General features: G+C 64.0%; 50 protein-coding genes, 1 pseudogene and 1 riboswitch. Of the genes and pseudogenes, 39 read left to right on the top strand and 12 right to left on the bottom strand.

Annotation, left to right across the window (positions count from 1 at the left end; translation table 11 throughout):
* The 31 genes and pseudogenes from A9513_RS34650 to bfr form a co-directional block, all read left to right on the top strand.
* Positions 1–85 (top strand): annotated as a pseudogene (locus tag A9513_RS34650) (elongation factor Tu); the annotation flags it as partial.
* A 155-nt stretch (positions 86–240) separates the two neighbouring features.
* On the top strand, positions 241–552 hold the full coding sequence (gene rpsJ / locus A9513_RS00850) for a 30S ribosomal protein S10 (RefSeq protein ID WP_003243886.1): 312 nt from the start codon (positions 241–243) through the stop codon (positions 550–552).
* Between the two features lie 82 nt (positions 553–634).
* Complete coding sequence (rplC, locus tag A9513_RS00845) at positions 635–1,270, top strand: 50S ribosomal protein L3 (protein ID WP_024767389.1); 636 nt, start codon at positions 635–637, stop codon at positions 1,268–1,270.
* A gap of 14 nt (positions 1,271–1,284) precedes the next feature.
* On the top strand, positions 1,285–1,887 hold the full coding sequence (rplD, locus tag A9513_RS00840; RefSeq protein WP_017521904.1) for a 50S ribosomal protein L4: 603 nt from the start codon (positions 1,285–1,287) through the stop codon (positions 1,885–1,887).
* Complete coding sequence (rplW, locus tag A9513_RS00835; protein ID WP_015475322.1) at positions 1,884–2,183, top strand: 50S ribosomal protein L23; 300 nt, start codon at positions 1,884–1,886, stop codon at positions 2,181–2,183. The genes rplD and rplW overlap by 4 nt, the downstream gene beginning before the upstream one ends.
* A gap of 11 nt (positions 2,184–2,194) precedes the next feature.
* Positions 2,195–3,016, top strand: coding sequence for a 50S ribosomal protein L2 (gene rplB, locus A9513_RS00830; RefSeq protein WP_024767388.1), 822 nt, complete (start codon positions 2,195–2,197; stop codon positions 3,014–3,016).
* 16 nt (positions 3,017–3,032) lie between these two features.
* Entirely contained in the window at positions 3,033–3,308 is a 276-nt protein-coding gene (gene rpsS / locus A9513_RS00825; protein ID WP_015475324.1) for a 30S ribosomal protein S19, read from the top strand.
* A 12-nt stretch (positions 3,309–3,320) separates the two neighbouring features.
* A complete protein-coding gene (gene rplV / locus A9513_RS00820; protein WP_065083723.1) occupies positions 3,321–3,653 on the top strand; it encodes a 50S ribosomal protein L22 in 333 nt (110 codons plus the stop codon).
* A gap of 13 nt (positions 3,654–3,666) precedes the next feature.
* Positions 3,667–4,353, top strand: a complete 687-nt coding sequence (gene rpsC, locus A9513_RS00815) for a 30S ribosomal protein S3 (RefSeq protein ID WP_024767387.1) — start codon at positions 3,667–3,669, stop codon at positions 4,351–4,353.
* 11 nt (positions 4,354–4,364) lie between these two features.
* The gene (gene rplP, locus A9513_RS00810; protein ID WP_009617163.1) at positions 4,365–4,778 is read left to right on the top strand and encodes a 50S ribosomal protein L16; all 414 of its coding nucleotides are present in this window, start codon (positions 4,365–4,367) and stop codon (positions 4,776–4,778) included.
* Positions 4,778–4,969 (top strand): 50S ribosomal protein L29, encoded by a 192-nt coding sequence (rpmC, locus tag A9513_RS00805; protein ID WP_003093720.1) that lies wholly within the window; start codon positions 4,778–4,780, stop codon positions 4,967–4,969. Before rplP ends, rpmC begins: the two co-directional genes overlap by 1 nt.
* Before the next feature lie 2 nt (positions 4,970–4,971).
* Positions 4,972–5,238, top strand: a complete 267-nt coding sequence (rpsQ, locus tag A9513_RS00800; RefSeq protein ID WP_024767386.1) for a 30S ribosomal protein S17 — start codon at positions 4,972–4,974, stop codon at positions 5,236–5,238.
* A 16-nt stretch (positions 5,239–5,254) separates the two neighbouring features.
* Positions 5,255–5,623 (top strand): 50S ribosomal protein L14, encoded by a 369-nt coding sequence (rplN, locus tag A9513_RS00795; protein WP_017521901.1) that lies wholly within the window; start codon positions 5,255–5,257, stop codon positions 5,621–5,623.
* 12 nt (positions 5,624–5,635) lie between these two features.
* Positions 5,636–5,950, top strand: coding sequence for a 50S ribosomal protein L24 (rplX, locus tag A9513_RS00790; protein WP_024767385.1), 315 nt, complete (start codon positions 5,636–5,638; stop codon positions 5,948–5,950).
* Positions 5,951–5,969: 19 nt separating this feature from the next.
* Positions 5,970–6,509 carry a 50S ribosomal protein L5 gene (rplE, locus tag A9513_RS00785; protein ID WP_017521899.1) on the top strand — a complete coding sequence of 180 codons (540 nt, stop codon included), beginning with the start codon at positions 5,970–5,972 and terminating at the stop codon, positions 6,507–6,509.
* Positions 6,510–6,522: 13 nt separating this feature from the next.
* On the top strand, positions 6,523–6,828 hold the full coding sequence (gene rpsN, locus A9513_RS00780) for a 30S ribosomal protein S14 (protein WP_024767384.1): 306 nt from the start codon (positions 6,523–6,525) through the stop codon (positions 6,826–6,828).
* Between the two features lie 188 nt (positions 6,829–7,016).
* Entirely contained in the window at positions 7,017–7,409 is a 393-nt protein-coding gene (rpsH, locus tag A9513_RS00775; RefSeq protein ID WP_015475331.1) for a 30S ribosomal protein S8, read from the top strand.
* An 11-nt stretch (positions 7,410–7,420) separates the two neighbouring features.
* Entirely contained in the window at positions 7,421–7,954 is a 534-nt protein-coding gene (gene rplF, locus A9513_RS00770) for a 50S ribosomal protein L6 (RefSeq protein ID WP_015475332.1), read from the top strand.
* Positions 7,955–7,964: 10 nt separating this feature from the next.
* Positions 7,965–8,315, top strand: a complete 351-nt coding sequence (gene rplR / locus A9513_RS00765) for a 50S ribosomal protein L18 (protein WP_017521897.1) — start codon at positions 7,965–7,967, stop codon at positions 8,313–8,315.
* A gap of 3 nt (positions 8,316–8,318) precedes the next feature.
* Entirely contained in the window at positions 8,319–8,819 is a 501-nt protein-coding gene (gene rpsE / locus A9513_RS00760; RefSeq protein WP_009617173.1) for a 30S ribosomal protein S5, read from the top strand.
* A gap of 2 nt (positions 8,820–8,821) precedes the next feature.
* The gene (gene rpmD / locus A9513_RS00755) at positions 8,822–8,998 is read left to right on the top strand and encodes a 50S ribosomal protein L30 (protein WP_009617174.1); all 177 of its coding nucleotides are present in this window, start codon (positions 8,822–8,824) and stop codon (positions 8,996–8,998) included.
* A 3-nt stretch (positions 8,999–9,001) separates the two neighbouring features.
* Positions 9,002–9,436 (top strand): 50S ribosomal protein L15, encoded by a 435-nt coding sequence (rplO, locus tag A9513_RS00750; protein WP_017521896.1) that lies wholly within the window; start codon positions 9,002–9,004, stop codon positions 9,434–9,436.
* Positions 9,437–10,768 (top strand): preprotein translocase subunit SecY, encoded by a 1,332-nt coding sequence (gene secY / locus A9513_RS00745; protein WP_024767080.1) that lies wholly within the window; start codon positions 9,437–9,439, stop codon positions 10,766–10,768. It begins immediately after the preceding gene.
* 24 nt (positions 10,769–10,792) lie between these two features.
* A complete protein-coding gene (rpmJ, locus tag A9513_RS00740) occupies positions 10,793–10,909 on the top strand; it encodes a 50S ribosomal protein L36 (protein ID WP_014854209.1) in 117 nt (38 codons plus the stop codon).
* A gap of 130 nt (positions 10,910–11,039) precedes the next feature.
* Positions 11,040–11,396: a 30S ribosomal protein S13 gene (rpsM, locus tag A9513_RS00735; protein ID WP_024767079.1), complete on the top strand. Its 357-nt coding sequence runs from the start codon at positions 11,040–11,042 to the stop codon at positions 11,394–11,396.
* An 18-nt stretch (positions 11,397–11,414) separates the two neighbouring features.
* Positions 11,415–11,804 (top strand): 30S ribosomal protein S11, encoded by a 390-nt coding sequence (rpsK, locus tag A9513_RS00730; RefSeq protein WP_003093689.1) that lies wholly within the window; start codon positions 11,415–11,417, stop codon positions 11,802–11,804.
* A gap of 16 nt (positions 11,805–11,820) precedes the next feature.
* Positions 11,821–12,441 carry a 30S ribosomal protein S4 gene (gene rpsD / locus A9513_RS00725; protein ID WP_017521893.1) on the top strand — a complete coding sequence of 207 codons (621 nt, stop codon included), beginning with the start codon at positions 11,821–11,823 and terminating at the stop codon, positions 12,439–12,441.
* A 22-nt stretch (positions 12,442–12,463) separates the two neighbouring features.
* The gene (rpoA, locus tag A9513_RS00720; protein ID WP_024767078.1) at positions 12,464–13,465 is read left to right on the top strand and encodes a DNA-directed RNA polymerase subunit alpha; all 1,002 of its coding nucleotides are present in this window, start codon (positions 12,464–12,466) and stop codon (positions 13,463–13,465) included.
* Positions 13,466–13,508: 43 nt separating this feature from the next.
* On the top strand, positions 13,509–13,898 hold the full coding sequence (gene rplQ, locus A9513_RS00715) for a 50S ribosomal protein L17 (RefSeq protein ID WP_015475338.1): 390 nt from the start codon (positions 13,509–13,511) through the stop codon (positions 13,896–13,898).
* A gap of 272 nt (positions 13,899–14,170) precedes the next feature.
* A complete protein-coding gene (gene katA / locus A9513_RS00710; protein WP_065083722.1) occupies positions 14,171–15,619 on the top strand; it encodes a catalase KatA in 1,449 nt (482 codons plus the stop codon).
* 134 nt (positions 15,620–15,753) lie between these two features.
* Entirely contained in the window at positions 15,754–16,218 is a 465-nt protein-coding gene (gene bfr, locus A9513_RS00705; RefSeq protein ID WP_024767076.1) for a bacterioferritin, read from the top strand.
* A 93-nt stretch (positions 16,219–16,311) separates the two neighbouring features.
* On the opposite strand, the gene uvrA is transcribed toward bfr, so the two are convergent.
* Positions 16,312–19,146 (bottom strand): excinuclease ABC subunit UvrA, encoded by a 2,835-nt coding sequence (uvrA, locus tag A9513_RS00700; protein WP_054906705.1) that lies wholly within the window; start codon positions 19,144–19,146, stop codon positions 16,312–16,314.
* A 213-nt stretch (positions 19,147–19,359) separates the two neighbouring features.
* Between uvrA and A9513_RS00695 the strand changes: the two genes are divergently transcribed.
* The 3 genes from A9513_RS00695 to A9513_RS00685 all read left to right on the top strand — a co-directional run bounded on the left by A9513_RS00695 (position 19,360) and on the right by A9513_RS00685 (position 21,629).
* Complete coding sequence (locus A9513_RS00695; protein WP_024767075.1) at positions 19,360–20,748, top strand: MFS transporter; 1,389 nt, start codon at positions 19,360–19,362, stop codon at positions 20,746–20,748.
* An 18-nt stretch (positions 20,749–20,766) separates the two neighbouring features.
* Complete coding sequence (gene ssb / locus A9513_RS00690; RefSeq protein WP_017521888.1) at positions 20,767–21,264, top strand: single-stranded DNA-binding protein; 498 nt, start codon at positions 20,767–20,769, stop codon at positions 21,262–21,264.
* 176 nt (positions 21,265–21,440) lie between these two features.
* A complete protein-coding gene (locus A9513_RS00685; protein ID WP_024767074.1) occupies positions 21,441–21,629 on the top strand; it encodes a hypothetical protein in 189 nt (62 codons plus the stop codon).
* A 131-nt stretch (positions 21,630–21,760) separates the two neighbouring features.
* On the opposite strand, the gene A9513_RS00680 is transcribed toward A9513_RS00685, so the two are convergent.
* From A9513_RS00680 to cobG, 7 genes are all read right to left on the bottom strand, one after another.
* On the bottom strand, positions 21,761–24,229 hold the full coding sequence (locus A9513_RS00680) for a TonB-dependent siderophore receptor (protein ID WP_065083721.1): 2,469 nt from the start codon (positions 24,227–24,229) through the stop codon (positions 21,761–21,763).
* Positions 24,230–24,532: 303 nt separating this feature from the next.
* Positions 24,533–25,501: a FecR domain-containing protein gene (locus A9513_RS00675; RefSeq protein WP_065083720.1), complete on the bottom strand. Its 969-nt coding sequence runs from the start codon at positions 25,499–25,501 to the stop codon at positions 24,533–24,535.
* On the bottom strand, positions 25,498–25,995 hold the full coding sequence (locus A9513_RS00670; RefSeq protein ID WP_065083719.1) for a sigma-70 family RNA polymerase sigma factor: 498 nt from the start codon (positions 25,993–25,995) through the stop codon (positions 25,498–25,500). Before A9513_RS00670 ends, A9513_RS00675 begins: the two co-directional genes overlap by 4 nt.
* Positions 25,996–26,182: 187 nt before the next feature.
* Positions 26,183–27,832: a precorrin-3B C(17)-methyltransferase gene (gene cobJ, locus A9513_RS00665; RefSeq protein WP_065083718.1), complete on the bottom strand. Its 1,650-nt coding sequence runs from the start codon at positions 27,830–27,832 to the stop codon at positions 26,183–26,185.
* Positions 27,832–28,572 carry a precorrin-2 C(20)-methyltransferase gene (locus A9513_RS00660; protein WP_065083717.1) on the bottom strand — a complete coding sequence of 247 codons (741 nt, stop codon included), beginning with the start codon at positions 28,570–28,572 and terminating at the stop codon, positions 27,832–27,834. Before A9513_RS00660 ends, cobJ begins: the two co-directional genes overlap by 1 nt.
* The gene (locus A9513_RS00655) at positions 28,572–29,198 is read right to left on the bottom strand and encodes a precorrin-8X methylmutase (RefSeq protein WP_037011525.1); all 627 of its coding nucleotides are present in this window, start codon (positions 29,196–29,198) and stop codon (positions 28,572–28,574) included. Before A9513_RS00655 ends, A9513_RS00660 begins: the two co-directional genes overlap by 1 nt.
* The gene (gene cobG / locus A9513_RS00650; protein ID WP_065083716.1) at positions 29,191–30,537 is read right to left on the bottom strand and encodes a precorrin-3B synthase; all 1,347 of its coding nucleotides are present in this window, start codon (positions 30,535–30,537) and stop codon (positions 29,191–29,193) included. The genes A9513_RS00655 and cobG overlap by 8 nt, the downstream gene beginning before the upstream one ends.
* Before the next feature lie 85 nt (positions 30,538–30,622).
* Positions 30,623–30,863, bottom strand: a riboswitch (cobalamin riboswitch).
* A gap of 67 nt (positions 30,864–30,930) precedes the next feature.
* On the opposite strand from cobG, the gene A9513_RS00645 reads away from it, so the two are divergent.
* The 4 genes from A9513_RS00645 (at position 30,931) to A9513_RS00630 (ending at position 34,729) form a co-directional block, all read left to right on the top strand.
* Positions 30,931–32,142 carry a bifunctional cobalt-precorrin-7 (C(5))-methyltransferase/cobalt-precorrin-6B (C(15))-methyltransferase gene (locus A9513_RS00645; protein WP_065083715.1) on the top strand — a complete coding sequence of 404 codons (1,212 nt, stop codon included), beginning with the start codon at positions 30,931–30,933 and terminating at the stop codon, positions 32,140–32,142.
* A gap of 2 nt (positions 32,143–32,144) precedes the next feature.
* Complete coding sequence (locus tag A9513_RS00640) at positions 32,145–33,242, top strand: cobalt-precorrin-5B (C(1))-methyltransferase (RefSeq protein ID WP_065083714.1); 1,098 nt, start codon at positions 32,145–32,147, stop codon at positions 33,240–33,242.
* Complete coding sequence (locus A9513_RS00635) at positions 33,239–33,967, top strand: cobalt-precorrin-6A reductase (protein WP_024767462.1); 729 nt, start codon at positions 33,239–33,241, stop codon at positions 33,965–33,967. The genes A9513_RS00640 and A9513_RS00635 overlap by 4 nt, the downstream gene beginning before the upstream one ends.
* Positions 33,968–34,105: 138 nt before the next feature.
* Complete coding sequence (locus A9513_RS00630) at positions 34,106–34,729, top strand: glutathione S-transferase family protein (RefSeq protein ID WP_065083713.1); 624 nt, start codon at positions 34,106–34,108, stop codon at positions 34,727–34,729.
* 82 nt (positions 34,730–34,811) lie between these two features.
* Here the strand turns inward: A9513_RS00630 and A9513_RS00625 are convergent, their stop codons facing one another.
* On the bottom strand, positions 34,812–35,471 hold the full coding sequence (locus A9513_RS00625; RefSeq protein ID WP_065083712.1) for a VWA domain-containing protein: 660 nt from the start codon (positions 35,469–35,471) through the stop codon (positions 34,812–34,814).
* A 2-nt stretch (positions 35,472–35,473) separates the two neighbouring features.
* Positions 35,474–36,481 (bottom strand): ATP-binding protein, encoded by a 1,008-nt coding sequence (locus tag A9513_RS00620; RefSeq protein WP_065083711.1) that lies wholly within the window; start codon positions 36,479–36,481, stop codon positions 35,474–35,476.
* A gap of 580 nt (positions 36,482–37,061) precedes the next feature.
* Between A9513_RS00620 and A9513_RS00615 the strand changes: the two genes are divergently transcribed.
* Complete coding sequence (locus A9513_RS00615; protein WP_065083710.1) at positions 37,062–38,159, top strand: 3-deoxy-7-phosphoheptulonate synthase; 1,098 nt, start codon at positions 37,062–37,064, stop codon at positions 38,157–38,159.
* A 200-nt stretch (positions 38,160–38,359) separates the two neighbouring features.
* On the opposite strand, the gene cobN is transcribed toward A9513_RS00615, so the two are convergent.
* Both cobN and A9513_RS00605 read right to left on the bottom strand, forming a co-directional pair.
* Positions 38,360–42,091: a cobaltochelatase subunit CobN gene (gene cobN, locus A9513_RS00610; protein ID WP_065083709.1), complete on the bottom strand. Its 3,732-nt coding sequence runs from the start codon at positions 42,089–42,091 to the stop codon at positions 38,360–38,362.
* A 111-nt stretch (positions 42,092–42,202) separates the two neighbouring features.
* A partial coding sequence (locus A9513_RS00605; protein WP_176707205.1) for a GTP-binding protein occupies positions 42,203–42,887 on the bottom strand: 685 nt, incomplete at its 5' end.

Genomic DNA, 42,887 nt, shown 5'->3' with positions numbered 1-42,887 from the left:
CGCCATGGAAGATGGCCTGCGCTTCGCGATTCGCGAAGGCGGCCGTACCGTTGGCGCCGGCGTGGTTGCCAAGATCATCGAGTAATCGCTGATCCGCTGCAGAAAAAGGGACCCTTCGGGGTCCCTTTTTCGTTGAGTTGGTTAAATATTGACACCCCCCAGGCGCATCCGTACAATTGCGCCTCCTTTTAACGGGCGGAGTCCGTCCGTTGGGAATGGCAACTTGGAGTCTGAGGTCAAATGCAAAATCAACAAATCCGTATTCGGTTGAAGGCTTTTGATCACCGCCTGATCGACCAATCTACCCAGGAAATCGTGGAAACCGCGAAACGTACTGGCGCTCAGGTGCGTGGTCCGATTCCTCTGCCGACCCGCAAGGAACGTTACACCGTGCTGATTTCCCCGCACGTCAACAAGGACGCTCGTGACCAGTACGAAATTCGTACCCACAAGCGTGTTCTCGACATCGTTCAGCCGACCGACAAAACCGTCGACGCGCTGATGAAGCTCGACCTTGCTGCTGGCGTCGAAGTACAGATCAGCCTCGGCTAATGCCTTCGGCATTGGTCGTGTAACGCTCTGAAATGGGCGGCCATAGCGGGTGAAAGCCCCGTACACTAAAGAGGTTCTAAAGATGACAATTGGTGTTGTCGGTCGTAAGTGCGGCATGACCCGCATCTTCACCGAAGATGGTGTCTCCATTCCGGTCACGGTCATTGAGGTCGAGCCGAATCGCGTCACCCAGTTCAAAAACGAAGAAAGCGATGGCTATCGCGCTGTGCAGGTCACTGCTGGCGAGCGCCGTGCTTCTCGCGTGACCAAGGCGCAAGCCGGTCACTTTGCCAAGGCGAATGTCGCCGCCGGTCGCGGCGTGTGGGAATTCCGTCTGGGCGAAGAGGAGTTCAAGGCAGGCGATTCCATCTCTGTCGATCTGTTCCAGGCAGGCCAGCTGGTAGACGTTACCGGCGAGTCCAAGGGTAAAGGCTTTGCCGGTACCATCAAGCGCTGGAACTTCCGTGGTCAAGATAACACCCACGGTAACTCCGTTTCCCACCGCGTCCCGGGTTCCATCGGCCAGTGCCAGACTCCTGGTCGAGTGTTCAAGGGCAAAAAAATGTCGGGCCACATGGGTGCTGAGCGTGTAACCGTTCAATCCCTTGAGGTCGTGCGTGTCGATGCAGAGCGCAATCTGCTGCTGGTCAAAGGTGCCGTTCCCGGCGCTACCGGTGGTGATGTGCTGGTGCGTCCGGCAGCCAAGGCTCGCGGTTAAGAGAGGAAGCTGAGATGCAACTGAATGTAAATGGCGCTCAGGCGATCGAGGTTTCCGAGCGTACTTTTGGTAGCGAATTCAACGAGACCCTGGTTCACCAGGCAGTCGTCGCCTACATGGCTGGCGGTCGTCAGGGCACCAAGGCTCAGAAGACTCGTTCCGAAGTCTCCGGTGGCGGCAAGAAGCCGTGGCGTCAGAAGGGCACTGGTCGTGCTCGTGCTGGCACCATCCGTAGCCCCATCTGGCGTGGCGGCGGCGCGACTTTCGCAGCCAAGCCCCAGGATCACTCCCAGAAGCTCAACAAGAAGATGTACCGCGCTGCTCTGCGCTCCATCCTCTCTGAGCTGGTTCGTCTGGATCGTCTGGTTGTCGTTGCCGACTTCGCTGTCGACGCACCGAAGACCAAAGGTCTGGTCAGCAAGCTGGAAGGCCTGGGCCTGAAAGATGTACTGATCGTCACCGAAGGCGTCGATGAGAACCTGTACCTGGCAGCTCGCAACCTGGCCCACGTCGATGTACGTGACGTTCAGGCTTCCGATCCGGTCAGCCTCATCGCCTACGACAAGGTGCTGGTCACCGTGTCTGCCGTGAAGAAGTTCGAGGAGCTGCTGGCATGAACCAGGAACGCGTATTCAAAGTGCTGCTGGGCCCGCATATCTCCGAGAAGGCCACCGGCCTGGCGGACGGCAACAGCCAATTCGTTTTCAAGGTTGCCACTGATGCAACCAAGCTGGAAATCAAGAAGGCCGTAGAAAGCCTGTTCGGCGTGAAAGTACGTCGCGTCACCACCCTGAACGTTCAGGGCAAGACCAAGCGTACCGTTCGCGGCCTGGGCAAGCGTAACGACTGGAAAAAAGCGTACATCGCTCTCCAGCCGGGCCAGGATCTCGATTTCGCAGCTGGCGCTGAGTAAAGGGGTGCATCATGGCAATCGTTAAATGCAAACCGACTTCCGCTGGTCGTCGTTTCGTCGTCAAGGTAGTGAACCAGGACCTGCACAAAGGTGCTCCGTTCGCTCCCCTGCTCGAGAAGAAGTCCAAGTCGGGCGGCCGTAACAACAACGGTCGTATCACCACCCGTCATATCGGTGGTGGCCACAAGCAGCACTATCGTCTGGTCGACTTCCGTCGCAACAAGGATGGCATTCCTGCCATCGTTGAACGCGTCGAATACGATCCGAACCGTACTGCTCACATCGCTCTGCTGAAATACGCGGACGGCGAGCGTCGTTACATCATCGCCCCCAAAGGCGTGGTGGCTGGCGATCAACTGATCTCCGGTATCGGCGCTCCGATCAAGGCCGGCAACAACATGCCGCTGCGCAACATCCCGGTGGGTAGCACCATCCACGGTATCGAACTGAAGCCTGGCAAAGGCGCTCAGATCGCTCGCTCCGCTGGCGCCTCGGCTCAGCTGGTTGCCCGTGAAGGTGCCTACGTAACCGTGCGTCTGCGTTCCGGTGAAATGCGCAAAGTCCTGGCTGACTGCCGTGCGACCCTGGGTGAAGTCTCGAACTCCGAGCACAGCCTGCGTTCGCTGGGTAAAGCCGGTGCCAAACGCTGGCGTGGCGTTCGCCCGACCGTTCGTGGTGTTGCCATGAACCCGGTCGACCACCCGCATGGTGGTGGTGAAGGTCGTACCTCTGCTGGTCGTCATCCGGTATCGCCGTGGGGTCTTCAGACCAAGGGTAAGAAGACTCGCGCGAACAAGCGTACCGACAACATGATCGTCCGTCGCCGCAAGTAAATAGAGGGATACGACAGTGCCACGTTCTCTGAAAAAAGGTCCTTTTATCGATCTTCACCTGCTGAAGAAGATCGAAGTGGCGGTGGAAAAGAACGACCGCAAGCCGATCAAGACCTGGTCGCGCCGTTCGATGATTCTGCCGCACATGGTTGGTCTGACCATCGCTGTCCACAACGGCCGTCAACACGTGCCGGTCCTGGTCAACGAAGACATGGTCGGTCACAAACTCGGCGAGTTCGCTGCTACCCGCACTTATCGTGGGCACGCTGCGGACAAGAAAGCCAAGCGTTAAGGGGTAAGGAAGATGGAAGTAGCCGCTAAGCTCTCGGGCGCTCGTATCTCCACCCAGAAAGCCCGCTTGGTCGCCGACCAGATCCGCGGGAAGAAGGTGGGCGATGCGCTCAACCTCCTGGCTTTCAGCAACAAGAAAGCCGCCGAGATCATGAAGAAAGTGCTGGAGTCGGCCGTTGCCAACGCCGAGCACAACGAAGGCGCCGATGTGGACGATCTCAAAGTCTCCACCGTCTTCGTCAACGAAGGTCGTTCGCTCAAGCGCATCATGCCGCGTGCCAAAGGCCGTGCTGATCGCATCGTCAAGCGGTCTTGCCATATCACTGTCAAGGTTGCGGACAAGTAACGGAGTCGATCAGATGGGTCAGAAAGTACATCCCAATGGCATCCGCCTGGGTATCGTCAAGGAGCACACCTCCGTTTGGTACGCAGATAAGCGCACTTACGCCGATTATCTGTTCGCCGACCTGAAGGTACGTGAGTATCTCCAAGACAAACTAAAAAGCGCGTCCGTAAGCCGTATCGATATCCATCGTCCGGCTCAAACCGCACGCATCACCATCCACACCGCTCGTCCCGGCATCGTGATCGGCAAGAAAGGTGAAGATGTTGAGAAGCTGCGTCAGGACCTGACCAAGCAAATGGGTGTGCCGGTGCACATCAACATCGAAGAGATCCGCAAGCCGGAACTCGACGGTATGCTGGTTGCGCAAAGCGTAGCTCAGCAGCTGGAGCGTCGCGTTATGTTCCGTCGCGCCATGAAGCGCGCCGTACAGAACGCCATGCGCATTGGTGCCAAAGGCATCAAGATCCAGGTAAGCGGTCGTCTGGGCGGCGCTGAAATCGCTCGTACCGAGTGGTATCGCGAAGGTCGTGTGCCCCTGCACACCCTGCGTGCCGACATCGACTACGCAACCTACGAAGCGCACACCACCTACGGTGTGATCGGTGTGAAGGTTTGGATCTTCAAAGGCGAGGTCATTGGTGGCCGCCAGGAAGAGCTGAAGCCCCAAGCGCCCGCTCCTCGTAAAAAAGCTGCTAAGTAAGGAGTACGCAAATGCTGCAACCCAAGCGTACGAAGTTCCGCAAGCAAATGACCGGTCACAACCGTGGCCTGGCTCATCGCGGTTCTAAAGTCAGCTTCGGCGAGTTCGCCCTCAAGGCAACCAGCCGTGGCCGTCTCACCGCGCGTCAGATCGAGTCCGCACGTCGTGCGCTGACCCGTCACGTAAAACGTGGCGGCAAGATCTGGATCCGCGTATTCCCCGACAAGCCTGTTACCAAGAAGCCCCTGGAAGTACGTATGGGTAAAGGTAAGGGTGGCGTCGAGTACTGGGTAGCCCAGATTCAACCGGGCAAGGTCCTGTACGAGATCGAGGGTGTATCCGAAGAGCTGGCGCGTGAGGCATTCGCCCTGGCTGCTGCAAAGCTGCCGCTCGCCACCTCCTTTGTTAAGCGGACGGTGATGTGATGAAAGCGAATGAACTTCGTGAAAAATCCGTTGAGCAGCTGAACGAGCAACTGCTCGGCCTGCTGCGCGACCAGTTCAATCTGCGCATGCAGAAAGCAACTGGCCAGTTGGGGCAGTCTCACCTGCTCTCGCAGGTTAAGCGCGATATCGCTCGCGTGAAAACTGTGCTCAACCAGCAAGCAGGTAAGTAATCATGGCTGAAGCTCAGAAAACCGTCCGTACGCTGACTGGCCGCGTTGTCAGCGACAAGATGGACAAGACCGTTACCGTTCTGATCGAGCGTCGCGTCAAGCACCCGATCTACGGCAAATACGTGAAGCGTTCGACCAAACTGCACGCCCACGACGAAACCAATCAGTGCCGCATTGGTGACCTGGTCACCATTCGCGAAACTCGTCCGCTGGCCAAGACCAAGGCCTGGACCCTGGTTGATGTCGTCGAGCGCGCGGTTGAAGTCTAAGGGTCGGAGATAGAAGATGATTCAGACTCAATCCATGCTCGAAGTCGCTGATAACAGCGGCGCGCGTCGCGTAATGTGCATCAAGGTACTCGGCGGTTCGCACCGCCGTTACGCCGGCATTGGCGACATCATCAAGGTCACCGTCAAGGAAGCGATTCCGCGTGGCAAGGTGAAGAAGGGCCAGGTAATGACTGCCGTGGTCGTTCGCACCAAGCACGGCGTACGTCGTACCGACGGTTCCATCATTCGCTTCGACGGCAACGCCGCCGTCCTGCTGAATAACAAGCAGGAGCCGATCGGCACCCGTATCTTCGGGCCGGTGACTCGTGAACTTCGTACCGAGAAGTTCATGAAGATCGTCTCGCTTGCCCCTGAAGTGCTGTAAGGAGTAGCCGTCATGCAAAAAATTCGTCGTGACGACGAAGTCATCGTCATTGCCGGCAAGGACAAGGGCAAGCGTGGCAAGGTGCTCAAGGTTCTGGCTGACGACCGTCTGGTCGTTGGCGGTGTGAACCTGGTCAAGCGCCACACCAAGCCCAACCCCATGCTCAACCAGCAAGGCGGGATCGTCGAGAAGGAGGCGCCTCTGCACGTCTCCAACGTCGCCATCTTCAACGCTGAAACCAACAAGGCTGACCGCGTTGGTTTCAAAGTCGAAGACGGTAAGAAGATTCGTGTCTTCAAGTCGACCCAGAAACCGGTTCAGGCTTGAGGGAGCTAGGTAGATCACCATGGCACGATTGAAAGAAATTTATCGGAAGGAAATCGCTCCCAAGCTGAAGCAAGAGCTTCAGCTGGCGAACGTGATGGAAGTTCCGCGCGTTACCAAAATCACCCTGAACATGGGTCTTGGCGAAGCTGTCGGCGACAAGAAAGTCATCGAGAGCGCCGTAGCCGATCTGGAAAAGATCGCGGGTCAGAAGCCGGTCGTGACTTACGCTCGTAAGTCCATCGCTGGCTTCAAGATTCGTGAAGGCTGGCCGATCGGTGTGAAAGTCACCCTGCGTGGCGATCGCATGTACGAGTTCCTGGACCGTCTGCTGTCGATCTCCCTGCCGCGCGTGCGCGACTTCCGCGGTCTGAATGCCAAGTCCTTCGACGGCCGTGGCAACTACAGCATGGGCGTCAAAGAGCAGATCATCTTCCCGGAAATCGATTACGACAAGATCGATGCCCTCCGCGGTATGGATATCACTCTGACCACTACCGCGCGTTCGGATGATGAAGGTCGTGCCCTGCTGCGCGCCTTCAAATTCCCGTTCCGCAACTGATTGGAGTAGGACCATGGCTAAAGAGAGCATGAAGAACCGTGAGCTGAAGCGTCAGCGCACGGTAGCCAAGTACGCTAAAAAGCGTGCCGAGCTGAAAGCGATCATCGTTAATCCGAGCACCACTGCGGAAGATCGTTGGAATGCCCAGGTCGCCCTGCAGAAGCAACCGCGTGACGCGAGCGCCAGCCGCCTGCGTAACCGTTGCCGTCTGACCGGTCGTCCGCACGGTTACTACCGCAAGTTCGGCTTGAGCCGTAACAAGCTGCGTGAAGCGGCAATGCGCGGTGACGTACCGGGCCTGGTGAAAGCCAGCTGGTAAGTGCTAGACGGAGTCGGCAACGGCTCCGTTGATCGCTTTGCGAAGCAAGCCCCCTCGTGGGGCTTGATTCGTTTTTGAGCGATCTCTAGAATACCCGGCTCCCCTGAGCCCGGGTTTAGATCGTCCGGTGTTTTGAGGGCGAGTTATGAAGTTGAAGGCTTATCTTTTGTATCAGGAGCATTAAGCCCATGAGTATGCAGGACCCGTTAGCAGACATGCTAACTCGCATCCGTAATGCCCAGATGGCTGAGAAGACCGTCGTGAGCATGCCGTCTTCCAAGCTGAAAGCGGCAGTCGCCAAAGTCCTCAAGGACGAAGGTTACATTGCGGATTTCCAAGTCACCGCCGAGGCCAAGCCTCTGCTGTCGATCGAGCTGAAGTACTTCGAAGGCAAGCCTGTCATCGAGGAAGTGAAGCGAATCAGCCGTCCTGGCCTGCGCCAGTACAAATCCGTAGACCAGCTGCCGAAAGTTCGCGGCGGCCTGGGCGTTTCGATCGTCTCCACCAACAAAGGTGTGATGACTGACCGTGCTGCCCGTGCCGCTGGCGTCGGTGGCGAAGTGCTCTGCACTGTGTTCTAAGGGGAATCAGCATGTCTCGCGTTGCTAAGAACCCCGTCATTCTGCCTGCCGGCGTTGAAATCAAGCTGGCTGGTCAGGAACTTTCGATCAAGGGCGCCAAAGGTGCTCTGGAGCTGAAAGTACATCCGTCCGTCGAAGTCATTCAGGACAACGGTGAGCTGCGTTTCGCTGCGCGTAACGGCGACCAGCAGACCCGTGCCATGGCCGGTACCACCCGCGCTCTGGTCAACAACATGGTGATCGGCGTCAGCCAAGGCTTCGAGCGCAAGCTCCAGCTGGTTGGTGTTGGTTACAAAGCGCAGGCCAAAGGCCAAGTGCTGTCCCTGGCTCTCGGCTTCTCCCACCCGGTTGATTACGAACTGCCTGCCGGCATCGTCGCGGAAACCCCCAGCCAGACCGACATCCTGATCAAGGGTATCGACAAGCAGCTGGTTGGCCAGGTTGCCGCGGAAATCCGCGACTTCCGTCCGCCGGAGCCGTACAAAGGCAAGGGCGTGCGTTACGCCGACGAAGTCGTCCTTCGTAAAGAAGCCAAGAAGAAGTAGGGCATAGCAAATGAGCGTCAAGAAAGAAACCCGTCTGCGCCGCGCTCGCAAGGCTCGCCTGAAGATGCGCGAACTGGAAGCCGTACGCCTCTGCGTGTACCGCTCCTCCCAGCACATCTACGCCCAGGTCATTGCAGCCGACGGCGGCAAGGTCCTGGCCAGCGCCTCGACCCTGGACAAGGAACTGCGCGAAGCTGCCACCGGCAACGTCGACGCAGCCAAGAAAGTTGGTCAACTGGTCGCGGAACGCGCCAAGGCTGCCGGCGTCACTCAGGTGGCGTTCGACCGTTCTGGCTTCAAGTACCACGGTCGTATCAAGGCCCTGGCTGATGCCGCTCGTGAAGGCGGTCTGGAGTTCTAAGTTATGGCAAACAACGATCAAAAGCGCGACGAAGGCTACATCGAGAAGCTGGTTCAAGTGAACCGCGTCGCCAAAACCGTAAAAGGTGGCCGTATCTTCGCCTTCACCGCGCTGACCGTGGTTGGCGATGGCAAGGGCCGTGTTGGCTTCGGTCGTGGCAAGGCGCGTGAAGTGCCGGCCGCTATCCAGAAGGCAATGGAAGCTGCTCGCCGCAACATGATCCAGGTTGATCTGAACGGCACCACCCTGCAGTACCCGACCAAGTCCGCCCATGGCGCCTCCAAGGTGTACATGCAGCCGGCTTCCGAAGGTACCGGCATCATCGCCGGCGGCGCCATGCGTGCTGTCCTGGAAGTGGCCGGTGTGCAGAACGTTCTGGCGAAGTGCTACGGCTCCACCAATCCGGTGAACGTGGTCTACGCAACCTTCAAGGGCCTGAAGAACATGCAGTCCCCTGAGTCGGTAGCGGCCAAGCGTGGCAAGAGCGTCGAGGAGATTCTCTAACCATGGCAACTGTCAAAGTTACCCTGATCAAGAGCCTGAACGGCCGTCTGGCCAATCACAAGGCTTGCGTCAAAGGCCTCGGCCTGCGTCGCATTAATCACACCGTCGAAGTTCAGGACACTCCTGAAAACCGCGGCATGATTAACAAGGCTTACTACCTGCTGCGTGTGGAGGGTTAATCCATGCAACTGAACGATCTGCGTTCCGCGCCGGGTGCCCGTCGCGAAAAGCACCGTCCGGGCCGTGGCATCGGTAGCGGTCTGGGCAAGACCGGTGGCCGTGGTCACAAAGGTCAAACCTCCCGCTCCGGTGGCTCCATCGCTCCGGGCTTCGAGGGTGGTCAGCAACCGCTGCACCGTCGTCTGCCGAAGTTCGGCTTCAACTCGCTGAAAGCCATGGATCGCGCAGAAGTGCGCACTTCCGAACTGGCCAAGGTCGAGGGTGATGTCGTTACCGTGCAGGCCCTGAAGGATGCCAACGTGATTAACCAGAACGTACAGCGTGTGAAAGTCATGCTGTCGGGCGACGTTACTCGCGCGGTCACTCTGAAAGGCATCGGCGCCACCAAGGGCGCTCGTGCGGCTATCGAAGCAGCTGGCGGCAAAATCGAGGACTAAATGGCTAAGCAAGGTGCTCTCTCTGCGCTGAGCAACGGTGGTGGTTTGTCCGAGCTCTGGGCACGTCTGCGTTTCCTGTTCCTGGCGATCATCGTCTATCGGATCGGCGCGCACATCCCAGTCCCGGGCATCAACCCCGATCGCTTGGCGGCACTGTTCCGGCAGAACGAGGGGACCATTCTTAGCCTCTTCAACATGTTTTCCGGCGGCGCGTTGGAGCGCATGAGTATTTTTGCACTGGGGATCATGCCGTACATCTCGGCGTCGATCATCATGCAGCTCATGACCGCTATCAGCCCGCAGCTGGAGCAGTTGAAGAAAGAGGGTGAGTCTGGGCGTCGCAAGATCAGCCAGTACACCCGCTACGCGACTCTCGTCCTGGCACTTGTCCAGGCCATTGGCATGTCCATTGGTCTGGGTAGCCAGGGCGTGGCCTTCTCCAACGACTTCGGCTTCTACTTCGTGTCGGTCACCACCTTCGTGGCGGGTGCACTCTTCATGATGTGGCTGGGTGAGCAGATCACCGAGCGGGGTGTCGGCAACGGCATCTCCATGTTGATCTTCTCCGGTATCGTCGCAGGCCTGCCCCGAGCAATCGGTCAGTCCTTCGAGTCCGCGCGTCAAGGTGACATCAACATCTTCGCCCTGATCGCCATCGGCCTGCTGGCCGTGGCCATCATCGCGTTCGTGGTGTTCATCGAGCGGGGTCAGCGTCGTATCGCCGTGCATTACGCCAAGCGCCAGCAAGGTCGCAAGGTGTTTGCCGCCCAGACCAGCCATTTGCCGCTGAAAGTGAACATGGCAGGTGTAATCCCTGCGATTTTCGCCAGCAGCATCCTGCTGTTCCCGGCATCCCTGGGTGCCTGGTTCGGTCAGTCGGAAGGCCTGGGTTGGCTTCAGGACGTCGCGCAAGCGATCGCGCCTGGTCAGCCGCTGAACATTCTGCTGTTTAGTGCAGGGATCGTCTTCTTCTGCTTCTTCTACACAGCGCTGATGTTCAACCCGAAGGACGTGGCGGAAAACCTCAAGAAGTCCGGTGCATTTATTCCGGGTATTCGTCCGGGTGAACAGTCTGCTCGCTACATCGATGGCGTGCTGACCCGTTTGACCATGTTCGGTGCCCTGTACATGACGGCTGTGTGCCTGCTGCCCCAGTTCCTGGTCGTAGCTGCCCACGTTCCGTTCTACCTTGGCGGGACCTCGTTGCTGATCGTGGTCGTGGTTGTGATGGACTTTATGGCCCAAGTACAATCGCACCTCGTTTCTCACCAGTACGAATCCCTCATGAAGAAAGCCAACCTGAAGGGCTATGGCAGCGGTCTGCTGCGCTGACCCGTAAGGTTCGAGGAGTCACTGATGAAAGTTCGTGCATCGGTTAAGAAGCTGTGCCGCAACTGCAAGATCGTCCGTCGCGAAGGCGTCGTTCGTGTGATCTGCAGCGCGGAGCCGCGTCACAAACAGCGCCAAGGCTGAGTGTGATTCACGCGTGATAGCCCGGCAGCTAGTGTGCTGCCGGGTTGATTATTTGTTTTTACAGCGCTAATATCCGCGCCCTTTCTTGGCTCCCTGGGCGCCGGGTAGCTGTCAATTGGAGTTTTTCTGAATGGCCCGTATTGCAGGCGTAAACATTCCGGATAACAAGCACACTGTTATCTCGCTGACCTACATCTATGGTGTTGGTCGCACTACCGCACAGAGCATCTGTGCAGCCACCGGCATCAGCCCGGCTGTAAAGATCAAAGAGCTGAGCGAAGAGCAGATCGATTCGCTGCGTACCGAAGTGGCCAAGCTGACCACTGAAGGTGACCTGCGTCGCGAAATCAACATGAATATCAAGCGTCTGATGGACCTCGGTTGCTACCGCGGTCTGCGTCATCGTCGTGGTCTGCCGGTTCGCGGTCAGCGTACCAAGACCAACGCGCGCACCCGTAAGGGCCCGCGTAAGCCGATCCGCAAGTAATCGCTTAGGAATATAGTCATGGCAAAACCTGCTGCTCGTCCTCGCAAGAAAGTCAAAAAGACGGTGGTTGATGGGATCGCGCACATCCACGCGTCCTTCAACAACACCATCGTTACCATCACTGATCGTCAGGGCAACGCCCTGTCCTGGGCCACTTCCGGTGGTTCGGGCTTCCGTGGCTCGCGTAAGAGCACTCCGTTCGCTGCCCAGGTAGCGGCCGAGCGTGCCGGCCAGGCTGCTCTGGAATACGGTCTGAAGAACCTTGACGTCAACGTCAAAGGCCCGGGCCCGGGTCGCGAGTCGGCTGTTCGTGCGCTGAATGCCTGCGGTTACAAGATCGCCAGCATCACCGACGTAACCCCGATCCCGCATAACGGCTGCCGTCCGCCGAAAAAGCGTCGCGTGTAATAGGAGACAGTGAGAAATGGCTCGTTACATTGGTCCCAAGTGCAAACTGTCCCGCCGCGAAGGCACTGATCTCTTCCTGAAGAGCGGCGTTCGTGCCCTCGACTCGAAGTGCAAGGCAGAACAAGTTCCCGGCCAGCATGGCCAGCGTCGTGGTCGTCTGTCCGACTACGGTCTGCAGCTGCGCGAGAAACAAAAAGTTCGCCGCATCTACGGCGTTCTGGAACGTCAATTCCGTGGCTACTATCAGGAAGCGTCCCGCCGCAAGGGCTCCACGGGTGAAAACCTGCTGCAGCTGCTTGAGTGCCGTCTGGACAACGTCGTCTACCGTATGGGCTTCGGTTCCACTCGCTCCGAATCCCGTCAGCTGGTGTCCCACAAGACCATCAGCGTCAACGGTCAGACCGTAAACGTGCCGTCCTACCAGGTCAAAGCCGGTGATGTCGTTGCTGTTCGCGAGAAATCGAAGAACCAGCTGCGTATCGCCCAAGCTCTGGACCTGTGCGCCCAGCGCGGTCGCGTTGAGTGGGTCGAAGTGGACACCGACAAGAAAGCCGGCACCTTCAAAAGTGTCCCGGCTCGTGCCGATCTGTCCGCCGACATCAACGAAAACCTGATTGTCGAGCTCTACTCCAAGTAAGGGCTAGAAAATAGGTGCATCCATGCAGAGTTCGGTAAATGAGTTCCTGACCCCCCGCCACATCGATGTGCAGGTGGTCAGCCAAACCCGCGCCAAGATCACTCTCGAGCCTCTCGAGCGTGGTTTCGGCCATACCCTGGGCAACGCGCTGCGTCGCATCCTGTTGTCCTCCATGCCTGGCTGTGCGGTAGTCGAGGCCGAGATCGACGGCGTACTCCACGAGTACTCCGCCATCGAAGGTGTGCAGGAAGATGTCATCGAGATCCTGCTCAACCTGAAAGGCCTGGCCATCAAGCTGCACGGCCGTGACGAAGTGACGCTGACCCTGGCGAAAAAGGGCTCGGGTGTGGTGACCGCTGCCGATATTCAGCTGGATCATGATGTCGAGATCGTCAACGGTGACCATGTTATCGCCCACCTGGCCGATAACGGCGCGCTGAACATGAAGCTGAAAGTCGCTCGTGGCCGTGGCTACGAGCCGGCTGATGCCCGCACCAGCGATGAAGACGAAAGCCGCAGCATTGGCCGTCTTCAGCTCGATGCCTCGTTCAGCCCCGTACGTCGTGTTGCCTACGTGGTCGAGAACGCCCGTGTCGAACAGCGTACCAACCTGGACAAGCTGGTCCTCGATCTGGAAACCAACGGCACCCTGGACCCTGAAGAGGCTATCCGTCGCGCCGCTACCATCCTGCAACAGCAGCTGGCAGCGTTCGTGGACCTCAAAGGCGACAGCGAGCCCGTCGTTGAAGAGCAGGAAGACGAGATCGATCCGATCCTGCTGCGTCCGGTCGATGACCTTGAGCTGACCGTCCGTTCGGCCAACTGCCTGAAGGCAGAGAACATCTACTACATCGGTGACCTGATTCAGCGCACCGAAGTAGAGCTGCTCAAAACGCCGAACCTGGGCAAGAAGTCCCTGACCGAAATCAAGGACGTTCTGGCCTCTCGCGGTCTGTCCCTCGGTATGCGCCTCGATAACTGGCCGCCGGCAAGTCTCAAGAAAGACGACAAGGCTACTGCCTGATCGTCGTAGCTACCGAACGTAAAGTTTGGAAAGGAATTGAACCATGCGCCATCGTAAAAGTGGTCGTCACCTGAGCCGCACCAGCGCGCACCGCAAGGCTATGTTCCAGAACATGGCTGTGTCGCTCTTCGAACACGAACTGATCAAAACCACCCTGCCCAAGGCCAAGGAACTGCGTCGCGTTGCCGAGCCGCTGATCACCCTGGCTAAAGTGGATAGCGTTGCCAACCGTCGTCTCGCTTTCGACCGTACCCGTTCGAAAGAAGCCGTAGGCAAGCTGTTCAACGAACTGGGCAAGCGCTACGCCAACCGTCCGGGCGGCTACCTGCGCATCCTGAAGTGTGGCTTCCGCGCCGGCGACAATGCCCCCATGGCATACGTCGAACTGATTGACCGCGCTGTTGGCGGCCAAGCAGTAGAAGCTGCAGAGTAAGGTTTACGCCTTATAAGAAACCGGGCCTTGTGCCCGGTTTTTTATCGCCTGGAGAAAAGTTTTTATCTATTGATAGGCTCGAATCAATAAATTGGCTTATCAAGTCCCTTGTCACCGATCCTTAACGCCGTCGACTTCTACTGCTTGCTGAGCTGGATCAACAGCCGCAATGCCGTTGGAGGCGCTTAATTGTCCGATTGGGATGTCGGGCCGGGCCTTCTGCCTCCGCAGTTTGCCGGCATACAGGCACCCCGCCGTTGAGGAGAGTAACGATGAGTGACAACACCCGTCTGACGACTGCAGCTGGAGCTCCGGTCGCCGATAACCAGAACGTCCAGACCGCCGGCCCGCGGGGCCCGATGCTGCTGCAGGATGTCTGGTTCCTGGAAAAACTGGCGCACTTCGACCGCGAAGTAATCCCTGAGCGTCGCATGCATGCCAAGGGCTCTGCGGCCTACGGTACCTTCACCGTCACCCAGGACATCACCCGCTATACCCGCGCCAAGCTGTTCTCCCAGGTCGGCAAGCAGACTCCCCTGTTCCTGCGCTTTTCCACCGTTGCGGGCGAGCGTGGCGCAGCAGACGCCGAGCGCGATATCCGTGGCTTCGCCCTGAAGTTCTACACCGAGGAAGGCAACTGGGACCTGGTCGGCAACAACACCCCGGTCTTCTACTTCCGCGACCCGCTGAAATTCCCCGACCTGAACCACGTGGTGAAGCGCGATCCGCGCACCAACCTGCGCAACGCCACGCTGAAGTGGGACTTCTTCTCGCACCTGCCCGAAGCCCTGCACCAGTTGACCATCGACTTCAGCGACCGTGGCCTGCCGCGCAGCTACCGTCACGTCCATGGCTTTGGTAGCCACACGTTCAGCTTCATCAATGCCAGTAATGAACGCTTCTGGGTCAAGTTCCACTTCAAGACCCAGCAGGGCATCGAGAACCTGAGCAATGAGGAAGCGGCGAAACTGGTCGGCGCCGACCGCGAGAGCTCCCAGCGCGACCTGTATGACGCCATCGAGCGCGGCGACTTCCCGCGCTGGAAAATGTACGTACAGGTGATGCCGGAGAAAGAAGCGGCGACCTACCGCTACAACCCGTTCGACCTGACCAAGGTCTGGCCGCACGGCGACTACCCGCTGATCGAGGTGGGTTACTTCGAGCTCAACCGCAACCCGGCGAACTACTTCGCCGAAGTCGAGCAGTCGGCATTCTCTCCGGCAAACATCGTTCCTGGCATCGGTTTCTCGCCGGACAAGATGCTCCAGGGTCGCCTGTTCTCCTACGGCGATGCACACCGCTATCGCCTGGGCGTGAACCACCACCAGATCCCGGTGAACGCTGCGCGTAACAACCCGCGCATCTATCACCGCGACGGCGCCATGCGGGTGGACGGCAATAACGGTGACATGACCGTCACCTACGAGCCGAACAGCTTCAGCCAATGGCAGGAGCAACCGGATTACTCCGAGCCGCCGCTGACCCTGGAAGGCAGCGCCGACCACTGGAACCACCGTGTGGACGACGATTACTACAGTCAGCCGGCCGCACTGTTCCGTCTGTTTGACGAAGCACAGCGGCAGCGCCTGTACGAGAACATTGCCGGGGACATGGCAGGCGTACCGGAAGCGATCCAGCGTCGTCAGCTCGCGCTGTTCTTCAAGATCGACCCGGCCTACGGCGAAGGCGTCGCCAAGGCGCTGGGCCTGAAGCTCGACTAAGCTGAAACCGTTCTACCAGCCGCCCTCTTCGGAGGGCGGTTGCGTTTGTGGGGCATCGCGGACTTGACCCCGGTCATGGCCAGTCGCGACCATAGCGCCGTTTAATTCGCTGTCACGTCCCAGGGAGAAGGCTGATGCAAGGCCACGCCGAGGTTATCGATTATCTCAACACGCTGCTGACCGGTGAGCTGGCCGCTCGCGACCAGTATTTCATCCACTCGCGCATGTACGAGGATTGGGGCTTCAGCAAGCTCTACGAGCGCCTCAACCACGAGATGGAAGAGGAAACTCAGCACGCCGATGCGTTGCTGCGTCGCATCCTCCTGCTCGAAGGCACCCCGCGCATGCGCCCGGACGACATTCACCCGGGCAAGACTGTGCCGGAAATGCTGGAAGCCGACCTGAAGCTGGAGCGCCATGTGCGCGCTGCGCTGGCTAAGGGCATTGCACTGTGCGAGAAGCACAAGGACTTCGTCACCCGCGATATCCTGCGCGTGCAGTTGACCGATACCGAGGAAGATCACGCCTACTGGCTGGAGCAGCAACTCGGCCTGATCGCCAAGATGGGCCTGGAGAACTACCTGCAGTCGCAGCTCTGATTCAGGCGCGCGGGTAACATCCGCGCCCGCAATGGCCCAAGAAAAAGCCCCTGCGCCGATTGGCGACAGGGGCTTTTTTCATGTCGGTGCGGATCAGGCCCGATCACGCTCCAGCAGCGGCTTGAGGAAGTGCCCGGTGTGCGAGACCGCCAGCTCCGCAACCTGCTCCGGCGTGCCGGTGGCGATGATCTGGCCGCCCTTGGAGCCGCCCTCGGGGCCGAGGTCGACCAGCCAGTCGGCGGTCTTGATCACGTCCAGGTTGTGCTCGATCACCACCACGGTGTTGCCGTGGTCGCGCAGGCGATGCAGCACGTCCAGCAGTTGCTGGATATCCGCGAAGTGCAGGCCGGTGGTCGGCTCGTCGAGTATGTACAGCGTCTTGCCGGTATCGCGTTTAGACAGCTCGCGGGACAGCTTGACCCGCTGTGCCTCGCCGCCGGACAAGGTGGTCGCACTCTGCCCCAGCTTGATGTACGACAGGCCGACGTCCATCAGCGTCTGCAGCTTGCGGGCGATGGCGGGGACGGCGTCGAAGAACGCGCGGGCGTCCTCGATGGTCATGTCCAGCACCTCGGTGATGCTCTTGCCCTTGTAGCGGACTTCCAGCGTCTCGCGGTTGTAGCGCTTGCCCTTGCAGACGTCGCAGGGGACGTAGATATCGGGCAGGAAGTGCATCTCCACCTTGATCACGCCGTCGCCCTGGCAGGCCTCGCAGCGGCCCCCTTTGACGTTGAACGAGAAACGCCCCGGCCCATAGCCGCGCGAGCGGGCTTCCGGCACGCCGGCGAACAGCTCGCGGATCGGCGTGAACAGCCCGGTGTAGGTCGCCGGGTTGGAGCGCGGGGTGCGGCCGATCGGGCTCTGGTCGATGTCCACCACCTTGTCCAGGTGCTGCAGACCGTCGAACGAGTCGTAGGGCGCCACTTCCAGGGTGGTGGCGCCGTTGAGCGCGGTGGCGGTGATCGGGAACAGGGTGTTGTTGATCAGCGTCGACTTGCCCGAGCCGGAAACGCCGGTGATGCAGGTGAACAGGCCGACCGGGATTTCCAGGTTGACGTTCTGCAGGTTGTTGCCGCGCGCGCCCTTGAGCTTGAGCAACTGCTTCTTGTTGCGCGGGGTGCGTTCTGCGGGCACGACGATCTTGGTGCGGCCGGACAGATAGGCGCCGGTGACGGAGTCCGGATGGTCCATGACCTGCTGCGGTGTGCCCTCGGCGACGATCTGCCCGCCGTGTACGCCGGCACCCGGGCCGATGTCCACGACATAGTCGGCGAGGCGGATGGCGTCCTCGTCGTGCTCGACCACGATCACCGTGTTGCCCAGGTTGCGCAGGTGGGTGAGGGTGCCCAGCAGGCGCTCGTTGTCGCGCTGGTGCAGGCCGATGGAAGGTTCGTCGAGGATGTACATGACGCCCACCAGGCCGGCGCCGATCTGGCTGGCCAGGCGGATGCGCTGGGCCTCGCCGCCGGAGAGGGTGTCGGCGCTGCGGTCCAGGGTCAGGTAGTCGAGGCCGACGTTGACCAGGAACTGCAGGCGCTCGCGGATCTCCTTGAGAATCTTCGAGGCAATCTCGCCACGGCGACCGGTCAGGGTCAGGCTCTCTGCGTATTCACAGGCGGTGCCCACCGGCATCGAGGTGATCGCTGGCAGCGTCTTGTCGCCGACCCACACGTGGCGTGCTTCGCGGCGCAGGCGAGTGCCGTGGCAGTCCGGGCAGGGCTGGGTGCTGAGGAACTTGGCCAGTTCCTCGCGCACGGTGGCCGACTCGGTCTCGCGGTAGCGACGTTCCAGGTTCGGCAGGATGCCTTCGAATGGGTGCGCGCGCTTGACGATGTCGCCGCGGTCGTTGAGGTAGCGGAATTCGACGTTCTCGCGGCCCGAACCATTGAGGATGAACTTCTGGTGGTCCGGGTCGAGATCCTGGAAGGGCTCTTCCAGGCTGAAACCGAAGTGCCCGGCCAGGGAACCGAGCATCTGGAAGTAGTAGACGTTGCGCCGGTCCCAGCCGCGGATCGCGCCTTCGGCCAGGGTCAGTTCACCATTGACCACACGCCGCGCGTCGAAGAACTGCTTCACGCCCAGGCCATCGCAGGTCGGGCAGGCGCCGGCCGGGTTGTTGAAGGAGAACAGCTTGGGTTCCAGCTCGCTGATGGAGTGGCCGCAGATCGGGCAGGCGAAGCGGGCGGAGAAGATCATCTCTTCGCCTTCTTCATCATCCATCGGTGCGACTAGCGCGATGCCATCGGCCAGGTTGATCGCCGTCTCGAAGGACTCGGCCAGGCGCTGCTGCAAATCACCGCGTACCTTGAAGCGGTCGACCACGATGTCGATGGAGTGCTTGAGCTTCTTGTCCAGCTTCGGCACTTCGTCCAGCTCGTAGAGCTTGCCGTCGACGCGGGCGCGGACGAAACCCTGGGCACGCATCTCGTCGAACACCGCCAGGTGCTCGCCCTTGCGTTCGCGGATCACCGGTGCCAGCAACATCAGCTTGCGGCCTTCGGGCAGCGCCAGTACCTGGTCGACCATCTGGCTGACGGTCTGCGCTTCCAGCGGAATGTCATGGTCCGGGCAGCGCGGAATACCCACGCGCGCATAGAGCAGGCGCAGGTAGTCGTAGATCTCGGTGATGGTGCCGACGGTGGAGCGCGGGTTGTGGGAGGTGGACTTCTGCTCGATGGAGATCGCCGGCGACAGGCCTTCGATGGTGTCGACGTCGGGCTTTTCCATCATCGAGAGGAACTGCCGGGCATAGGCAGACAGGGATTCCACGTAACGGCGCTGGCCCTCGGCGTAGAGCGTGTCGAAAGCCAGGGAAGACTTGCCGGAACCGGACAGGCCGGTGATCACGATCAACTTGTCGCGCGGCAGGGTCAGGTCGATGTTCTTCAGGTTGTGGGTACGTGCCCCACGGATGAGGATCTTGTCCACTACGGCCTCGCTTGGCGGGCGAAAACAAATGAGTATACGGGGCGGGGTCGGCACGCGGCAAAGTGGCGCGTGTGTTCGCTTGGACTCCGGGGCTGCTAGAATGCGCGGCTATTTTTCGGCGTTGGCGACAACCGGCCCTGCAAGGCCTGGGTGGCGCGGCGCCACGGGGGCAATTCAGCGCACTCCCGTTTTTCGTCTTTCCATGAGGGGCCTATGCACGATTCCCACACTGAGCGCATGAGTGGCACCGAAACCCGCGCGGCCGCCGGCCTGTCCCTGGTCTTCGCGTTCCGCATGCTCGGCATGTTCATGGTCCTGCCGGTGCTCGCCACCTATGGCCAGGACCTGGCCGGCGCCACCCCGGCACTGATCGGCCTGGCCATCGGCGCCTACGGCCTGACCCAGGCGATCCTGCAGATCCCGCTGGGCACCTTGTCCGACCGCATCGGCCGCCGGCCGATCATCATCGTCGGCCTGCTGGTGTTCGCCGCCGGCGCCGCGCTGGCGGCCAACGCCGATTCCATCTGGGGCATCATCGCCGGCCGCGTCCTGCAGGGTGCCGGGGCGATTTCCGCGGCGGTGATGGCGATGCTTTCCGACCTCACCCGCGAGCAGCACCGCACCAAGGCCATGGCCATGATCGGCATGAGCATCGGCGTGTCCTTCGCCGTGGCGATGGTTGCCGGCCCCGTGCTGACCCACTGGTTCGGCCTGCACGGGCTGTTCTGGTTCACCGCCGGCATGGCCCTGGTGGGCATGCTGATCATCCTGTTCTTCGTGCCAACGCCTGACCACCGCATGCAGCATCGCGAGTCGAGCGTGGCCAAGCAGTCGCTGCTGCCGACCCTGAAGAACGGCGAACTGCTGCGCCTGGACGCCGGCATCCTGGTGCTGCACGCGATCCTCATGGCCAGCTTCGTCGCGCTGCCGCTGGCACTGGTCGAGCGCGCCGGGCTGCCCAAGGAAGAACACTGGTGGGTCTACCTGACCGCGCTGCTGGTGGGCTTCTTCGGCATGGTGCCGTTCATCATCTACGCCGAGAAGAAGCGCCAGATGAAGCGCGTACTGGCCGGCGCCGTGGCAACCCTGATGCTCTGCGAACTGTTCTTCTGGGAGTTCGGCAACAGCCTCAAGGAACTGGTGTTCGGCATCATCGTCTACTTCACCGCGTTCAACCTGCTGGAGGCCTCGCTGCCCTCGCTGGTGAGCAAGGTGTCGCCGGCCGGTGGCAAGGGCACGGCGATGGGCGTGTACTCCACCAGCCAGTTCCTCGGCGCCGCCGTGGGCGGCATCCTCGGCGGCTGGATGTACCAGCACGGCGGGCTCGACGGGGTGTTCATCGGCTGCGCGGTGCTGGCTGCCCTCTGGCTGGCGATTGCTGTTACCATGCGCGAACCGCCTTATGTAACGAGTATTCGCCTGCCTTTGTCCGACGAGGCCCTGCGCGATGCTTCGTTGGCTGAGCGTTTCAAGGCATTGCCCGGTGTGAGCGATGTGATGGTGGTCGCTGAAGAAGCGGCCGCTTATGTCAAAGTGGATTCCCAACAAGTGGATCGCACGTCCCTCGAGCGCCTCGCCGGTGCCGAGCAGGCGACGTGCTGAAGCCTTTAGGAGAGCGTCATGGCCCGTGGGGTTAACAAAGTCATTCTGGTAGGTAACGTCGGTGGCGATCCGGAAACCCGTTACATGCCCAACGGCAACGCGGTGACCAACGTCACCCTGGCCACCAGCGAGAGCTGGAAGGACAAGCAGACCGGCCAGCAGCAGGAGCGTACCGAGTGGCACCGCGTGGTGTTCTTCGGTCGCCTGGCGGAGATCGTCGCCGAGTACGTGCGCAAGGGCTCGCAGATCTACGTCGAAGGCAGCCTGCGCACTCGCAAGTGGCAGGGCCAGGACGGTCAGGACAAGTACACCACCGAGATCGTGGTCGACATCAACGGCAACATGCAGCTGCTCGGCGGCCGTCCGGGCGCCGGTGGTGACGATGCTCCGCGCGCTCCCCGCGAGCCGCAGCAGCGTCCGCAGCAGGCCCAGCGTCCTGCGCCGCAGCAGCAGTCCCAGCCCGCGCCGCAACCGGCTCCGGACTACGACAGCTTCGACGACGATATTCCGTTCTGATCCGAACGATTCGTCTCCCAAGAGCGCAGCCTTCGAGCTGCGCTTTTGCGTTTCTGGGACGCTCGTTTTGGCGAATGTTCGTAAAAGTCTTTCTCGGTGGCGACTATTTAATTAGCTAGCTAACTGAATGATTCTGGAGCTGCCTTGATGTACGGCAAAACCGGAGAAGAAAAGACATGAGCATTACAGTGACCGAGCGTGACGACGACCATAAATCCCGCGAGTTCCGCGCCCATGGAGGGCGTTGCTGGGATGTGTACCAGGAAGGCCTGCTGGTCGGCATCTTCCACAGCGAGAGCGAGGCGCAAGCCTATCGCGTCGCCCTGGAGTTGGAGACGCGCTACCGCCACGCGGCAGAGTTCTAGAAAGCAAAAAGCCCCGTGGCGACGGCCGCGCCACGGGGCGTGTGAGTCCTGAATCCCTACAAAAAACATCCGCGTGCGCAGGCAATGCGGAGGTTCTGGGGAAACCGCCCGGCGAACCGGGCGGCAGGCGATCAGAACTGGTAGTTCACCGTCGCGGTGACGTTGCGCTTCTCGCCGAAGTAGCAGAAGTCCAGGCTGTAGCAGGACGCGACGTAATCCTTGTCCAGCAGGTTGTTGGCGTTGAGGCTGACATCCAGGCCCTTCAGGCCGACGCGGGAAAGGTCGTAGCCGATGCGCGCATCCAGCAGGGTGTAGTCCGGCACGCGCAGGGTGTTTTCCTTGTCCGCCCAGGTCTCGCCGACGTAGCGGGCGCCGCCGCCGAGGCTCAGGCCATCCAGCGGGCCGGCGTTGAAGCCGTAGTCGGCCCACAGCGAGGCCATGTGCTTGGGCGCCTGGTTCGGGGTGTGGCCCTGGTTGCCGTCCAGCGACTTGGTGTAGGTGATGTCGGTGTAGGTGTAGCTGCCGAGCAGCTTGAGGTTGTCGGTGACCTGGGTGTGGGCTTCCAGCTCGAAGCCCTGGGAACGCACTTCGCCCACGGAGGTGTAGAAGTTGTCCTGCGGCTCCTTCGACGCGACGTTCTCCTGGGTGATGTGGAAGACCGATGCGGTGTACAGGCTGCGGCTGCCCTCGGGCTGGAACTTCAGGCCGGCTTCCCACTGCTTGCCCTCGGTCGGTTCCAGCGGTGTACCGGACTGGTCGGAGTAGGCGTTGGGGTTGAACGACTCGGAGTAGCTGATGTACGGCGCGATACCGTTGTCGAACAGGTACAGCGCGCCGAGGCGGCCGGTGAACTTCTTCCAGTCGTCGTCGGCCTTGCTGCCGGTGCTGCGATTCTTGTCCTCGACGGTCACCCAGTCCTCCCGCATGCCCAGCGAGAAGCGCCAGTTGTCGATGTCGATCAGGTCCTGCAGGTAGACGCCGGTCTGCTCGAGGCGACGGGTATGGTTGTCGTCGGGGTAGTAGCTGATGGCGTCGTTGCCGTAGTGCGGGTGGAAGGCGTCCAGCGGTTGCGCCGAGCCCGAGCGCCAGTCCACGGTGGTGCGACGCTTCTGGTAGTCCAGGCCCATCAGCAGGGTGTGCTTGGCGGCGCCGGTGTTGAACTCGGCCTGGGCCATGTTATCGATGATGTACGCCTGCAGGTGCTCGCTGGCGCCGGAGAAGTAGCGGTTCAGGGTGTTCTCGTCAGGCGCGGTCCAGCCGTACGCATAGACCTGGGAGAGGTCGACGTCGGAGTGCAGGTAGCGGAAGTTCTGCCGCGCGGTCCAGACGTCGTCGAAGCGGTGCTCCAGCTGGTAGCCGAACATGCGCTGCGTGCGGTCGAAGTCGTCCTTGCTCGGCTCGCCGTCGAAGAATTCGCGGGAGATCTTCTGGCCATTGTGGTGGAACAGCGCGCCATCCGCCGGCACGCCGCCGTGGTAGCCGCCGTTCGGGTCGTGCTGCAGGTAGCCCTGCAGGGTCAGCGTGGTGTCGTCGGTGAAGTCGATGGCCAGGGTCGGGGCGATGGCGTAGCGCTCTTCCTTGACGTGGTCGAACTGGGTGTCCGAACCCTTGCCCAGGCCGACCAGGCGGTAGGCGATGCGCTTCTCTTCATCCAGTGGGCCGCTGAAGTCGAAGCCCATTTCCTTCTGGCCCATGTTGCCGACGGTGCCGGTGATCTGGTGGTAATCCTCGTACAGCGGCTTCTTGCTGGTCAGCGCCACCAGCCCGCCCGGAAGACTGCGGCCGTAAAGCACCGAGGACGGGCCCTTGAGCACATCGATGCGCTCAAGGAAGTACGGGTCGATCTGCATCGAGCTGAAGGTGCCGCTGTCGCCCATGGCCTTCAGGCCGTCGAGGTAGATGTTGTCAACGCTGTTGTCGGCGAAGCCGCGCATGACGATGTAGTCGTAGCGGTTCGAGGCGCCGACCTGGCCGGTGAAGATACCGGGGGTGTAGCGGATCGCCTGCTGCACGGTCTTCGACGCGGTGTCGTCGATCTGCTCGCGGGTGATCACCGAGACGCTCTGGCTGGTTTCCAGCAGGGACTTGGAGGTCTTGGTGGCGATCTGGCTGTGGGTCGCCAGGTAGCCGTCTTCCTCGCCCAGTGCGTTGCCCAGGGCGAATACGTCGCTGGACGGCATGGCCAGCACGTCGGTCGGTGCGGCCGGGCGCAGCACGTAGTTGCCGTTGCCCTGGTCCACGGCCTCCAGCGGAGTGTCCGCCAGCAGGCGCCCGAGGCCCTGGTCCACCGAGTAGGTGCCGTTCAGCCCCGCCGAATTCAGCCCGCGTGTCTGCTCCGGGGTTGCCGACAGGGTGATCCCCGCTTCGCGGGCGAAGGCGTTCAGTACCTCGCCCAGCGGGCCGGCCGGGATGGCATAGGCGCGGCTGCTGGTGATGGCGGCGCCGTCTGCGGCGAAGGCGGTCAGCGGCAGGCTGGCGCCGAGGCTGGCGCCGAGGCTGGCGCCGAGGCTGGCGCACAGCAGCGCGCCACGCACGGCATGGGCCAGGCGGCTGGCGCGGGGCAGGGCGGGGGAGGCGGTCGGGGTGTGGACGGCTCGCATGGAGGGGCTTCCGTGGACAGGGGAATGATCGGGTTATTCCTCCTTGCCGACCGAGGCGGCGAAACCCGACAAAAATAATTCTCGATTGCGAAGAAATATTATTTTGCGGCGACCTTATCGGTGGCTTGGTTTAAGGCTCGGGCAAGGGCCCCTCTCCCTGAAGAGAGAGGGGACTGATCGGAGTGGGGGGATACGTCTTTGCTCGCCGGTGGGCGCAGTTCTTTCCGTTCGCACGGATAACTCCCTCCCCCTTCAGGGAAAGAGCGGGGGAGAGGGTGTTGGGCCGAGCGCCGATCTTCCCATTCAGCTCCGCGCGCTGACCGTCACCCACCAGTCGGTGCGCTTCTCCACTCGCACCGGCAGCGTCTGCGGCAGCAGGGCCAGCAGTTGATTGGTATCGTCCAGGCGGAATACGCCGGAGAGCCGCAAGTCGGCCACGCTTTCGTCGCAGTGCAGGTGGCCATGGCGATAGCGGCCGATCTCGGCGAGGAAGTCGGCCAGGCGCATGTCGCGGGTAACGATCAGCCCATCGGCCCAGGCGGCGCTGTCCATGTTGCTGCGTTCGGCCAGGAGGGCGCTGTCGCCGTTGATCTCGAAGGTCTGTCCGGGCTCGGCGATGGCAGTGGTCTGACCGCGCACGCGCGGAGCGATGGCCACCGAGCCTGCCTCGACGCTCAGGCGTGTGCTGCGCTCGTCCTGGCGCAGGACAAACCGCGTACCCAGCGCCTCGAACAGACCATCCCGGTTGCTCACCCGCAGTGGGCGTGAGGCGTCCTTGGCCGTGCTCAGCAGGATCTCGCCACGCTCCAGAAGCAGCAGGCGCTGGTTCGTATCGAAGCGCACATTCACCGCGCTGTCGGTGTTCAGTTGCAGCACGCTGCCATCGGTCAGGGTGAAGCGCTGGCGCTCGCCGACGGTTGTGCTGAAGTCCGCCATCCAGCGTTGCCAGGGCGCGACCTCGCGGGCCAGCCACAGCGCGGAGGCGCCGACGGCGAAGGTCGACAGCAGCTTGAGCGCCTGGCGCCGCTGCAGTCGCTGAGTGGAGCTTTCCAGGGTTTCCAGCGCCACCCGAGCACCGGGCACTGCCTGGTAGCTGGCCGCCAGTTCACTGTTCAGCGCCTGCACCCGCAGCCAGGCGGTTTCGTGTTCGGGATTGGCCTGGCGCCAGTGTTCGCAGGCGTTGCGCAGTTCGGCATCGGCATTGCCGTTCAGCCGCAGGGTCCACTGAATCGCCTGCTTCACCACCCGTGGATCGGGTGTGGCGCCATTCATTCGGCGTACCGCAGTTGGTAGCAGTGGAACAGTGCCTCGGCGATGTAGCGCTCCACCGAGCGCACGGAAACGCCCAGTTCCTCGGCGATCTGCGCATGCGGCATGCCTTCGCACTGGGCCAGCAGGAAGGCGCTGCGCACCCTGGGCTTGAGCCCATCGAGCAGGCGGGCGATGTTTTCCAGCAGTTGCAGGATGCTGTGCTGTGCCTCCGCCGAGGGGACTTGTGCCTCGGGCAGGTGCGCGACGGATTCGAGGTAGGCGCGCGCCAGTTCCTCGCGGCGCCAGTGATCGATCACCAGGCCTCGGGCCACGGTCCGCAGGAAGGCGCGCGGAGTGCGCAGCTCACTGCGCTCGGGCCGCAACAGCACGCGCACGAAGGTGTCCTGCGCCAGGTCGGCGGCATCGGCGGCATTGCCCAGCCGGCCGCGCAACCAGTTGTGCAGCCAGCCGTGATGGTCGCTGTAGAGCGACTGGACGTCGTAGGTGGAAGACATGGGCGCGCAAAACTGCAAATGATAATTTATCGCATTTTCAACAAGGCGATGGCCATTTGCAAGATATGTCTGAGGCTCCGGTGTTTCCTGTAGGAGCGAGCTTGCTCGCGAACTGCTCGGCACCGGAGCTGCCGGGAAATCTGTTCGCGAGCAAGCTCGCTCCTACAAATAGGCCTCGTGCCTTTCCTCAGCGATACCAGCGCGGCGTGTACACCCAGTCACCACCGCCGGCACGGGAGAAGCGTCGGGTCAGCGACGAGCCGATGATCACCAGGGTGCGCATGTCCACCATCTCCGGCTCGAGCTCGCCGAGGGTGACGACGCGCAGGGCTTCCGCCGGGCGGCCGATATCGCGGCCGAGCACCACCAGGGTTTCCGGCGTGCGGTGGCGGCGGACGATGTCCAGCGCGCGCCCCAACTGCCACGGTCGCGCCTTGGAGATCGGATTGTAGAAGGCCATGGCCAGGTCGGCGGCGCCGGCATGGTCGAGGCGCTTCTCGATGGTTTCCCAGGGCTTGAGGTTGTCCGACAGGGAAATCAGACAGAAATCGTGCCCCAGCGGCGCCCCGGCCTTGGCGGCGGCGGCCAGTGCGGCGGATACGCCCGGCAGCACCTCCAGCTCCACGCCATGCCAGTGCGGGTCTTCGCTCTCGTGCAGGGCTTCCATCACGGCGGCGGCCATGGCGAATACGCCGGGGTCGCCGGAGGAAATGACGACAACCCGGCGTCCGCTGGCGGCCAGTTCGAAAGCATGACGGGCGCGCTGCATTTCCTCGCGGTTGTCGGTGCAGTGGCGCACCTGGTCCTCGCGCAGCGGCTCGGCCATCTTTACGTAGGTTTCGTAGCCGAGCAGGTCCTGGGCTTCGTCCAGGGCGCGGCGCACGGCGGGGATCATGAAGTCGCTGGCGCCGGGGCCGAGGCCGATCACGCTGAGCTTGCCGCGTGGCTGGCCGATGCCGTGGGCTTCGACCGGCGTCGCGGCGCGGTGCAGGTGGAAGGAGTCGCCGTGCAGCACGGCCGGCGGCAGCTCGCTGTCGTTGCCGATGAAGCGCAGCGGCACGCCCAGCTCGCTGGCGGCCTCTGCCAGGGCCGGATCGGCCATGCGGCAGCGCGGGGCGATGACCGCCGCCAGCGATGCCTTTGCCAATCCGGCTTGCGCCAGGCCCTGGTGGATGCGCTCAGGCAGATGCGAATCCACCAGCGTGACATGAGCCAGCACGACGCGCGGGTGGATGCGCAGTTCGTTGTGTGCGATGCCATCGGCGCCCGCATCGATGCGCAAGGTATGCGCGGCGTCTTCGGCCAGCGGCAGGTTCAGCTTGTCCAGCCAGGGAGCGTCGCCTTCGATGCGCAGCGTGTCGCCGCCCAGCAGGTCGGAGACGAAGCGTTTGCCCTGTTCGATGTCCGCCAGCGCGTAGCCCTGCGGCGGATCGAGCAGGCAGGCGCCGAATCGCAACTCGCCGCTGGTGGTGATGGCTGGCGCCACTTCCAGTGCGGTGGCGATTTCGCGGGCGATGCGATTCACCCCGCCGAGTCCGCCGAGCAGCGGCACCACGGCGCTGCCGTCTTCGGCGACGGCCAGCACCGGCGGTTCGGCTCCCTTCTCCACGAGCAGCGGGGCAAGGGTACGGGTGACGATGCCAGCAGCGCACAGGGCGATGATCGGGGTGTCGTCGCGGTAGAGCTGGCGCAGGGTATCGCCGAAGTTCGCGTAGGACTCGTCGGCGCCTTCAACTCGGTCCTTCAGGCCCATCACGCGCGCCTGTGGATAAACCTTCTGCAGGCACCGGGCAGTGGCCAGTGCGCCCTGGCCGAGAATGACGATAGCGGTGCGCATCAGCCGTTCCACCGCTGGCCGGGGATGACGATCATCGAGAAGTAGGGCGACGCCATCGGGTCCACGTCATCCAGTGCGACGATGCGCTGCTCGCGCATGGTCGCGCGTTCGACGTAGTGCGCGCCGCCGTCGCGGCCCAGCTCGCGCAGCACGCGGCGGACCTTGTCGAAATTGCGGCCGAGCTTCATCACCACGGCCGCGTCGGCGTCGGCCAGGCGCCGCTTGAGCTCGTCTTCCGGCAACACGCCGGAGAGCACCGAGAGGCTCTGGTTGCGGTACACCAGTGGCACGCCGAGCACGGCCGCACTGCCGAGCATCGAGCAGACGCCGGGTACGACTTCGGTGTCATACCGATCCGAAAGGCGGTCGTGCAGGTACATGTACGAGCCGTAGAAAAAGGGATCGCCCTCGCAGATCACCGCGACGTCACGGCCGGCGTCCAGATGCTCGGCCACCTGGGCGGCGGCGGTGTGGTAGAAGTCGCTGATCACGCCTTCGTAGGTCAGCGGCGGTTCGAGCTTTTCGGTGGTCACCGGGTACACCAGCGGCAGACGCTGCTGAGTTTCCAGCAGGTGCTCCTCGATGATGGCGAAGGCATTGCCGCCCTGGCCTGCGTGGTGCTTGGCCTTGGCCACGAAGTAGCCGATCACCGGGGACGCGCGCAGCAGGCGCAGCGCCTTGAGGGTCAGCAGTTCCGGGTCGCCCGGGCCGACGCCCAGGCCGATCAGGCGGCCGGCCATCACTCCACCTCCGTGGCGAGTGCGTTCACCGCCGCGGCCGCCATCGCGCTGCCGCCACGACGACCGCGGACGATCACGTAGGGTACGCCACGGCTGTCGGCGGCCAGTGCATCCTTGGACTCCATGGCGCCGACGAAGCCCACCGGGAAGCCGAGGATCAGTGCCGGTTTCGGTGCGCCGGCGTCGAGCATTTCCAGCAGGTAGAAGAGGGCGGTCGGCGCGTTGCCGATCACCACCACGGCGCCTTCGAGGTGCTCGCGCCAGTGCTCCAGGGCCACCGCCGAGCGGGTGTTGCCCAGCTCGCGGGCGAGCGTCGGGACGTTCGGATCGTTGAGGGTGCAGATCACCTCGTTGTGTGCCGACAGGCGCGCGCGGGTGATGCCCTCGGCGACCATCCGCGCATCGCAGAGGATCGGCGCGCCCGCGGCCAGCGCCGCGCGGCCGATGGCACCGGCGCCTGCGGAGAAGCGCAGGTCCTGCACCACGTCGACCATGCCGCAGGCGTGGATCACGCGCACGGCCAGTTTCTCCAGGTCGGCCGGGATGCCGGTGAGGTCGGCTTCGGCGCGGATGGTGGCGAAGGATTGGCGATAGATCGCCTGGCCGTCGCGAATGTAATCAAGCATCGATGGAGTCTCCAGGTGCGGCCAGCAGGTCGCCGGCGGCATCGAGGGAAAGGTTGCGCGCCAGCGGCTGGCCGAAGCCGGCCACGCCATCGGCGCGACGGAACAGGTCATAGCGGCCGTCGGCGACGGCCAGCAGGGTGTAGGGGGCGACGTGGGCGGCGGCGCAGGAGCGTGGGCAGCCGCACAGATGCACGCCGGCTGGTGGCGCGTGGCGCAGGCGTTCGGCGAGGCGCAAGGCATCGGCCTTGGTATCGGCCAGCCCGCGCGCACAGCCGCTGGAGCCACTGCACGCGACGATGCGCGACAGCGGCTGCGCAGCGTCGATCACCAGGCCGAGGCCGCCCAGTGCGCCGAGTGCAACGGCGGCATCCACCTGGGCCACCTCCGGCAGGATCAGGCTTTGCCAGGGTGTCAGCCGCAGCTGCCCGCCACTGAAGCGCTCGGCGAGATCGGCGAGGCCGAACAGTGTGGCGCTGTCGAGGCGGCCGAGGACGAATCCCGCGCCGACCATGGTGCTTTCTGGCTGGCGCTGAGGCTGAATCCCGAGATGGCCGAAAGCCTGCGCTGCAGGGCGCCGCCAGTTATCCACAGCGGGTCCGAGTTGCAGCGCAAAGGGCAGGCGTTGCTGCAGGCGCTCCAGCAGCACTTCGTCGCCGAGCATTTCGCGCAGGTGGCGCATGCGCGTCTGGCCGTCGCCGGCGAGGTCGAGGAACAGCTGCAGCAAGGTTTCCACCAGCAGCGGCACCTGCTCGGCACTGACGGCGGCAAGGGCGGGGCGATCCGTCTCGTTGCGTGGCGGACAACCGGCCAGGCCGAAGGCGAACAGCGGTGCTGCGTCGTCAGACATCGCCGACAGCCAGAGATCGTTGGGGTGCTCCAGCATTGCCAGGGCTTCGCCACCGTCGAGCTGGATGCCGAACTTGGGCGACAGGCCATGGAAGCGCGGGGTGCGCTCCAGCAGGTCGAGCAGTTGGCGGGCCAGCGGAGCAGCGTCGAAAGCCGTGGCGGCGTCGAGGCCGAGCGCCGGGCTGACCAGCAGATTGCGCACATCATCCGACGCCAATTCACGCGGGCCGAGACCGGCGCTCAACAATTCATGGCTCAGCGCATTTTCAGCGCCAGCATGCACGCCGCGAATCTGCAGATTGGCGCGGTTGGTCGCTTCCAGCACGCCATCGGCATGGCGCTCGGCGGCCTGGGCAATGGCTCGCGCAGCGTGGGCGTCGAGCTGCCCACAGGGCAGCTTGATGCGGCAGATGCCGCCATCGCGGGAGGCCACGATGCGCAGCAGGCCGGGGCAGGCATGCGGGCGGACGGGCAGAGCGGATGTGTCTTGCACTGAGGTCACCAGGGCTGGGTCGCGGTGACCTGCGAATCCCCACAGGGGACTTCACGACACCGATACACCCCGCTCGATGTCTGCACACGCGACTGGTTTCGTCGGCAGGTCTCCTGGCTGGCAGGTCCTCATCCAGCGCGGCCTTCCCGGTTGCCCAGTGGCCTGGCCGGCGGCACGGAACGTTGTCCCGCGGCGCCGCATTGCGCGGACTCGCTGCTTACAGTTGCGGGGGCAGCCACGGCTTAACCGTGTTCCCTCTTCGGCTCCCGGAAACCTCACCGATAGGGGCGAAGCGTCCTACGAGCACCGACGAAGCGGGTATTATGCCTGCTTTGCCCGAAGGCAGGAAAAGCCTGCCCGTCGGATCGATCGTCGCACTCTCGAGGAATTTTCATGACGCCCTGGCTGACCATCGTCGGCATCGGCGAGGACGGTTACGCCGGCCTCGGCAAGGCCGCGCGCCGTGCCCTGCTCGCCGCCAGCGAAGTGATCGGCGCGCCGCGCCAGCTGGAGCTGCTGCCGCACTGCCTGCTCGCCAACCGCCAGGCCTGGCCGAGCCCGTTCAGCCTGGAGCCGGTGCTGCGCCGGCGCGGCGAGCCGACCTGCGTGCTGGCCAGCGGCGACCCGATGTGGTTCGGCGTCGGCGCAAGCCTGGCCCGCCAGGTTCCGGCCGAGGAAATGCGCGTGCTTTGCGCTCCGTCCTCCGCCTCGCTGGCTGCCGCGCGGATGGGCTGGGCATTGCAGGACTGCACGTTGCTGTCGCTGGTGGCGCGGCCATTGGCGGCGCTCAATGCGCAGATTCACGACGGTGTGAAGCTGTTGATCCTCAGCAATGACGGCGACAGTCCTGCGGCCGTTGCTGCGCTGTTGCGCGAGCGGGGGTTTGCTGCGAGCCGGCTCAGCGTGCTGGAGCACCTGGGCGGCGACCACGAACGACGCATCGATGGTCTGGCGAATGACTGGTCGCTGGCGCAGGCGGCTGCGCTGAATCTGCTGGCGGTGCAGTGCATCGCCGGTGAACACGCGCAGCGCCTGCCGCTCACGGTCGGCCTGCGCGACGATGACTATCGCCACGACGGTCAGTTGACCAAGCGCGATGTACGCGCCGTGACCCTGGCGCGGCTGGCGCCGAAACCGGGCGAGCTGCTCTGGGATGTCGGCGCCGGTTGCGGCTCCATCGGCATCGAATGGATGCGCGCACATCCGAGCTGCCGCACGCTGGCCATCGAAGCCAACGAAGGGCGCCAGGAGCACATCCGCTTCAATCGCGATGCCCTCGGCGTACCGGCGCTGCAACTGGTCTGCGGCGCCGCGCCGGAAGCACTGCAGGGGCTGGAGCGTCCGGATGCGATCTTCATCGGCGGCGGCGTGACTCTGCCCGGCGTATTCGACCAGTGCTGGGAGCAGCTCAAACCCGGCGGCCGCCTGGTGGCCAATGCCGTCACCCTGCAGAGCGAATCCATGCTGCTGAGCTGGCGCGCGCGCATCGGTGGCGAGCTGACCCGCCTGTCGGTGTCCCAGGCCCAGCCGCTGGGTGGCTTCGACACCTGGCGCGCGGCGCTGCCGATCACTTTGCTGGAAGTCTGGAAGCCGCTGGCCGAGTGAGCATGCGCGAAGAAACCCCGGAGCAGCCACGCCTGCTGCGCAGCGGCTACACCACCGGCAGTTGTGCTACGGCCACCAGCCTCGCGGCAGCACGCCTGCTGCTCACCGGTGAAGCGCTGGATGCCGCGCAGATCGCCCTGCCCAAGGCGCGTTGCGCGACCCTGCGCCTGGAGTTCTGCCGGCTTACTGCTGAAGGTGCCGAAGCCGGCACGCTGAAGGACGCCGGCGACGACCCGGACGTGACCCATGGCGCGCTGGTATTTGCCCGTGTCGTGCTGAGCGATGAGCCGGGTGTGCGTTTTCATGCCGGGGACGGTGTCGGCACGGTGACCAAACCCGGGCTGGTGCTGCCGGTGGGCGAGCCGGCGATCAACCCGGTGCCGCGGCAGATGATGCGTGACAACCTCGCCGCGCTGGCGGCCGAATGTGGCTATGCCGGCGGCTTCGAGGTGACGATCCATATCGAGGGCGGCGCCGAGCTGGCGCAGAAGACCATGAACCCGCGCCTGGGCATCCTCGGCGGTCTGTCGATTCTCGGCACCACCGGCATCGTCCGGCCGTTCTCCTGCTCGGCCTACATCGCCTCGATCCAGCAGGGTATCGACGTCGCCCGCGCCAACGGCTTCCGCCATCTTGCCGCCTGCACCGGCAACGCCAGCGAGGACGCCATGCGCCGCCGCTACGGTTTCGACGACACCGCGCTGATCGAGATGGGCGACTTCGCCGGCGCCGCGCTCAAGCACCTGCGCAAGGTGCCGGTGGAGCGCTTCAGCGTCTGCGGCGGCTTCGGCAAGATCAGCAAGCTCGCCGCCGGCCACATGGACCTGCACAGCCGGCATTCCAGCATCGACCTGCCGCAGTTGGCCGAGTGGGCGGCGGACATCGGTGCCTCGGCAGACTTGCAGCAGCGCATGCGCGAGGCCAACACCAGCCAGCAGGCGCTGGCGCTGTGCCGTGCCGAGGGCATCGCCCTGGGCGATGCGGTGTGCGCCCGCGCGCTGGCCTTCGCCCGGCGTATCGTGCCCCTTGAAGTAACGCTGGAAGTCTTCGCCATCGACCGCCAGGGCAACCTGGTGGGCGAGGCGCTGGAGGTGCGATGAAACGGGTCCTGCTGCTGGGCGGAATCGGTGAGGCGCTGGCTATCGCGCGACGGCTGGGACCGCAGCATCTCTACAGCCTGGCCGGCCTCGGCAAGGTGCCGGACGACCTCGCCTGCGAAGTGCGCGTGGGTGGCTACGGTGGCGCCGAAGGCCTGGCCGGATTCATCCGCGAACAGGGCTTCGACCTCCTGCTCGATGCGACCCATCCCTATGCTGCGCAGATCAGCGCCAACGCCGCCCGTGCTGCGGGGCTGGCCGGTGTGCCGTGCTGGGCGCTGCGGCGGCCCGGCTGGCAGTCGGGTGCTGGCGATGATTGGCGCGAGGTCGCCGATTGGCCTGGGTTGATCAGCGCACTGAAGGATTTTCGCCGTCCGCTGTTCACCCTGGGGCGTGAGCCGCTGGAGCACCTCGATGAAATTCCCGCCCACCAGCACTGGACGGTGCGCTGTCTGCAAAACCTCCCAGGTAATCCGCGCGCCGAAGTACTGGGCGCCCGCGGGCCGTTCACCCTGGAGGGCGAGCGCGAGCTGTTCGCGCGGTTGGGTACCGACGTGCTGATCAGCAAGAACAGCGGCAGCCAGGCCACCGAGCCGAAGCTGCAGGTCGCTCGCGAGCGGGGCGTGCCGGTACTGATTCTGGCGCGCCCGGCGTTGCCGCTCGTGGCGCGGGAGTTCGACAGCGTTGAGTCGCTGTGGGAGGCGCTGGAACGCCTGCTGGCGGAATGAGGGAACGCATCGAACGAGGAGCGTTCACAGCGTCGTCATGGTTCGCGAGCAGGCTCGCTCCTGCAGAACCGTCATGAAGCTTCTCCGGTGGCCGGCGCACCTCTATGCTGGGCCCCGGTTTTCACAGGGAGTGACACCATGCTGCGAATTCTCGGCCGCGCTTCATCGATCAATGTGCGCAAGGTGCTCTGGACCTGCGCCGAACTGAACCTGCCGTACGAACGGGAGGACTGGGGCTCGGGCTTTCGCTCCACGGCTTCGGCTGAGTTCATCGCACTCAACCCCAATGCCATGGTGCCGGTGCTTGTCGACGGCGACTTCGTGCTCTGGGAGTCCAATGCCATCTGCAGCTATCTCGCCAGCCAGTATCCGCTCGATGAACTGCTGCCCAACTCGCCTCGCGAACGCGCGCTGGTGGAGCAATGGATGGGGTGGCAGGCCACCGAACTGAACAATGCCTGGCGCTATGTATTCATGGCCCGTGTGCGCAACAGCCCCAGCCATACCGACGAATCCGCCGTCGCCCTGAGCGAGGCGCAGTGGAACCATTGCATGTCCCTGCTGGACCGGCAGCTGGAGCGCACCGGTGCCTTCGTCACCGGCGCCTGCTTCAGCCTTGCCGACGTCGTCCTTGGCCTGTCGGTGAACCGCTGGTACCTGACGCCCATGCAGCGCCCGGAACTGCCGGCCGTGGCGGCCTACTACGAACGGCTGAGCGAGCGGCCGGGGTTCCTGTTGCATGGGCGTAATGGGGAACCTTGAGATCAGCGGAAAATCGGTGCCAGGGGACGACCCCTAGCCCTCTCCCTCTGGAAGAGGGCTGGGGTGAGGGGCTCTCGGTAGCTCACGCAGGGAGTTCACCAATAGGCCGATACTCCGCGCCCAGCTCCTGCGCCAGTTTTTCTGCGCGACCAAGTCGCACCGCGCCACCCTCGATATCCACCAGCACAGTCGGGCAGCCCATCGGCTGCAATGCAGGCCAGTCGCGCAGGCGCCCATCGGTCAGGACCAGCAGACGCTGGCGTTCGGCGGGCTTCTGTCGCTGGCGCTTGTCCAGCCATTCGCGGGCTTGCTCAAGCGCTTCGATCAGTGGGGTGCCGCCGCCGGCTCCAAGTTGCTCCAGCCACACCTGAAGCTGACTCGATGCCTTCTGGCCCTGCCACAACCAGCGCGGCTGTGCGCCGGTGGCATGCAGCACGGCGAGACGCGCGCGTTGGCGATAGGCCTGCTCGAAGGTGTCGGCGAGCAGCCCCTTGGCCTGGGCGAGGGCGCCGTGGCGACGGGTGCTGGCTGAGGCGTCGACTATCACCAGCCAGAGTTCGGCGGGCTTGCGGCTGCGGGCGCGCAGCACCAGGTCGGCGCGGCGTTGCGGGCGGCCATTGCGCAGGGTCGCGGGCCAGTCGATGCGGCCCTGCGCGCCCGGCTGACGGGCGCCGCCGCGGCCGCCCGCAAGTTGGCCGGGTCGGGGGTTGGCATCCGCGCCTGGGGCCTGGCGCGGGCGGATGCTCAGGGCTTTTTTGGCCAGCCCGTCAACTGTCGGCGCTCGCCCATCGTGACGTTCTGGGCGGGGAGTTCACCCCATTGGCCTTCGCCGTTGGAGGCGTTGGACGGTGCTTGCGCCTGCCTGGACGAAGGTTGCTGCGGCGTTGCCGATTGCGCTGGTGCAGGGCGGCGACGATGGGCGAGGGCGAAGTGTTCCACCGCTTCGATGTCCTGCGCCTCGATGGCGTTGGCGCCGCGCCAGGCGGCGTGGGCACGGGCTGCGCGCAACCAGACCAGATCGGCGCGCAGGCCATCGACGCCAGCGGCGTGGCAGCGCTCGGCGATCTCGTTCAATGCAGCATCATCCAGCGCAATCGCGGCAAGGCCTTGCCGGGCATCGATACAGCGCTGTTGCAGCGCTTGCTGTGCGCCTTGCCACCGAATGAGGAAGGCCTGCGGATCGGCATCGAAGGCCAGTCGGCGGCGAACGATCTCGGCGCGCTCGGTCGGCGCCGGGGTGCCGTGCAGTTGTACCTTGAGGCCGAAGCGATCCAGCAGTTGCGGGCGCAACTCGCCTTCCTCGGGGTTCATGGTGCCGATCAGCACGAAGCGCGCGGGGTGACTATGGGACAGGCCGTCGCGCTCGATCAGGTTGATCCCGCTGGCAGCCACGTCGAGCAGCAGGTCGACGAGGTGGTCGGGCAGCAGGTTCACTTCATCGACATAGAGCACGCCGCCGTGGGCGTGGGCCAGCACGCCAGGGGAGAACTGCGCGCGACCTTCGCCCAGCGCCGCGTCCAGGTCGAGGGTGCCGACAATGCGTTCCTCGCTGGCGCCCAGCGGCAGGGTGACGAAGCGCCCGCCGTCCAGCAGATCGGCGACGCCGCGCGCCAGGGTGGACTTGGCCATCCCGCGTGGCCCTTCGATCAGCACGCCACCAATGGCGGGGTCGATGGCTGCCAGGCACAGGGCCAGCTTCAGCTCATCGGCGCCGACGACGGCGGCCAGGGGGAAGTGGGGAAGGGCGCTCATGGGGGATTCCTGCGGATTTCGTCCGTGCATGGTAGCGAACCGGGCGTAGGAGGTGCGACCAATGTCCATCAGAACGATAGAGCCAAGTCATTGATCGATGCGTCGCGATGCAGTAACTTGGCTCTACTTCCACGGAGAACATCATGCCGTCCAGCTTGCCCGTCCAGTCCCTCGCCCGCCTCGGTGCCATTGGCTCCGTGGTTGCTCGCGCGCAGGTCCTGGCCGCTGCTGCCGGTTATTTCTTCTATGGGTATTGGTTTAGCCAAAGGCGCGCCTGATACCCCACAGGCGCCCTAGCAAGCAGGGTCGCCAACCAGACAGTTTCCCAAAACCCCGGTCGGCAACCCGACCGGGGTTTTTGTTTTTCAAAGCCCACAAGGCCCAACGCATTGAAACGAGCGAAAACGCTCAGACAGAGGATCGAGACATGACCGCCTACACCACCGACTACCGCTATTACCGCAACTCCGACTGGCGATTTAGCAGCGCGCTGCGTGCCACCCAACGAGCCTTGCCACGAACACTTAGATAGAGCGCCGAGCGCGGAACGACCACCGCGCCGGCCAAGGATGCCAGTCAGATGAACGCTTCCACTTCCACCCTGATCCGCCAAGCACACGCAGCCACCGCCGAAGTCCTCGACCTGCCGCTGCCCTCCGCTCGCCGCCGCGAACAGCCGCTGCCGAGCCCCGCCGAACTGCGCCAGCACCTGCCGCTGTCCGCCGCCATGGCCCACCGTGTCCGCGAAGGCCGCGAGGCGATCCGCGCCGTACTCGATGGCCGCGACCCGCGCCTGCTGGTGGTGATCGGCCCCTGCTCGCTGCACGACCCTGTCTCCGCCCTCGAATATGCCGACCGCCTCGCCGAACTCGCACCGCAGGTGAGCGACCAGTTGCTGCTGGTGATGCGCGCCTACGTCGAGAAACCGCGCACCACCATCGGCTGGAAAGGCCTGGTCTACGACCCGCAGCTGGACGGCAGCGGCGACATGGCCGGCGGCCTGGAACTGTCGCGCCGGCTGATGCTGGGCATGCTCGAACGCGGCCTGCCGATCGCCACCGAACTGCTGCAACCCCTGGTGGCCGGCTACTTCGACGACCTGCTGGGCTGGGCCGCCATCGGCGCGCGCACCAGTGAATCCCAGGTGCACCGCGAGATGGTCAGCGGCCTCGACCTGCCGGTGGGCTTCAAGAACGGCACCGACGGCAGCATCGGCATCGCCACCGACGCCATGCGTTCGGCGTCGCACCCACACCAGCACTTCGGCATCGATGCGCTGGGCCGGCCTTCGCTGGTACAGACCCAGGGCAACCCGGACACCCATCTGGTGCTGCGCGGCGGCCACGCCGGGCCGAACTTCGATGCGGCCAGCGTGCAGCAGATTCGCCAGGGGCTGGAAAAGCTCGGCCTCGATCCGAGCATCATGGTCGATTGCAGCCACGCCAACAGCGGCAAGGACCCGCTGCGCCAGCCGGCGGTGCTGGCCAGCGTGCTCGACCAGCGCCTGGCCGGCGATGCCTCGCTGCGCGGCGTGATGCTGGAGAGCCATCTGTTCGACGGCTGCCAGCCGCTGTCCGGCGAGCTGCGCTACGGTGTCTCGATCACCGACGGCTGCCTGGGCTGGAGCGGTACCGAGGCGTTGTTGCTGAACGCGGCCGAGCGCCTGCGTCGCGGTTGAGGCTTTCCTGTAGGAGCGAGCTTGCTCGCGAACGAGTTTCCCGGCCGCTTCGAAGCTGGGCGGGTTCGCGAGCAAGCTCGCTCCTACAGGTCAATGCGCCACTCCGCACTTGTGTAGGAGGGGACTTCGTCCGCGATGGTATCCGGCGCGCGGTAATCCTATCGCGGACGGAGTCCGCCCCTACGCCAGCTGGGAATCCCTCACTGCTCTTCACTATCCACCAGCAGATTCTCCAGCGTCTCGCGGTACTCCCCCGGCTCCTCCCACAACCCGCGCTGCTGCGCCTCCACCAGGCGTTCGGCGATGTCGCGCAGGGCTTCGGGGTTGTGCTGGCGGATGAACTCGCGGGTGTCGTCGTCCAGCAGGTAGGCGTCGGCCAGCAGGCGGTACTGGTGGTCGTCGACCAGTTCGCTGGTGGCGTCGAAGGCGAACAGGTAGTCCACCGTCGCGGCCAGTTCGAAGGCGCCCTTGTAGCCGTGGCGCTTCATCCCGGCGATCCATTTCGGGTTCACCGCCCGGGAACGCACTACGCGGCCGAGTTCTTCCTTGAGGGTACGGATGCGCGGGTTGTCCGGCTGGCTGTGGTCGCCGTGGTAGCTGGAAAGTGATTGCCCCTGGATGACCTCGGCGGCGGCGAGCATGCCGCCCTGGAACTGGTAGTAATCGTTGGAATCGAGGATGTCGTGCTCGCGGTTGTCCTGGTTGTGCAGCACCGCCTGCAGGCCGGACAGGCGCTGGGCGAAGCGCTCGCGTGCCGGGGTGCCGTCGTCGCCGGCTCCGTAGGCGTAGCCGCCCCAATTCAGGTAGGCCTCGGCGAGGTCGGCGCGGCTGTCCCACTGGCGCGACTCGATCACGCCCTGCACGCCGGCACCGTACGCGCCGGGTTGCGCACCGAAGATGCGCCAGCCGGCCTGGCGGCGGGCTTCGTCGCTTTCCAGGCCCTCGCTCAGCAGGCGTGCCTGATCGGCACGCACCCGGGCGGCCAGCGGGTTCAGGTCGTCCGGCTCGTCCAGCGCGGCGACCGCCTGCACGGCGGCGTCGAACAGGCGGATCAGGTTGGCGAAGGCATCGCGGAAGAAGCCGGATACCCGCAGCGTCACGTCCACCCGTGGGCGGTCGAGCAGGCTGATCGGCAGGATCTCGAAATCCTCCACGCGCTGGCTGCCGGCCTGCCACACCGGGCGCACGCCGAGCAGCGCGAGCGCCTGGGCGATATCGTCGCCGCCGGTGCGCATGGTCGCCGTGCCCCACACCGACAGGCCGAGCTGGCGCAGGTGGTCACCGTGGTCCTGCAGGTGGCGTTCGAGCAGGCGGCTGGCCGACTGGAAGCCGAGGCGGAAGGCGGTGGGCGTGGGCAGGTTGCGCACGTCCACGGTGAAGAAGTTGCGCCCGGTGGGCAGCACGTCGACCCGCCCACGACTGGGCGCGCCGCTGGGGCCGGGCGGGACGAAGCGGCCGGCAAGGCCGGCGAGCAGATGGCCGATCTCGCTGGCGCCGCAGGCGTCGAGGGTTGGCGCGATCTGCTGGTGCAGTTGCGCGAGGACCGCCGTGCTCGAGCTTCCGGGAGCGCTGGCGGAACCATCGCTCAGGCGCAGGGCGAACAGCTCCAGGCGCTCGCGGGTGTCGCCGTTGCTGCGCCAGGGTTCGTCGCTGACGGCGGTCAGCACATCAGGGCGCGGACCTTCCCACGGCTCGGCGAAAGCTTCGTCCAGCGGATCGCGGCCAAGCTTCAGGTCTTCGCTCAGCGCCCGCAGCAGGCTGGCGTTGCCGCCGCGTCCGTCGCCCCGTGGAATGCGCACCAGCGACAGCAGTGTGTCACGGCGCAGTTCGCCCACCGGCGATTCGCCGAACACATGCAGGCCATCGCGAATCTGTGATTCCTTGAGGTCGCACAGGTAGGCGTCCAACTGCGGCAACCAGCTTTCCGCATCGTCGCTCAACTGCAAGCCCAGCTCGCGGTCCAGCGCGGTGTCGCGCACCAGCGTGAGGATGTCGCCGCGCAGTTCAGTGGCGCGGCGCGGGTCGAGCAGCGAGGCGTCGTAGTATTCGTCGGCCAGCCGTTCGAGGTCGCGCAGCGGGCCGTAGTTTTCCGCGCGGGTCAGTGGCGGCATCAGGTGGTCGATGATCACCGCCTGGGCGCGGCGCTTGGCCTGCGCGCCTTCGCCGGGGTCGTTGACGATGAAGGGGTAGAGGTTGGGGAGCGGGCCGAGGATCGCGTCCGGCCAGCACTCTTCCGAGAGCCCGACGCCCTTGCCCGGCAGCCATTCCAGGTTGCCGTGCTTGCCGACATGAACCACCGCGTCGACGCCGAACACCTCGCGCAGCCAGAAGTAGAAGGCGAGGTAGCCGTGGGGTGGCACCAGTGACGGGTCGTGGTAGATCGCCGCCGCATCGAGCTGGTAACCGCGCGCTGGCTGGATGCCGACGAAGCCCAGGCCGAAGCGCAGCCCGGCGACCATCATCCGGCCGTTGCGGAACATCGGGTCCTGCTGTGGCTCGCCCCAGCGCTCGCGCACGGCTTGCTGGTTGGCCTCGGGCAGGCGCGCGAAGCAGGCGAGGTAGTCGTCCAGCGCCAGGCTCTGCGCGCAGGGGCGCAGGTCGAGGCTGTCGAGGTCGTTGCTGACGCCGCCGAGCAGTTGCTGGATCAGCGCCGTGCCGGAATCGGGCAGGCCGGCGACCGGATAACCCTGGGCTTCCAGCGCGCGAAGGATATTCAGCGCGGCGGCTGGGGTGTCCAGGCCCACGCCATTGCCGATCCGCCCGTCGCGGGTTGGGTAGTTCGCCAGGATCAGCGCCACGCGCTTGTCGGCGTTGGCCTTGCGCGCCAGAAGCATCCAGCGCCGCGCCAGTTCGGCGACGAAATCCATGCCCGGCCGGTGCGGCAGGTAGCAGACCACATCGCTCTGGCTGCGCTCGCTGCGCCAGGCCAGGCCCTTGAAGCTGATCGGCCGGGTGATGAGGCGGCCATCCAGCTCCGGCAGCGCGATGTGCATGGCCAGGTCGCGCGGGCCTAGACCCTGCGGGTTGGCGCGCCAGAGGTCGAGGTTGTCCAGTGAGCAGATGGCTTGCAGCACCGGCACGTCGCGGCGGAACGGTCGGTCCTGCGGCGCTTCCGGGTTCGACTGGGCGAAGCCCGTGGTATTGATGATCAGTTCGGCGTCGGCGCTATCGAGCAGGTTTTCCACCGCTTCCAGGCACGCAGCTTCCTTGAGGCTGGCGACGGCGATGGGTAGCGGATTGATGCCGTGGGCCTGCAGGTGCTCGCAGAAGGTATCGATGAAGCCGGTATTCGCCGCCTGCAGGTGCGTGCGATAGAACAGCAAGGCGGCCACCGGGCACTCCGGGTGCCAGTCGGCCTGCCAGCGGGCGAGGTCGCAACTGCCGGTCTGCGGGTGATACAGCGCGACGCGCGGCAGCGTCTGCGGCTCGCTCCACGGGTAGTCGCGTTGCAGATGGCGCGTGGCGAGGCAGGCGAAGAACTGCCGGGCATTGTCCAGGCCGCCCTGGCGCAGGTACTGCCAGAGGCGCTCGGCGTCCTGCGGTGCAACGCTGCAGAGCGCGGCCAATTCGGGGTCGGGCTTGTCGTCGCCGGGTACCGCGATCAGCGTGACGCCGCGTTCGGCCAATGCCGCCAGTTGCTCCATGCCGTAGCGCCAGTAGCCGACGCCGCCGTGTACCGAGATCAGGATGACCTTGGCGTGCTGCAACACCACGTCGACGTAGAGGTCCACCGAGGCGTGGTTCTGCAGTTGCATGGGGTTGGCCAGGCGCAGGCTCGGGTAATCCTCCGGCAGCTCGCGGGCGGCCTCGGCGAGCAGCGCCAGGTGCGAATCGCCGCTGCAGAGAATCACCAGCTCGGCGGGCGTCTGGGCCAGGTCGGCGATGCCGTCGTCGGGGACGAAGCCGCCGGGTTGGGTGCGCAGCAGGTGCATGGGCTTGCTCGATAGATTGCTTTTGTAGGACCGAGGGGGACGCCTAGTCCTTGCTCGCGAACCATGCCCCGCTGCGGAGGTTTGTTCGCGAGCAAGCTCGCTTCTACATGATCAAGAGAGGGCGCTGCGCAGCTCGTTGGCGATGGTCGCCTGGTCCAGCTCCTGGCCGATCACCACCAGGCGCGTGCCGCGGGTTTCATCGCTGCGCCAGGCGCGGTCGAAGTGCTTGTCGAAGCGCTTGCCGACGCCCTGCACCAGCAGGCGCATGGGCTTGCCGGGGATGGCGACGAAGCCCTTGATGCGCAGCACGGCGTGACGTTCGACCAGTGCGTTCAGTGCATCGAGCAGGGCGCGCTCTTCCACTTCCGGCAGATCGACGTGGAAGGAGTCGAACTCGTCGTGGTCATGATCTTCATGGCCCTCGTGGTCATGATGCGTCGGGCGGCTGTCGATGTGCAGCTCGGCCTCGGCGTTCAGCCCCAGCAGCACGGAGAGCGGCAACTGGCCGGAGTTGGCTTCGACGATCTTCACCGCCGGCGGCAGTTCCTCGGCGACTTCGGCGCGGACGCGGGCCAGCGCTTCGGCGTCCAGCAGGTCGGCCTTGTTCAGCACCACCAGGTCGGCGCTGGCCAGCTGGTCTTCGAAGAGTTCATGCAGCGGCGATTCGTGGTCCAGGTTCGGGTCCTGCTGGCGCTGCTCGTCGACCTGCTCGGGATGGGCGGCAAAGGTGCCGGCGGCCACGGCCGGGCTGTCGACCACGGTGATCACCGCGTCAACGGTGCAGKCGGAAGAGCAC

The sequence above is a fragment of the Pseudomonas sp. AU12215 genome, from assembly GCF_001675465.2.
Classification (GTDB): domain Bacteria; phylum Pseudomonadota; class Gammaproteobacteria; order Pseudomonadales; family Pseudomonadaceae; genus Pseudomonas; species Pseudomonas nitroreducens.
This window is presented reverse-complemented; position numbering and strand designations above follow the sequence as displayed.

Bases quoted from the DNA above. Each gene is read 5' to 3' on its own strand.
- rpsJ (WP_003243886.1), top strand. From the start codon at position 241: ATGCAAAATCAACAAATCCGTATTCGGTTGAAGGCTTTTGATCACCGC.
- rplC (WP_024767389.1), top strand. From the start codon at position 635: ATGACAATTGGTGTTGTCGGTCGTAAGTGCGGCATGACCCGCATCTTC.
- rplD (WP_017521904.1), top strand. From the start codon at position 1,285: ATGCAACTGAATGTAAATGGCGCTCAGGCGATCGAGGTTTCCGAGCGT.
- rplW (WP_015475322.1), top strand. From the start codon at position 1,884: ATGAACCAGGAACGCGTATTCAAAGTGCTGCTGGGCCCGCATATCTCC.
- rplB (WP_024767388.1), top strand. From the start codon at position 2,195: ATGGCAATCGTTAAATGCAAACCGACTTCCGCTGGTCGTCGTTTCGTC.
- rplV (WP_065083723.1), top strand. From the start codon at position 3,321: ATGGAAGTAGCCGCTAAGCTCTCGGGCGCTCGTATCTCCACCCAGAAA.
- rpsC (WP_024767387.1), top strand. From the start codon at position 3,667: ATGGGTCAGAAAGTACATCCCAATGGCATCCGCCTGGGTATCGTCAAG.
- rplP (WP_009617163.1), top strand. From the start codon at position 4,365: ATGCTGCAACCCAAGCGTACGAAGTTCCGCAAGCAAATGACCGGTCAC.
- rpmC (WP_003093720.1), top strand. From the start codon at position 4,778: ATGAAAGCGAATGAACTTCGTGAAAAATCCGTTGAGCAGCTGAACGAG.
- rpsQ (WP_024767386.1), top strand. From the start codon at position 4,972: ATGGCTGAAGCTCAGAAAACCGTCCGTACGCTGACTGGCCGCGTTGTC.
- rplN (WP_017521901.1), top strand. From the start codon at position 5,255: ATGATTCAGACTCAATCCATGCTCGAAGTCGCTGATAACAGCGGCGCG.
- rplX (WP_024767385.1), top strand. From the start codon at position 5,636: ATGCAAAAAATTCGTCGTGACGACGAAGTCATCGTCATTGCCGGCAAG.
- rplE (WP_017521899.1), top strand. From the start codon at position 5,970: ATGGCACGATTGAAAGAAATTTATCGGAAGGAAATCGCTCCCAAGCTG.
- rpsN (WP_024767384.1), top strand. From the start codon at position 6,523: ATGGCTAAAGAGAGCATGAAGAACCGTGAGCTGAAGCGTCAGCGCACG.
- rpsH (WP_015475331.1), top strand. From the start codon at position 7,017: ATGAGTATGCAGGACCCGTTAGCAGACATGCTAACTCGCATCCGTAAT.
- rplF (WP_015475332.1), top strand. From the start codon at position 7,421: ATGTCTCGCGTTGCTAAGAACCCCGTCATTCTGCCTGCCGGCGTTGAA.
- rplR (WP_017521897.1), top strand. From the start codon at position 7,965: ATGAGCGTCAAGAAAGAAACCCGTCTGCGCCGCGCTCGCAAGGCTCGC.
- rpsE (WP_009617173.1), top strand. From the start codon at position 8,319: ATGGCAAACAACGATCAAAAGCGCGACGAAGGCTACATCGAGAAGCTG.
- rpmD (WP_009617174.1), top strand. From the start codon at position 8,822: ATGGCAACTGTCAAAGTTACCCTGATCAAGAGCCTGAACGGCCGTCTG.
- rplO (WP_017521896.1), top strand. From the start codon at position 9,002: ATGCAACTGAACGATCTGCGTTCCGCGCCGGGTGCCCGTCGCGAAAAG.
- secY (WP_024767080.1), top strand. From the start codon at position 9,437: ATGGCTAAGCAAGGTGCTCTCTCTGCGCTGAGCAACGGTGGTGGTTTG.
- rpmJ (WP_014854209.1), top strand. From the start codon at position 10,793: ATGAAAGTTCGTGCATCGGTTAAGAAGCTGTGCCGCAACTGCAAGATC.
- rpsM (WP_024767079.1), top strand. From the start codon at position 11,040: ATGGCCCGTATTGCAGGCGTAAACATTCCGGATAACAAGCACACTGTT.
- rpsK (WP_003093689.1), top strand. From the start codon at position 11,415: ATGGCAAAACCTGCTGCTCGTCCTCGCAAGAAAGTCAAAAAGACGGTG.
- rpsD (WP_017521893.1), top strand. From the start codon at position 11,821: ATGGCTCGTTACATTGGTCCCAAGTGCAAACTGTCCCGCCGCGAAGGC.
- rpoA (WP_024767078.1), top strand. From the start codon at position 12,464: ATGCAGAGTTCGGTAAATGAGTTCCTGACCCCCCGCCACATCGATGTG.
- rplQ (WP_015475338.1), top strand. From the start codon at position 13,509: ATGCGCCATCGTAAAAGTGGTCGTCACCTGAGCCGCACCAGCGCGCAC.
- katA (WP_065083722.1), top strand. From the start codon at position 14,171: ATGAGTGACAACACCCGTCTGACGACTGCAGCTGGAGCTCCGGTCGCC.
- bfr (WP_024767076.1), top strand. From the start codon at position 15,754: ATGCAAGGCCACGCCGAGGTTATCGATTATCTCAACACGCTGCTGACC.
- A9513_RS00695 (WP_024767075.1), top strand. From the start codon at position 19,360: ATGCACGATTCCCACACTGAGCGCATGAGTGGCACCGAAACCCGCGCG.
- ssb (WP_017521888.1), top strand. From the start codon at position 20,767: ATGGCCCGTGGGGTTAACAAAGTCATTCTGGTAGGTAACGTCGGTGGC.
- A9513_RS00685 (WP_024767074.1), top strand. From the start codon at position 21,441: ATGAGCATTACAGTGACCGAGCGTGACGACGACCATAAATCCCGCGAG.
- A9513_RS00680 (WP_065083721.1), bottom strand. From the start codon at position 24,229: ATGCGAGCCGTCCACACCCCGACCGCCTCCCCCGCCCTGCCCCGCGCC.
- A9513_RS00675 (WP_065083720.1), bottom strand. From the start codon at position 25,501: ATGAATGGCGCCACACCCGATCCACGGGTGGTGAAGCAGGCGATTCAG.
- A9513_RS00670 (WP_065083719.1), bottom strand. From the start codon at position 25,995: ATGTCTTCCACCTACGACGTCCAGTCGCTCTACAGCGACCATCACGGC.
- cobJ (WP_065083718.1), bottom strand. From the start codon at position 27,832: ATGCGCACCGCTATCGTCATTCTCGGCCAGGGCGCACTGGCCACTGCC.
- A9513_RS00660 (WP_065083717.1), bottom strand. From the start codon at position 28,572: ATGGCCGGCCGCCTGATCGGCCTGGGCGTCGGCCCGGGCGACCCGGAA.
- A9513_RS00655 (WP_037011525.1), bottom strand. From the start codon at position 29,198: ATGCTTGATTACATTCGCGACGGCCAGGCGATCTATCGCCAATCCTTC.
- A9513_RS00645 (WP_065083715.1), top strand. From the start codon at position 30,931: ATGACGCCCTGGCTGACCATCGTCGGCATCGGCGAGGACGGTTACGCC.
- A9513_RS00640 (WP_065083714.1), top strand. From the start codon at position 32,145: ATGCGCGAAGAAACCCCGGAGCAGCCACGCCTGCTGCGCAGCGGCTAC.
- A9513_RS00635 (WP_024767462.1), top strand. From the start codon at position 33,239: ATGAAACGGGTCCTGCTGCTGGGCGGAATCGGTGAGGCGCTGGCTATC.
- A9513_RS00630 (WP_065083713.1), top strand. From the start codon at position 34,106: ATGCTGCGAATTCTCGGCCGCGCTTCATCGATCAATGTGCGCAAGGTG.
- A9513_RS00620 (WP_065083711.1), bottom strand. From the start codon at position 36,481: ATGAGCGCCCTTCCCCACTTCCCCCTGGCCGCCGTCGTCGGCGCCGAT.
- A9513_RS00615 (WP_065083710.1), top strand. From the start codon at position 37,062: ATGAACGCTTCCACTTCCACCCTGATCCGCCAAGCACACGCAGCCACC.
- cobN (WP_065083709.1), bottom strand. From the start codon at position 42,091: ATGCACCTGCTGCGCACCCAACCCGGCGGCTTCGTCCCCGACGACGGC.